General features: G+C 45.7%; 45 protein-coding genes, 2 tRNA genes, 1 pseudogene and 1 riboswitch (1 of these 49 running past the window's edge). Of the genes and pseudogenes, 21 read left to right on the plus strand and 27 right to left on the minus strand.

Going from position 1 to position 57,671, the window contains the following annotated elements:
- Window positions 1-62: 62 nt before the first annotated feature.
- From DXD25_RS07760 to DXD25_RS07775, 4 genes are all read right to left on the minus strand, one after another.
- Entirely contained in the window at window positions 63-1,676 is a 1,614-nt protein-coding gene (locus tag DXD25_RS07760) for a DUF5123 domain-containing protein (RefSeq protein ID WP_117662689.1), read from the minus strand.
- Window positions 1,677-1,712: 36 nt separating this feature from the next.
- Window positions 1,713-3,653: a RagB/SusD family nutrient uptake outer membrane protein gene (locus DXD25_RS07765; RefSeq protein ID WP_117662690.1), complete on the minus strand. Its 1,941-nt coding sequence runs from the start codon at window positions 3,651-3,653 to the stop codon at window positions 1,713-1,715.
- A 28-nt stretch (window positions 3,654-3,681) separates the two neighbouring features.
- Complete coding sequence (locus tag DXD25_RS07770; RefSeq protein ID WP_117662691.1) at window positions 3,682-6,924, minus strand: TonB-dependent receptor; 3,243 nt, start codon at window positions 6,922-6,924, stop codon at window positions 3,682-3,684.
- A gap of 343 nt (window positions 6,925-7,267) precedes the next feature.
- The gene (locus DXD25_RS07775; RefSeq protein WP_117662693.1) at window positions 7,268-9,871 is read right to left on the minus strand and encodes a glycoside hydrolase family 88 protein; all 2,604 of its coding nucleotides are present in this window, start codon (window positions 9,869-9,871) and stop codon (window positions 7,268-7,270) included.
- Between the two features lie 218 nt (window positions 9,872-10,089).
- Between DXD25_RS07775 and DXD25_RS07780 the strand changes: the two genes are divergently transcribed.
- Window positions 10,090-10,686: a sigma-70 family RNA polymerase sigma factor gene (locus tag DXD25_RS07780; protein WP_117662695.1), complete on the plus strand. Its 597-nt coding sequence runs from the start codon at window positions 10,090-10,092 to the stop codon at window positions 10,684-10,686.
- A 102-nt stretch (window positions 10,687-10,788) separates the two neighbouring features.
- Here the strand turns inward: DXD25_RS07780 and rpe are convergent, their stop codons facing one another.
- Window positions 10,789-11,454 (minus strand): ribulose-phosphate 3-epimerase, encoded by a 666-nt coding sequence (gene rpe / locus DXD25_RS07785; RefSeq protein WP_117662697.1) that lies wholly within the window; start codon window positions 11,452-11,454, stop codon window positions 10,789-10,791.
- Window positions 11,455-11,486: 32 nt separating this feature from the next.
- Entirely contained in the window at window positions 11,487-11,615 is a 129-nt protein-coding gene (locus DXD25_RS17455) for a hypothetical protein (RefSeq protein ID WP_254918927.1), read from the minus strand.
- Between the two features lie 568 nt (window positions 11,616-12,183).
- On the opposite strand from DXD25_RS17455, the gene trpD reads away from it, so the two are divergent.
- The 7 genes from trpD (at window position 12,184) to DXD25_RS07820 (ending at window position 18,907) form a co-directional block, all read left to right on the plus strand.
- On the plus strand, window positions 12,184-13,188 hold the full coding sequence (gene trpD, locus DXD25_RS07790; RefSeq protein ID WP_176425571.1) for an anthranilate phosphoribosyltransferase: 1,005 nt from the start codon (window positions 12,184-12,186) through the stop codon (window positions 13,186-13,188).
- A gap of 5 nt (window positions 13,189-13,193) precedes the next feature.
- Window positions 13,194-14,003 (plus strand): indole-3-glycerol phosphate synthase TrpC, encoded by an 810-nt coding sequence (gene trpC / locus DXD25_RS07795; RefSeq protein WP_117662699.1) that lies wholly within the window; start codon window positions 13,194-13,196, stop codon window positions 14,001-14,003.
- 4 nt (window positions 14,004-14,007) lie between these two features.
- Complete coding sequence (locus tag DXD25_RS07800) at window positions 14,008-14,655, plus strand: phosphoribosylanthranilate isomerase (protein ID WP_117662701.1); 648 nt, start codon at window positions 14,008-14,010, stop codon at window positions 14,653-14,655.
- A complete protein-coding gene (gene trpA, locus DXD25_RS07805; protein WP_117662703.1) occupies window positions 14,648-15,424 on the plus strand; it encodes a tryptophan synthase subunit alpha in 777 nt (258 codons plus the stop codon). Before DXD25_RS07800 ends, trpA begins: the two co-directional genes overlap by 8 nt.
- A 26-nt stretch (window positions 15,425-15,450) precedes the next feature.
- Complete coding sequence (trpB, locus tag DXD25_RS07810) at window positions 15,451-16,650, plus strand: tryptophan synthase subunit beta (RefSeq protein ID WP_117662705.1); 1,200 nt, start codon at window positions 15,451-15,453, stop codon at window positions 16,648-16,650.
- Between the two features lie 136 nt (window positions 16,651-16,786).
- Window positions 16,787-18,268, plus strand: coding sequence for an anthranilate synthase component I family protein (locus tag DXD25_RS07815; protein WP_117662707.1), 1,482 nt, complete (start codon window positions 16,787-16,789; stop codon window positions 18,266-18,268).
- Between the two features lie 75 nt (window positions 18,269-18,343).
- Complete coding sequence (locus DXD25_RS07820; protein ID WP_117662709.1) at window positions 18,344-18,907, plus strand: aminodeoxychorismate/anthranilate synthase component II; 564 nt, start codon at window positions 18,344-18,346, stop codon at window positions 18,905-18,907.
- Between the two features lie 150 nt (window positions 18,908-19,057).
- Here DXD25_RS07820 and DXD25_RS07825 read toward each other — a convergent pair whose 3' ends face one another.
- A complete protein-coding gene (locus tag DXD25_RS07825; RefSeq protein ID WP_089544243.1) occupies window positions 19,058-20,035 on the minus strand; it encodes an ROK family protein in 978 nt (325 codons plus the stop codon).
- 178 nt (window positions 20,036-20,213) lie between these two features.
- Between DXD25_RS07825 and DXD25_RS07830 the strand changes: the two genes are divergently transcribed.
- The 6 genes from DXD25_RS07830 to DXD25_RS07855 all read left to right on the plus strand — a co-directional run bounded on the left by DXD25_RS07830 (window position 20,214) and on the right by DXD25_RS07855 (window position 26,594).
- On the plus strand, window positions 20,214-20,891 hold the full coding sequence (locus DXD25_RS07830; RefSeq protein ID WP_089544242.1) for a LysE family translocator: 678 nt from the start codon (window positions 20,214-20,216) through the stop codon (window positions 20,889-20,891).
- A gap of 3 nt (window positions 20,892-20,894) precedes the next feature.
- Entirely contained in the window at window positions 20,895-21,449 is a 555-nt protein-coding gene (locus DXD25_RS07835; RefSeq protein WP_117662710.1) for a DUF4924 family protein, read from the plus strand.
- A gap of 86 nt (window positions 21,450-21,535) precedes the next feature.
- Window positions 21,536-23,122, plus strand: a complete 1,587-nt coding sequence (locus DXD25_RS07840) for a peptide chain release factor 3 (RefSeq protein ID WP_117662712.1) — start codon at window positions 21,536-21,538, stop codon at window positions 23,120-23,122.
- A gap of 15 nt (window positions 23,123-23,137) precedes the next feature.
- Complete coding sequence (locus tag DXD25_RS07845) at window positions 23,138-24,943, plus strand: chloride channel protein (protein ID WP_117662782.1); 1,806 nt, start codon at window positions 23,138-23,140, stop codon at window positions 24,941-24,943.
- Window positions 24,944-24,963: 20 nt separating this feature from the next.
- Window positions 24,964-25,977 (plus strand): methionyl-tRNA formyltransferase, encoded by a 1,014-nt coding sequence (gene fmt / locus DXD25_RS07850; RefSeq protein WP_117662784.1) that lies wholly within the window; start codon window positions 24,964-24,966, stop codon window positions 25,975-25,977.
- 44 nt (window positions 25,978-26,021) lie between these two features.
- Window positions 26,022-26,594 (plus strand): L-threonylcarbamoyladenylate synthase, encoded by a 573-nt coding sequence (locus DXD25_RS07855; protein ID WP_117662714.1) that lies wholly within the window; start codon window positions 26,022-26,024, stop codon window positions 26,592-26,594.
- A gap of 165 nt (window positions 26,595-26,759) precedes the next feature.
- Here the strand turns inward: DXD25_RS07855 and DXD25_RS07860 are convergent.
- From DXD25_RS07860 to rlmN, 9 genes and pseudogenes are all read right to left on the minus strand, one after another.
- Window positions 26,760-26,835, minus strand: a tRNA-His gene (locus tag DXD25_RS07860).
- 32 nt (window positions 26,836-26,867) lie between these two features.
- Window positions 26,868-26,943, minus strand: a tRNA-His gene (locus tag DXD25_RS07865).
- Between the two features lie 77 nt (window positions 26,944-27,020).
- Window positions 27,021-27,416, minus strand: a complete 396-nt coding sequence (secG, locus tag DXD25_RS07870; RefSeq protein ID WP_117662716.1) for a preprotein translocase subunit SecG — start codon at window positions 27,414-27,416, stop codon at window positions 27,021-27,023.
- A gap of 66 nt (window positions 27,417-27,482) precedes the next feature.
- Window positions 27,483-28,283 carry a tetratricopeptide repeat protein gene (locus DXD25_RS07875; RefSeq protein WP_117662718.1) on the minus strand — a complete coding sequence of 267 codons (801 nt, stop codon included), beginning with the start codon at window positions 28,281-28,283 and terminating at the stop codon, window positions 27,483-27,485.
- A 34-nt stretch (window positions 28,284-28,317) separates the two neighbouring features.
- Window positions 28,318-28,839 (minus strand): LptE family protein, encoded by a 522-nt coding sequence (gene lptE, locus DXD25_RS07880; protein WP_187360457.1) that lies wholly within the window; start codon window positions 28,837-28,839, stop codon window positions 28,318-28,320.
- Window positions 28,840-28,880: 41 nt separating this feature from the next.
- Window positions 28,881-30,212, minus strand: coding sequence for a sigma-54-dependent Fis family transcriptional regulator (locus DXD25_RS07885; protein ID WP_117662720.1), 1,332 nt, complete (start codon window positions 30,210-30,212; stop codon window positions 28,881-28,883).
- Between the two features lie 497 nt (window positions 30,213-30,709).
- Window positions 30,710-31,798: pseudogene (locus DXD25_RS07890) on the minus strand (PdxA family protein); the annotation flags it as partial.
- A gap of 6 nt (window positions 31,799-31,804) precedes the next feature.
- On the minus strand, window positions 31,805-32,752 hold the full coding sequence (locus DXD25_RS07895) for a DUF4837 family protein (RefSeq protein ID WP_158556315.1): 948 nt from the start codon (window positions 32,750-32,752) through the stop codon (window positions 31,805-31,807).
- 13 nt (window positions 32,753-32,765) lie between these two features.
- Window positions 32,766-33,836 (minus strand): 23S rRNA (adenine(2503)-C(2))-methyltransferase RlmN, encoded by a 1,071-nt coding sequence (rlmN, locus tag DXD25_RS07900; RefSeq protein WP_117662725.1) that lies wholly within the window; start codon window positions 33,834-33,836, stop codon window positions 32,766-32,768.
- An 80-nt stretch (window positions 33,837-33,916) separates the two neighbouring features.
- On the opposite strand from rlmN, the gene DXD25_RS07905 reads away from it, so the two are divergent.
- The 5 genes from DXD25_RS07905 (at window position 33,917) to DXD25_RS07925 (ending at window position 41,314) form a co-directional block, all read left to right on the plus strand.
- On the plus strand, window positions 33,917-37,780 hold the full coding sequence (locus tag DXD25_RS07905) for a DUF4922 domain-containing protein (RefSeq protein ID WP_117662727.1): 3,864 nt from the start codon (window positions 33,917-33,919) through the stop codon (window positions 37,778-37,780).
- Window positions 37,781-37,789: 9 nt separating this feature from the next.
- A complete protein-coding gene (locus tag DXD25_RS07910) occupies window positions 37,790-39,124 on the plus strand; it encodes an MFS transporter (protein WP_117662729.1) in 1,335 nt (444 codons plus the stop codon).
- A 227-nt stretch (window positions 39,125-39,351) separates the two neighbouring features.
- Window positions 39,352-40,320 carry an SPFH domain-containing protein gene (locus DXD25_RS07915; protein WP_117662731.1) on the plus strand — a complete coding sequence of 323 codons (969 nt, stop codon included), beginning with the start codon at window positions 39,352-39,354 and terminating at the stop codon, window positions 40,318-40,320.
- A 6-nt stretch (window positions 40,321-40,326) separates the two neighbouring features.
- Entirely contained in the window at window positions 40,327-40,569 is a 243-nt protein-coding gene (locus DXD25_RS07920) for a DNA-binding protein (protein ID WP_117662733.1), read from the plus strand.
- Window positions 40,559-41,314 carry a hypothetical protein gene (locus tag DXD25_RS07925; protein WP_117662735.1) on the plus strand — a complete coding sequence of 252 codons (756 nt, stop codon included), beginning with the start codon at window positions 40,559-40,561 and terminating at the stop codon, window positions 41,312-41,314. Before DXD25_RS07920 ends, DXD25_RS07925 begins: the two co-directional genes overlap by 11 nt.
- Before the next feature lie 29 nt (window positions 41,315-41,343).
- On the opposite strand, the gene DXD25_RS07930 is transcribed toward DXD25_RS07925, so the two are convergent.
- Complete coding sequence (locus DXD25_RS07930) at window positions 41,344-41,757, minus strand: secondary thiamine-phosphate synthase enzyme YjbQ (RefSeq protein ID WP_006846346.1); 414 nt, start codon at window positions 41,755-41,757, stop codon at window positions 41,344-41,346.
- A 50-nt stretch (window positions 41,758-41,807) separates the two neighbouring features.
- Window positions 41,808-42,947, minus strand: coding sequence for an ATP-binding protein (locus DXD25_RS07935; protein WP_117662737.1), 1,140 nt, complete (start codon window positions 42,945-42,947; stop codon window positions 41,808-41,810).
- A 251-nt stretch (window positions 42,948-43,198) separates the two neighbouring features.
- A riboswitch (SAM-I-IV-variant riboswitch) is annotated at window positions 43,199-43,310 on the plus strand.
- Between DXD25_RS07935 and DXD25_RS07940 the strand changes: the two genes are divergently transcribed.
- On the plus strand, window positions 43,310-43,576 hold the full coding sequence (locus DXD25_RS07940) for a hypothetical protein (RefSeq protein WP_117662739.1): 267 nt from the start codon (window positions 43,310-43,312) through the stop codon (window positions 43,574-43,576). (Overlaps the previous riboswitch by 1 nt.)
- Window positions 43,577-43,802: 226 nt before the next feature.
- Here the strand turns inward: DXD25_RS07940 and DXD25_RS07945 are convergent, their stop codons facing one another.
- From DXD25_RS07945 to DXD25_RS07965, 5 genes are all read right to left on the minus strand, one after another.
- Window positions 43,803-44,291, minus strand: coding sequence for a DUF4186 domain-containing protein (locus tag DXD25_RS07945; RefSeq protein WP_117662741.1), 489 nt, complete (start codon window positions 44,289-44,291; stop codon window positions 43,803-43,805).
- Window positions 44,292-44,362: 71 nt separating this feature from the next.
- The gene (locus DXD25_RS07950) at window positions 44,363-45,610 is read right to left on the minus strand and encodes an MFS transporter (RefSeq protein WP_117662743.1); all 1,248 of its coding nucleotides are present in this window, start codon (window positions 45,608-45,610) and stop codon (window positions 44,363-44,365) included.
- A gap of 39 nt (window positions 45,611-45,649) precedes the next feature.
- The gene (locus DXD25_RS07955; RefSeq protein ID WP_117662745.1) at window positions 45,650-46,168 is read right to left on the minus strand and encodes a methylated-DNA--[protein]-cysteine S-methyltransferase; all 519 of its coding nucleotides are present in this window, start codon (window positions 46,166-46,168) and stop codon (window positions 45,650-45,652) included.
- A gap of 27 nt (window positions 46,169-46,195) precedes the next feature.
- A complete protein-coding gene (locus tag DXD25_RS07960; RefSeq protein WP_117662747.1) occupies window positions 46,196-46,582 on the minus strand; it encodes a VOC family protein in 387 nt (128 codons plus the stop codon).
- Window positions 46,583-47,424: 842 nt separating this feature from the next.
- Window positions 47,425-48,291, minus strand: coding sequence for an SGNH/GDSL hydrolase family protein (locus tag DXD25_RS07965; protein ID WP_233522230.1), 867 nt, complete (start codon window positions 48,289-48,291; stop codon window positions 47,425-47,427).
- 159 nt (window positions 48,292-48,450) lie between these two features.
- Here DXD25_RS07965 and DXD25_RS07970 point away from each other — a divergent pair, with 159 nt between their 5' ends.
- Window positions 48,451-49,623, plus strand: a complete 1,173-nt coding sequence (locus DXD25_RS07970; protein WP_117662749.1) for an MFS transporter — start codon at window positions 48,451-48,453, stop codon at window positions 49,621-49,623.
- Window positions 49,624-49,990: 367 nt separating this feature from the next.
- Here DXD25_RS07970 and feoB read toward each other — a convergent pair whose 3' ends face one another.
- The 4 genes from feoB to DXD25_RS07995 form a co-directional block, all read right to left on the minus strand.
- A complete protein-coding gene (gene feoB, locus DXD25_RS07975; protein WP_117662751.1) occupies window positions 49,991-52,522 on the minus strand; it encodes a ferrous iron transport protein B in 2,532 nt (843 codons plus the stop codon).
- A 231-nt stretch (window positions 52,523-52,753) separates the two neighbouring features.
- A complete protein-coding gene (secA, locus tag DXD25_RS07980; protein ID WP_117662753.1) occupies window positions 52,754-56,095 on the minus strand; it encodes a preprotein translocase subunit SecA in 3,342 nt (1,113 codons plus the stop codon).
- 236 nt (window positions 56,096-56,331) lie between these two features.
- Window positions 56,332-56,691: a hypothetical protein gene (locus DXD25_RS17160; protein ID WP_233522232.1), complete on the minus strand. Its 360-nt coding sequence runs from the start codon at window positions 56,689-56,691 to the stop codon at window positions 56,332-56,334.
- Window positions 56,692-56,769: 78 nt separating this feature from the next.
- Window positions 56,770-57,671, minus strand: partial view of a DUF4105 domain-containing protein gene (locus DXD25_RS07995; protein WP_233522233.1) — the 3' portion only. 376 nt of this gene lie beyond the right edge of the window; 902 of the gene's 1,278 nt are visible here — the last part of the coding sequence; its start codon lies off the right edge, out of view; it ends in the stop codon at window positions 56,770-56,772.

Raw genomic sequence — 57,671 nt, forward strand, 5'->3', positions numbered from 1 at the left:
ACGAAAAGGGTGCGCCATAGACTTATGACACACCCTCTTTAATATTACGGTATGAACTTGTTCTATTCTACAACAATCCAACGTGGATCTCCGTAGTTCTGATACTGAGAACGGAGTGCATTCTTGATGGTGAAGTCGCCCTTGGCAGCATCCTCCCACAACTCTGTTGAAGAAGCGCTCAACTCATCACCTATCTCATAGCCAGAATTCCACTTCATATCGTTGGTATAGAATGTACTGGTTATATCCTGCTGACCCTTCATACTTACACCCTTGATGGTTGTATCGTCTGCAGCATAGAATGGACCAATCAAGCAGTTACTCATGATAACCTTGGTATCTTTGAGCTTGTTGACATCGAACATTGATTTGCCTGTCTGTACGCTGTTGTAGATTGTACAGTGATCCAATGTGATATTCAGTTTCGCCTGTTTGGTATTGATGATAGCACCAGCCTCAACACCTGTGATGGTAGTGTTAGTAATGCTGATGTCTGTAAGCGTCATCTTGGTCTGGTCTTTTGCATTGATCACACCATAGCTACCGATATTGCTGATAACACAGTTGTTGATGCTTACCTTACCCACCTTGCATTCGCTCTTGATGCTCTGGAAGCGGATAACACCACGTGTATTAGAGATATTACATTTCTCCATTTCGATTGCCTCAATGTTATTTGAACCTGAGATGTTCAAAATATAATTGTCTTTCTTGTTTTTGTTGACAAGATTGAGGTTGTAGAAGCGGATAACGCCACGATTTGTATCACTGTCAAACTTAGCACCTACGACGTTGAAGGTTGGTGTATTGTCACCGGCAGCACCCCAGAAGTAAACACTCTTGATATTGGCAGGGATGGTAGGAACCTTGTTCTTTCCGTCTGCGTCAAGTGGTGTCTGGTAGTTCAATCCCTGTGGGAATACGATGACAATCTTGTCGTTCTCGGCATTTGCCATGATGTCGTTGATGTCATCATTCTCAGAAAGAGTGATGATCTGATAGCCCTCTGGGAATGCTTCGTTAGTCTTGAAGCTGTAAGTACCGCGTACTACATCGCCATTCCAGAGCTTCACCTTATATGAAGTGTTAGCCTTCAAGCCTCTGAGAGTAACCAGGCCAGCAGCTACTTCTGCAGCTGTTACATCCTGCTTCACAGAATCCTTGTCCTTGTAGATATAGGCAGCATCAATCTGCTTGCCAGCCTTGAATGCTACATCTGCAGTATAGGTTCCTGGTGTAACATCTGTGATGATCTGCTCAGACTTGGTCTTGAAGCTATACTTATCCAGATACTTCCAGTTGGATGTCTTGCCCTCATCGTTCAAGCCACGCATACGGATGTAGTACTTGGTAGAACCCTGCAGGTCATAGATGGTATCTGGAGTAGAAGTCAATTCCTTGATGATGCTTTTGCCATTGGCGTTTTCAGCAACTTCATTGTTGAGCGTATCAGTACTGATTTCTACGATGTACTTTGTTGTATTTGGCATCTTCTTGAACTCTATGCCTACTCGATCGTCCTGAGGAGTTACACTCAGTGAGGTGGTATGGAAGAGTCGGTCGTAAGATGCATCTACGTCCCAATCATTCTTGTCAGTACAAGAATTGAAAGAGATGGCAGCCAGGAGCGCTGTGGCTCCTAAGCATACCTTTTTAGTTATATTATTGATTTTCATATAATATTCTGTATTTCTGAATTCTTGTTACGATGATTACCAACCGTATGAGTTCTGAAGTGTACCGTTAGAATCGGCGATGGTTGAGTTACCGATAGGCATGATGTAGCGGTTCTTCACCTTTACGTCGTCACCTACGAGACCATCGCTGATAAGAGGTAATGCTGTATTGACAAACTTGTCTGTGCCAGATGTGAGGCTAGCCTTTCCGAATGAATCCTGGCTACCCTGGTAATCGGCAGCAGTCTTGCCTTCTGGCAAACCATACCATGTTACACTGCTCATATCAATCTGAGTCTTTGCCTCATCCTTATAGTTGAAGTAGAGCTTAGTCTGATACTTGCCTGCCTCAAGGTCTGCGATATACTGCTGCTTGAACTCCTTGATCTTCTCAACCAGGAGATTCCAGCGGATCAGGTCGTACTTACGGATTGTTTCACCTGCAAACTCCCATGCATTTTCCTGAACGAGGGCGTCAAAGAAGTTATCTGCAGTCAGAGCATCTACGTATGCGGCAGCCTCTGTTTTGTGGTTTGCATCGAAAGCACGGGTATGTACTTCCTTTAATGCCTCACGGGCTGTAAGACCAGCATCACCGGTATAGTGAGCATCAGGACCACCAGCCAGCTCATTCAAGCACTCTGCGTAGTAGAGCAATACCTGAGAGTAGCGCATCTTGACAGGGTTGATACCTGTTGTGTGCTTAGCAGTAGCCTTCAGGTTGTTTGCAAGCCATGAAGCACCCATCTTGCGGGCATCCCATTTACCGACATAGATTTCGAATGGGTTGTTACCCTTCATATTCTCCTTGGTTACACTGTTGTCGTCATCCTTGATTTCGATATTAGAGCAAGTAATGTCACGACGTGTGTCATTCTTGTCGAATGAATAGAGGAATGGAGCTGTGAGCTTCAGTTTACCTGATGAGTTGCCGTAACCGAACTTGGTTGTAACGCCGCTAAGACGTACGCCAACTGTGTAGCCTAACTCGCCACTTACATTCTCACCCAGAGGAATCTCGAAGAGGTTCTCGTGGTAAGACTGGTCGAGCTTCAACTGGTTTACAAGTTCCCACTCATTCTCGAAAGATGGATTCAGAGAGTGAGTACCATCAGTAATGAGTGCTGTCCAGTGGCTGAGGGCACGCTCAAAGAGAGCCTTGCGCTCTGCTGCACCTGGGCGCTGGGTAGGGTAGGTTGCATCACTGTAAGATGCTGTCTCATATCCATCCTTTGCCTTTTCGCGGATTACATATCCTGCACGGGTCATTGCTATCTGAGCCAAGAGACCATGTGCATAACCCTTGGTTGTATGCTCTGTTGTATAGCCTGTAACCTTGTCAGCCCATGGCAAGTACTCGATAGCCTCGTCGAGGTTGTTCATCAAGGTGTCCAATACTTCATCACGATCTGTCTTTGCCATATATGCATTAGACAAGTCTGACTTACTTGACTCCAACTTCAAAGGAACATCACCGAATGTACGAACCAGGTCGAAGTAAACCATGGCACGCAAGGTAAGAGCCTCACCCAGATAACGCTTCATGGTGTTTACCTCTGATTTGCTGCCTGAGTTGAGCAATGGGCTCTGGCGGATACCCTCAATGCAGAGGTTAGCGTCCTCGATAACCTTATACATGTTGGTCCACACCTTGTCAAGGTTGGTAAAACCAGGATCTACGTTGTAGTTCATCACACCACGATAGTTACCTGTAGCGTGAACGGTGGTATTGTCAAGAGCATCGATGAGCTCGCAGTCGGTATTCAGTCCCATTACGATACTGAAGTCCTGTGCGTATGTACGGTCATCAGACAAGCCACCATATATCTTATTGATTCGCAAACCTGTGTAGTAAGTAGAATTGTACACAGACTCAGTGTTCAGCTCTGATGGTGAAGTCTTATCCAGGAAATCTGAGCAAGACACCATGCTGAGCATACCCATAGTGAGTGCGAATGATGAAATGATCTTCTTCATATCTGTATTTATATTCTGAAAAGATTAATTAAAATGTAACGTTGATGCCACCTACGAATGTGCGGCTCTTTGGATAAGCTGCATAATCGATACCTGGGCACATTGGGTTGTTCTTGCTGCTTGTATCAACCTCAGGGTCGTAGCCCTTGTAGCCGGTGATGCAAAGCAAGTTGTAACCGGTAAAGTAGATTCGTACATTGCTGATGTGCAATGGAGCAATCCATTTCTTAGGGAATGTATAACCTACTGTTACATTCTGCAAGCGAAGGAATGAAGCATCCTCTACAGCATAATCAAGAATGACCATCTGTGATACGGCTGCTGGGTTCCAGATAGACTTGCCCTGGTTGAGCTCGTTCAACTTGTTCATCACGCCTTCTGTACCACCATACTGGGCGATGATGGTAGAACTTACGCTTTTACCGAGGTTCAAACCTGTTGCAGGATCAATCCATGTATAATGATTCTCAAGACGGAAATCATCTACGAGGTTGTACTTCTTGTTTGAACCTGAATAGAATGAGTTTGCCAACTTGGTACCATTCACAATCTTGTTTCCAAGAGAGTAATTGAAGAAGACATTGAAGTCGAAGTTACCTACGTGTCCATCGAATCCGAAACCACCAGTAGTTGTAGGAACGGTATTGCCAAGACGTTGCTTCAATGGTTTGCCATCCTCATCGCACTCTACCTTTGGACTACCAGGATAGAGACCGCCGAAGAGGGAAGAGCTGTTGTCTTTTACGCCATCAGCCAAAGCCCACTTACCTGTACCGAGGAGAACGAGATCGCCTGTTCCTGTTGCTGCATCATAAACTGTGTAGAAACCATTGGTCTTGTAACCCCAGAGTTCGCCAAGACGACCGCCCTTCTCGATACGGAAGTCTTCGTACTTAGAGATGGTTGAACCACTCCAGTTACTGCTCTGCCATGAACCTTCGCCAGCCAGGTCCTTGATGCTGTTCTTGTTGTAAGATACATTGAAGTTGAAATTCAAACCGAAGTTCTTCTTGTCAACGATCACAGCATTGAGAGCCAATTCCACACCCTTGTTTTCGGTCTTGCCGAAGTTCTGGAACTGATAGCTATAACCAGTGTTTGAAGGGATGGTTGTACGCATCAGCAAGTCCTTGGTTGTATTCCAGTAGAAATCCAGAGTACCATTGATGCGGCCATTGAAGAAACCGTAGTCGATACCGAAGTTACGGGTTACTGTTGTCTCCCACTTCAAGTCTGGATTGTAGAGATATGAGCCATGCTCGAGCATATCGGCACGGTTCTCCGCCCAGAATGGTGGCTTTGCGGTGTTGCTAGCCATAGAGTATGTGGTAGAAAGCAGACCTGAGTTGATACGGTTGTTACCCGCAGTTCCGAAGCTCAAACGAGCCTTCAAGTTAGAGAGCCAGCTGGAAGTGCTCTTCATAAATGCCTCATCAGAAACACGCCATGCCAAAGCCAGAGATGGGAAGAGACCCCAACGGTGATTCTTTCCGAATTTGCTGGAACCATCGGCACGCATGGTGAATGTTGCCAGATACTTGTCTGCAATAGTATAGTTCACACGACCGAAGAAAGAGAGAATGTTCTCTTCTGCCTTGATGTCACTCTCATTGTTGAGAGGAGTACCTGCTGCTGTATTTGCCAAAACCTCCTGGATAGTCATAGAGGTTGGATATGCTACAGATGTGCTGGTACGTGAAACATCCTGACTGCTGCTCCACTCCTGACCCAAAAGTACATTGAGGTGGTGGTTATTGAACAACTTGGTATTGTCGTATGTTACTGTATTTGCATTACGCCAGTTCTTGTTCTGCAAACGAATGAACTGTGACTGTGGCTGACCATTGAAACCATACTTTGAGTTGGTTGTTGCATTAGAACCCCAAACCTGATCGGTATTGTTGTACTTCCAACCATAGCCGAACTCACTACGGAAAGTCAAACCCTTGAATGGCTTCCAGTTCAAACCTACGTTGTAGTTCTGTTGGAAACGCTCCTGATATTTATAGGTATCAGTGATACGCTCTACAGGGTTGCGCTCAACAGATGTTGAGTTTTCTTCATCCTCATCAGCGTCTGTGAGTGGATAAACTGGCCAGAACTTTACGGTGTTGGCTACAGTAGAGTTAGCAGCATTGCTTTCATTAGTGTCGGCACCACCATTCAAGCCATCAAGTTTGGTATAAGCCATACGGGCATTGAAGTCGAGAGTCAACCACTTGTTCAAGTTGGCGTTGATCTTGGCATTTACATTGTTCTTTGCATAGCCAGAACCAAGCATGATGCTCTTCTCATCGTTATGAGAGAAACCTACATTATACTTAATGTCCTTGGTACCACCGCTTACGCTTACATTATACTGCTTCTGGTTACCAGTTCGTCCGAATACCTCATCCTGATAGTCAGTACCCTGTACAGACTTCCAGATGTCGAGATCGTCGTAGTCACCATAGTTTGTTGCTCCGTTCTCAAAGAGAGCGTATGCAAAGTTGTAAGGATCGAGAGTCTTGATCAGTTTAGTTACCTTCTTCAATCCGAAAGATGCGTTGAAGTTTACCTGAGTCTTACCTTCAGAACCGCTCTTGGTTGTTACGATGATGACACCGTTGGCACCACGAGCACCATAGATGGCAGTAGAAGAAGCATCCTTCAAGACATCGATGCTCTGAATTTCGCTAGGAGCGATGTCGCTGATAGAGCTTACTGGGAAGCCGTCAACGATGTAGAGAGGTGAGTTGTCCTGTGAAAGGGAACCACCACCGCGCACGCGAATCTTAACGTCTGCATCTGGTGAACCTTCAGATGTGGTGATGTTTACACCTGCCATCTTACCAGTCATCGCCTCGCTTACGTTAGATACCGGAATGTTAGCAATCTGCTTGTCGCTGATAGATGAGACAGAACCCGTAAGGTCCTTCTTTCTAACAGTACCATAACCGATTACTACAACATCATTGAGGGTTGTGTTGTCATCCTCAAGCTTGATGTCGATTGTTTCTTTACCTGCAACGCTTACTTCCTTCGCTTTCATACCAATGTATGAAACCTTCAGTTTCTTGCTCTTGCCTTTTAAGCTCACTGTGAAATTACCGTCAATGTCGGTCACGCCACCATTGCCAGCTACACCTACCTCCATGACAGATGCGCCGATGATTGGCTCGCCCGTATTGTCAGTAACAACACCCTTTACAGTTTGCGCAGAGACGCTTGTTACCATGAACATGAGCGCGCCTGCAAGCGCAATTTTCTTTCTGTTATAATTACCAGACATACACTTATAGGTTAGATTTATACTATGTTTGTTTATTATCTGTTTGTTTATTCTTTGATTTTGTATTTTTAAGTAGAAAACTATTGGCAATTTGGAAAACAAATTGTATTGTGACCTAGTTGCATTGTTAGTTTCTGTGTGCAAATATATTAAAAATAATTGGATTACATTTACTTTTGTTGGGAAAATCGTACGTAAACGTTTTCTTTTTTGCGTTTTTTATTGTGAAATTCTTTGAAGGAATAGGTATGAGCTAAATTAAAGTAATGCGTCCTAAAAGAACAAATGTATCGTCTTACTGATTATTTTTGACGATTTTGTTCTTTTAGGACGCGTCACTTTTTTATTTCACAGCCAGTCCCTGCTGTTCCATCTCCAGGCTTGCCCAGATGAATGGACCTACACCTTTGGCGTCATTTTCGCGGATAGGCTCGCTGATGTAATACTCGAAACTGCCATCACGCTTGAAGTTTGGCTTCTTGACGTATGGACCAGGGCCAGGACCCAGACCGCTTACTTCGCAGCAGCGTGTCAGACTGATAGTCTTGTCTGGATTAACCTTGATAAACTCCTTGATGATTCCATTATATGCCTTGACACCCGCATCACGGAACTTCTCGCTGAGATAGCCCTTGCGATAGCCCTTCAGCAGAACGTAGGTAAACATACTGGATGCAGTACTCTCCAGGTAGTTGCGAGGATCCTTCACATCCATCACGTCATACCATACACCTGTCTTCTTATCCTGATACTTCAGTACGCTCTCCATTGCCTTGTTCAAGAGAGCAATTACTTCGCCTCGGCGTGCATAGTCTTCAGGCATAGCCTCCAGACACTCGGTCATTGCCATCACGTACCATCCCAAAGCTCTTGCCCAGGTGTGCTGGCTCTTGCCGTTTTCCTTGTCTGCCCAGAACTGCTGATGAGTCTCGTCCCAGGCGTGCTTCCAGAGTTGAGTCTTCTCATCGTATGTGCGATAATCGGTTTTGATGATCTGATCTACGGCATCGTCTAGAATCTTCTTCGCCTTCTTTGGCTTGAGGTTCTGTACGGCATAGTTGCAGTAGAAAGGCAAGCCCATGAAGATTCCATCTAGCCAAACCTGATTGGCATAGATAGCCTTGTGCCAATATACGCCTTCCTTGGTGCGAGGCTGGTTCTGGAGTTGCTTGAAGAGGGTCTTCAGTGCCTGCTCATTGCCCTTGGTAGGGAAGAGGTTCTGCATGCGGAGGATAAACTTGGCTGTGCGTACATTGTCGAGATTGAAATCCTCGTACTTGTAGCCGGTGATGTTACCCTTCTCATCTATCATCTTTGCCGGATATTCCTTCAGATATTCGAGGATGCGGTCGTGGTTGGCTGCATCTCTTTTCTCCTTATAATATAAATAGGTGTCGAGCATACCTTCCATCTCGATTCCCATCACATAGCTCCAGCGTGGCTTCTTTGGACTGAAGTCGAGGTTATAAGGGTGAGGGGTGCGCTGCATTTCGCTATGGGTAAGCCACTCGGAGTAAGTCTGGTAAGGGCGATCTTCCTTGTTGAGTACAAGCGATCCGTTGATGGTGAGGTTGTCAAACTTCACGTTCTTGGTCTTGCCGGTAATCTTCACCGGCTCTTTCTGAACACCGTTGAAGTTACAGTTCTTCACTGAAATGTCGCTTACGTTCTCTACCTCGTTTCTACCAATGATGAGCACGCCATAGTTGCTCTTTTGGCAAGTTACATCTTCTACGCTTACATTCTTTACGGTAGGTTCGAATCCGCGGTAGCAGATTTCCTTTGGCTCATAGTCGAGATTGATTTTTACTACAGCTTCCTTGCACTGACCGACTGTAATCTTGCGCATGTTGATGTTCTGGATTATGCCACCACGACAGTTGTTGGTCTTGATGCGGAGAATGCGTTCAAGATGCGGTGAGTCCATTACGCAGTTTTCTGCATACACGTTCTCACATCCTCCTGAAATCTCAGAACCTATCACTACACCACCATGTCCATCTTCCATCTTGCAGTTGCGGATGATGATGTTTCTGGATGGTTGGTTCCAAAGTCTGCCATCGTTGTTGCGGCCACTCTTGATGGCGATACAGTCGTCACCGGTATGGAAGAGGCAGTTCTCTATGAGTACATTCTCGCAAGCCTCTGGGTCGCAGCCGTCTCCGTTTGGACCTTCATTGTAGATGGTTACACCGCTTACCGTGATGTTCTTGCAGAGTAATGGGTGGATGACCCAGAATGGTGAGTTGAGCAGCGTTACATCTTTAATAAGGATGCGCTCGCTGCGTACGAAGTTGATGAGCTGTGGGCGAAGACCCTGTCCGAGTCCAAACTTGCGCTGGTCGAACTCCACTCCGTCTTCAGCCTGCTTGAGGAGCTTGGCACGAGAGCCTAGATTCTGAGCCTCCTTAGTGATTCCCTCTTTGTAGCCGAACATAACCTTGCCTACCATCGGCCACCAGGTTTCGTTGCTTCCGCCGCCATCAATGGTTCCCTTACCGGTAATGGCGATGTCTGTAGCCTTGTATGCGTAGATGCATGGCGAGTAGTTCCAGCATGCCAGTCCTTCCCAAGAGGTGCGAACCAATGGGTAGAGCTTGGTATCGAATACAAAGTGGAGGGTTGCTCCCTCTTCCAGAGAAAGCTCTACATGACTTTTCATTTCGATGGCTCCAGTGTTCCAGGTACCTTTAGGAATGATAACCTTTCCGCCGCCCTTCTTGGATACGAGGGCGATGAGGCGGTTGATGGCTTTCTGGTTTTGAGCCGCCGGGTTGGTCACTTTAGCGCCAAACTTCGAAATGTCGTACTTCTTAGCCGTAGTTTCGAGTTTCGGCAACTGAATGCTCTGCTCAATACGCTTGTATTCTTCGTCGTTCCATCCTGATGCATAAGTACATACAGGAATGAGCAAAGCCAATAGTAATGTCTTGAATAATCGGTTCATTGCTTGTTTCAGAGATTAATGAATAAAAATTTTGTTTGTTGTATTTGGTTGCAAAGATACATAAAAAAAATATATTTCCGATAGTTTTTTAGTTAAAAATTTGGCTGTTCTAACAAAAAAGTGTATCTTTGCGGTGAAATTTAACATTATTAATACTTCAAATAAAGATTCGCCTATCGATTTAGACATTTACTTAATGATAAAATAAGGATTAAGAAATGAGAAAACTCAATCAAATGACAGATGAAGAATTGGCCTTGGCTTACGTCGAGGGCGACAATAAGGCTTTTGACCTATTGCTGTCCCGCTGTGAGGTAAAGCTGTTTTCTTACATTCTCTTTGTCGTACATGATGAAGAGCTGGCGAACGATATATTTCAGGAAACTTTCGTAAAGGCGATTGTCAAACTTCAAGAAGGGCAATATTCGCCTAATGGTAAGTTTGTCTCATGGCTTATGCGTATAGCTCACAATGTAATTGTCGATGGCTATCGTGATGCCAAAAATCTGCTTTTTACCGACCAGCATAACGATAATGATCTTTCTCGTCTGAAGGGAGATGCTGTGACGGATAGTTTTGTGGAGAAGGAAATCGTGCGCAACCAGGTGTTGAGCGATGTGAGACGGTTGGTGGATTTTCTGCCTCCTAACCAGCGGGAACTCATATATATGAGATTCTATCAGCAGTTGACTTTCAAGGAGATTGCTGAATTGACGAATGTGAGTATCAATACGAGTCTGGGACGTATGCGTTATGCGCTTCATAACCTACGTCGTATGGCGAAGGACTATCACATCAGCTTGCAGCTTGACTAAACTTTCCGCTGTTTTATCAGCGGGAAGTTTAATCTTCTTGCTACTTCTATATCGTTGGTTCAGGGCGTATTGGGTAATTTCAACCATACAGGTCGAAATTCTTTAGTCCTCTTCCTTTTTCAATTCTTTCAGATTGTGAATAGTTGCACAAGGATCTGAACTCTTGAAGACGTAGCTGCCACTCACCAGTACATCGGCTCCAGCCTGTACGAGTCGTGGGGCAGTTTCACCCTGTACACCACCATCTATCTCGATAAGTGCATGGCTGCCGCTCTCCTTGATGAGCTTACGTAGGCGATGTACCTTCTTGATGGTGTTTTCTATAAACTTCTGTCCGCCGAATCCAGGGTTCACGCTCATCAGCAGCACCATATCCACATCGCAGATGATATCTTCCAGGACATTTACAGGAGTAGAAGGATTGAGTGTTACGCCAGCCTTCATACCAGCAGCATGAATCTGCTGGATAGTACGGTGTAAGTGAGTGCATGCCTCGTAGTGCACATTCATCATCATGGCACCAATCTTGGCGGTTTGCTCAATGTATTGCTCTGGGTGTACAATCATAAAGTGTACATCGAGAGGTTTGGTGCAAACTTTTGCCACGGCTTCCAATACAGGAAAACCGAAGGAGATGTTGGGCACGAATACACCATCCATAATATCCATGTGGAGCCAGTCTGCTTCACTCTTATTGATCATTTCTACATCGCTCTTCAAGTCAATGAAATTGGCTGAGAGGAGAGAAGGGGAAACCATTGTCTTCATCTTTATTTCTTTACTTTGATTATATGTTGCAATCAGTTGATGAAATACGCCTTGCAAGATTCATTCTTCTTGAATGCGCGATAAGTGTAAGCCATCTGTTTGATGAAATAGATGGTCTTGGCAGATGGTCTCATCTCTTCGGAAGTAAATAAATGCTTCATAGGCATATTTTTTATGAATTGATTAATACTATGCTGTTTCTGATTGGCATCGGTTATGGGAATGATTCCTCATCATGATGCTTATATATTCATAAACGATGACCTTGTGGTTTTATTATATCTGGTGCTTATATTTTTTTGTGAATAGTACTCCGATTACTTATATATAATAAGGTGTAAGGGGAAAAAGAAAGAGAAAAATAAGAAGAAAATAACTTTTTTCTGTTAAAATGATTATTTTTTAGATAAAAAGTTTGCTATTTTGTAGAAAAAGTGTAATTTTGCAATCGATTAGTTGTAGTGACTATGCCAGTAACAAATTATAATTAAAAGAAACAAAATAAAAAATTAAAAATATGATGAACTCGTTTGTATCTACAGCATGGTGGTGGCGTAACTCAAGATCTAGAAAGTCGTGAGTCGAGTACCCGTGTGGATGCAAATCCAAATATACTAAGGGCCTGCCGTAACTTACGACAGGCCCTTTTTACATATCTGGGGAGTTTCGGAAAATGATTCTTACTTGAAAGAGTATTAACAAAATAAAAATATATAGGAGAACAGGATTATGGAAATGAAGAATATCTTGAACAGAATGTTGAACCACGAGGAGTTGACCCGTGAAGAGACCAAGAATATTATCCTGGGAATTACTCAGAGTGAGTTTCCCGAGGAACAGATTACAGCCCTGCTTACTGGTTTGCAGATGCGCGGTGTGACTGTAGATGAACTTCTCGGTTTCCGTGATGGTATTTTGGAGACTGGTGTTCCTGCCATTCTCAATTGTGACCGATATATCGATGTTGTAGGAACTGGTGGTGATCGCAAGAATACTTTCAATATCTCTACTACCTCTTGTTTCGTCATTGCTGGTGCAGGATATAAGGTGGCTAAACATGGTAACTTCGCTGCAACTTCGGTGAGTGGTGCTTCCAATGTTATCAAGAATCACGGAGTACAGTTTACTGATGATCTTGATAAACTCAACCGTTCTCTCGATGAGGCTGGAATCGTTTATCTTCACGCTCAGCTTTTCGCCAAGGCAATGAAGTTTGTGGGTCCTATCCGCAAGGCACTTCAGTTTCCTACCGTCTTCAATCTCCTGGGACCTTTGGTTAATCCTAGTCAGCCAAAATGCCAGTTGCTCGGTGTTGCCAACCTCGACCAGATGCGTCTCTATAATCAGGTTTACCAGAAAATCGGCATAGATTACGGAATCGTAAACAGTATTGATGGTTATGATGAAATTTCACTTACCAGTGATTTCAAGGTTACTACCAACAATTACGAGAGAATCTTCAAACCACAGGACCTGGGCTTCGGGATTGCCAAGCCTGAAGAGGTAAGAGGCGGAGCTACCGAGCAGGAGGCAAAAGATATTTTTGATGCAGTGCTCGAAAATCGTGCCCTGCCAGCGCAGAAGAATATCGTGCTCGCCAATGCAGCCTTCGGCATCCAGGTGATGGAGAAGGGAAAGAAGAGCATCGATGAATGCGTGGAGATTGCACGCGAAAGCATTGATTCTGGAAAGGCTCTTGCTACATTCAAGAAATTCGTGGAACTCAATAGTTAAGGAAAATGGATATTTTAGAAGAAATCATCGCTCACAAGAGAATCGAGATAGAACAGCGTAAACGCTTTATCCAACCCCGCCAGATGATTACCCTCACTGAGCAGAAGATGCAGGAGGATGAAGGATGTGTTCCGGGTGGAAGCATGAAGGAAGCGTTGATGAAGTCGGAGACTGGAATCATCGCAGAGTTCAAGCGTAAATCTCCTAGCAAAGGATGGATCAAGGAAGAGGGAAAGGCCAGTATCATTCCTCTAAGCTATCAGCAGAATGGGGCAACGGCGCTGAGTATCCTCACAGACATAGATTACTTTGGTGGCTATGATGAGTTTATCCAGGAGGCTCGCCATGTAGGTGTAACTCTACCTATATTATATAAGAACTTCGTGGTAGATGAATATCAGCTCTTGCAGGCTCGATATTGTGGAGCTTCGGCGGTGTTGCTGATTGCTGCCTGTCTTTCCAAGGAAGAATGCAGAAATCTGATGCGAATGGCTCATCAGCTGGGATTGGAGGTTCTTTTGGAAATGCATGGCGAACGTGATTTCGAATATGCAGAGTTGGAACCGGATATGTACGGAATCAATAACCGCAACCTCGGAACCTTTGTGACGGATGTGGAAAACAGTTTCCGACTGTCTGAAATGCTTCCGAAAGATGTATGCAGAGTGAGTGAGAGTGGAATCTCTCAGCCCCAGACTGTTCTTAGATTAAGAGAAGAAGGTGGATTCAGGGGGTTCCTGATGGGTGAGCAGTTTATGAAACAGGCTGAGCCTGGAGAGGCGCTCGCTCAATTTATCAATCAATTAAAATCATAGGCAGATGTTAGTAAAGGTTTGTGGAATGCGTGAGCCTGAGAATATAGAAAAGGTGGCTCAGCTAGGGGTGGATATGATGGGATTCATCTTCTACCCAAAGTCACCGAGATTCGCTTCTCAATCTGTGGATCGAACGGCTGCAGATAAGAATGTTTGCAGAGTGGGTGTCTTTGTCAATGAATCTGCTGGATTGATTTCTGATAAGATTCATCTGTTTGATTTGAATGCCGTGCAGTTGCATGGAAATGAGAGCCGCGAACTCTGTGAACTGCTTCATAAGCAGAATGGCTTGTTGAAAGTTATCAAGGCTATCAGCGTTTCCACAGCCGGGGATATCCAGAAATATAAGGAATACGTTGGCGCTGTTGATTACTTCCTTTTCGATACCAAGTGTAAAACGGTGGGTGGAAGTGGTCAGCAGTTTGATTGGCAGGTTTTGGAGAATTACGATGGTGATGTTCCATTCATCTTGAGTGGTGGAATAGGGCCGGAGGATGTAGAGAGAGTCAGGAACTTCCATCATCCAAAGTGCATCGGAATCGATCTGAATTCGAAATTCGAGTTGAAGCCGGGCTTAAAGGATGTGGAGAAGTTGAATACATTTCTTGAAAATATAGAAAACAAAGAGATAAAAAAAGAGTATTATGAATAAGATAAATGCATTGTTTGCAAACAATAAAGACCGCAAGCTTTTGAGCTTGTATTTCTGCGCAGGTTGCCCAACCCTCGAAGGAACGGGTGATGTGATTAAGGCGATGGAGCGCAAGGGAATAAATATGATAGAGGTAGGAATCCCGTTCAGTGATCCTCTGGCAGATGGACCTGTCATTCAAAGTGCTGGTACTAAGGCTTTGAAGAATGGAATGACCGTAAAGAAGCTCTTCGCTCAGTTGAAGGCTATCAAGAATGAAGTGCAGTTGCCACTCGTGCTGATGGGCTATCTGAATCCTATCATGCACTACGGAATTGAGGAATTCTTCCAGAGTTGTGTAGAAAGTGGTGTGAGTGGAACTATCATTCCTGATCTTCCATTTGATGATTATCTGAAAGTGGTAAAGCCTATTGCTGACAAATATGATATCCGCGTTATCATGATGATTACCCCAGAGACAAGTGAGGAGCGTATCCGATTCATCGACGAACATACTGACGGCTTTATCTATATGGTCAGCTCTGCCAGCATTACGGGCGCCCAAAGTAGCTTCGGCGATGCTAAGTTGGCTTATTTCAATCATATCAATGGGATGAATCTCCGTAATCCTCGTATGATTGGTTTCGGAATCAGTAACAAGCAGACTCTTACGAGTGCACTGGATAACGCAGCTGGTGCCATCATTGGTAGTAAGTTTGTGACATTACTCAATGAAGTAGGCAATCCAGACCAGGCACTCGACCTGCTTTTCGAAGCATTGAAAAAATAATTCAACCTTTTAATTTTATAGGAAAGATGTATCAAGTTGACGATAAAGGATTTTTTGGAAAATTCGGAGGAGCTTATGTTCCTGAGATTTTATATAAGTGTGTAACTGAGCTTCAGGAGGCTTATAAGCCTATCATAGAGAGCGAGGAGTTCAAAAAAGAGTATTATGCGCTCCTGAAGGATTATGTTGGCCGCCCTTCACCTCTTTACTTTGCGAAGAGAATGAGCGAAAAGTATGGATGCCAACTCTATCTGAAGCGTGAGGATCTGAATCATACCGGTGCGCACAAGATTAACAATACCATCGGTCAGATTCTGATGGCAAAGAAGATGGGTAAAACGCGTATCATCGCCGAAACCGGTGCCGGACAGCATGGTGTTGCAACTGCCACCGTCTGTGCCTTGATGGATATGAAGTGTGAAATCTTTATGGGTGCTACCGATGTGGAGCGCCAGCATACCAATGTGGAACGTATGAAGATGCTGGGTGCCAAGGTGAATCCTGTCCGTACGGGCAATATGACTTTGAGTGATGCATGCTCAGAGGCTATCCGCGACTGGTGCTGTCATCCACAAGATACTTTCTATATCGTAGGTTCCACGATGGGACCTCATCCTTATCCTGATATTGTGGCTAAGATGCAGAGCGTAATCAGTGAGGAGCTGAAATGGCAGTTGGAAGAGAAGATTGGTCGCGATTATCCTGATTACCTCATCGCTTGTGTTGGTGGCGGTAGCAATGCTGCAGGCACCATCTATCATTATATCGATGATGAACGGGTTCAGATCTATCTGGCTGAGGCTGCCGGTCATGGTATTGATACCAATTACACGGCTGCAACCATGCATTGTGGTACAGAGGGAATCATTCACGGTGCCCGTACGCTTGTGATGCAGACAGAGGATGGACAGATTGAGGAAGCCTTTACCATCAGTGCCGGTTTGGATTATCCGGGTATTGGACCTATGCATGCAGACTTGGCAACAAGAGGCAGAAGTCATGTACTTGCCATCAAGGATGATGAGGCTATCTATGCCGGTTACGAACTGACTCGTATGGAGGGCATCATACCTGCCATTGAAAGTGCTCACGCTGTGGCTGCCTTGAAAAAAATGAAGTTCAAGAAGGATGACGTGGTAGTATTGACCGTTTCTGGTCGTGGTGACAAGGATGTAGAAACCTATTTGAGCCATAAGGAAATGGCTGGAGAATATGGAAATTTCTAAAGTATTTTAAAGCTTTTGCCCTTTCAGGGCGACAGGCTTACACTCATTACTACCCAGGGTGTTACCATGGGCTAGGAGCTTCAGCCCTTTCAGGGCGTGTGGGTGTAATTAGTTAAAGTTCAATCAATAAGAAAAAATGGCTAAGTTTAATTATACGACAGTAACTCGCACGATTCTCGCCGACCTCTATACGCCTGTGGGAGTTTATATGCGATTGAGAGATATTTACCCCCAGTCGGCTCTGATGGAGAGTAGCGACTACCATGGTTCTGAGAATTCCCGTTCCTTTATAGGTGTACATCCATTGGCTAGCATTGCCGTGAGTCATGGAGAGGTTATCAAGACTTATCCTGATGGCAGTGTTGAAAAACAGCAACTTCCAGCTTTTGGCGAAGGAAAGGGAGAAGATTGTAAGCTCGCCATTTCGAAAGCTTTCAATGAGTTCATCCAGAGTTTCCATGTAGAGGGAGAGGGAAAGAATTTCTGTGGACTTTATGGATTCACGACCTTTAATGCAGTACGCTACTTCGAGAATATCCCTGTAAAGGATACCACGATGGCAAAGAATGATGCGCCGGATATCTATTATATTATGTATAAGGACATCATCGTGTTCGATCATTTCAATAATACGATGCAACTTATCGCTTTGAGCGAACGGTATGGCGAAGAGGAAACCGCTGATGATGATCAGGCTTTTGAGGCAAATAGGGCTATCGGCAATGCTGAGTTGGATGCATTGATGAAGGCGGTGAACAAGGCAAATGTGAAGCCTTATGATTTCCATCCGGTAGGCGAAACAACCTCTACTCTTACTGATGAGGAGCACAAGGCGAATATTCGCAAGTGTATCCAGCATTGTATGCGTGGCGATGTGTTCCAGATTGTGGTGAGCCGAAGATTTGTGCAGCGTTACGAGGGGGATGACTTCAAGCTCTACCGTGCCTTGCGTAGCATCAATCCATCACCTTATCTCTTCTATTTCGATTTTGGTGGCTTCCGTATCTTCGGTTCTTCACCTGAAACTCATAATCGTATTGTAGGAGAGAAGGCTTTCATTGATCCTATTGCAGGAACGACCCGCCGAACGGGTGATATGGAACAGGATAGAAAGGCTGCAGAATTCCTCCGTAATGACCCAAAGGAGAATGCAGAACATGTCATGCTTGTGGATTTGGCACGAAATGATTTGAGCCGTAACTGCCATAATGTGAAGGTGGATTTCTATAAGGATATGCAATTTTACAGTCACGTGATTCATCTGGTGAGCCGTGTGAGCGGAACATTGGATCAGAATGCTGACCATATTAAGGAATTCATTGATACTTTCCCTGCTGGTACCTTGAGTGGTGCGCCTAAGGTGAGAGCGATGCAGATTATCTCTGAATTGGAGCCTCACAATCGTGGTGCTTATGGTGGATGTATCGGATTCATAGGACTGAACGGCGATTTGAATCAGGCTATTGTAATTCGTACCTTTATCAGCCGTAATGGCGAACTCTGGTTCCAGGCTGGAAGTGGAGTTGTGGCGAAGAGCAACGACCAGTATGAGTTGGAAGAGTGTAATAATAAACTAGGAGCTTTGACTAAGGCAATTCATATTGCTGAGAAGCTTTAGGTAGTGAAAAATGAAGAACGAAGAGTGAAGAATTCATGTGCTTCAAGTAAACATTAAACTCTAAACATTAATAAGATGAAAATAGTAATCATAGATAACTACGACTCTTTTACCTATAATCTTGCCCATTTGGTAAAGGAGTTGGATGCTGAAGTGACGGTGTTCCGTAACGATCAGTTTCAGTTGTCGGAGCTTGACCGTTTCGACAAGATCATATTGAGCCCAGGACCAGGTATTCCTTCGGAGGCTGGACTTCTGATGGATGTGATCAGGAAATATGCAGGCAGAAAACCGATGCTGGGAGTTTGTCTAGGTCATCAGGCTATTGGTGAGGCTTTTGGTGCTAAACTAACCAATCTCTCTGAGGTTTATCATGGAGTAGCTACACCTTGTACTCAGTTTGGTAACGATCCTATTTTTGAAGGATTGCCTAAGCGTATCGAGATTGGCAGATATCATTCCTGGGTAGTAGATAAAAGTGGTTTTCCTGATTGCCTGGATATTACGGCTGTAAGTGATGATGGTCAGATCATGGGTCTCAAGCATAAGAATTATGATATTCGAGGCATTCAGTTTCATCCTGAAAGTGTGCTGACACCTGATGGGAAAAAGATGATTCAGAATTGGTTAGAGCTTTAGTCCTTTGGGGCTAAAGCTTTTTCTTTGCATCTTGAAATGTGTGATGTTGCGATGATTGTTAAAAAAAAAGAGTTTGATGTCCTGAAGGACACCAAACTCTTTTTTACTTTTTATATAATGAACTCTAATAAGAGAACATATAATCAAATATTATAAATCCCAAGCTACAGCACTTGCACCAAGTACAGCTGCAGAACTGCCATCAAGAGTAGAAACAAGGAACTTAGCCTTGCCCTTGTAAATCTTGAGCACGTTCTTGTCGTAAGCTTCCTTCAAAGGCTTCATCAAGAGGTCACCTGCCTTGGTGAGACCACCGAAGAATACGAATGCCTCAGGAGCTGAGAATGCTGCGAAGTTAGCGCAAGCTTCACCCAGCATCTTGCCAGTGAAGTCGTAGATGCGCTTGGCCAAAGCATCACCCTTGCTGGCAGCAACGCTGACATCGTAAGAGGTAATCTTCTCTGGATCCATCTCGCGGAGCAAAGAAGGCTCATCGCTTGTTTCCAGGAACTCACGTGCGGTGCGAGCTACACCTGTAGCAGAGCAATATGTCTCCAAACAGCCTCTTCTACCGCAGCCGCAAACACGACCAGCCTCGCCTGGAACCATGATAACATGACCTAACTCACCTGCGAAACCATCGCTTCCATAGAGCATCTGACCATTGATGACAATACCAGAACCTACACCTGTACCGAGGGTAATATCAATGAAGTTCTTCATTCCACGAGCAGCACCATAGGTCATTTCTCCAAGTGCAGCTGCGTTGGCATCGTTAGTAAGAGCTACAGGAATACCGAGAGCTTTGCTGAACATATCAGCCAAAGGTACAACGCCATCGTGAGCCCAAGCCAAGTTTGGAGCAAACTCGATAGCACCCGTATAGAAGTTTCCATTAGGAGCACCAATACCCATTGCCTTGATCTTTTCGATACCGCCTACGGTCTCGATGATTGGCTGGAGTGCCTCTACAGATGCCTTTACATAGTCATCTACCTTATCATAACCACCAGTTTTGATAGCTGTTGTTGCCTTGATTTCGCCACGAGCATCAACGATTCCGAACACAGAATTAGTACCGCCGAGGTCTAAACCAATAACGTACGGTTTTAATGTATTTTCAGTCATGTTACTTTTTTAATTAGTTAGAATTGTTTATTTATGCTGCAAAGATAATGAATCCTTTTGAAAATATCAACTTTTTCTTGTATAAAAAAGTATAATTTTAGAAGTTTTGGGCAAAAATATTGCAAATGTGCCCTTTTTTTTGTAACTTTGCCCGCTGTTATAGAATAATGTACGAAAAATGAGTTTAGCATTTCCAATAGAGATAAACATCCTTGACTTTATATTCAAAGGAATTATCATCGGAGTGATTGCCTCTGCCCCTATGGGGCCTGTAGGCATTCTTTGTATTCAGCGTACGCTCAACAAGGGACGCTGGTTTGGGTTCGTCACGGGCATTGGTGCTGCGTGCAGTGATATCGTATATGCACTCTTCACGGGTCTAGGTATGAGTTTCGTGATGGACTTTGTGAATAATGCGCAGAACAAGTTCTACCTGCAGATTTTCGGTAGTGTATTGCTGCTGGTGTTCGGAATCTATTGTTTCAAGAGTGATCCGATGAAGAATATGCACAAGTCGAGCAATAAGCAGGGTACTTTATGGCATAATGGAATAACGGCTTTCCTGGTTACCTTGAGTAATCCGCTCATCGTATTTCTCTTCATGGCTACCTTTGCACAGTTTGCCTTTGTGGTTCCGGATATGCCGATAGAAATGGGAGTGGGATATCTGAGTATTATGTTTGGTGCCTTGTTGTGGTGGTTTGGACTCACTTGGCTCGTCGATAAGATCAGAGGTAAGTTTGATACTAATGGAATCCTTATCATCAATAAAGTGATAGGAAGTATCGTGATTATTTTCTCGATCATCGCTCTTTTTGGAACGATGTTTAATCTTTATCATTTACCAGAATTTTAAGTTATGTTTGTAGCACAGAAATTAAGAAAAGAAAGTATTGCAGAATACCTTTTATATATGTGGCAGATAGAGGATATCATCCGTGCCTACGGATGCTCGCTGCCGGTGATTAAGAAAAACTATATCGAACGGTTCGATTTCACTCCTGAGCAGAAAGACGAGGAACTCGATTGGTTTGGAAATCTTATTCGTATGATGAATGAAGAAGGTAAGCGTGAGAGTGGGCATCTTGATATTAATAGAGTGTTATTGCAGGATGTCATCGATCTGCACGGCAGACTCCTTCAGAGTTCGAAGTTCCCTATTTACAATGCTGAGTATTACAAGGTGTTGCCTTTTATTGTAGAGTTGCGAAACCGTGGTGATAAGGATATTAATGAGGTTGAGACCTGTCTTGATGCACTTTACGGAGTAATGATGCTCAGATTGCAAAAGAAGGAGATTACCCCTGAAACCGAGAAAGCTATCAAGGAAATCTCAATCTTCGTAGGATTGCTCAGTGATTATTATATCAAGGATCGTACTGAAGGCTTGAAGTTTGAAGATGACGATATGTAATCTGCTGGCGTAACAAGTGTTTTTTAGTAATTAGAGAGTAGTATTTATTTTTTTTTAGGATATACATATTATAATATATATTATTGATGAAAGAGATTGAAAGAAGAAGAACGTTTGCCATCATTTCGCACCCTGATGCTGGTAAGACAACATTGACCGAGAAGTTCCTGCTCTTCGGTGGACAGATTCAGGTGGCTGGTGCCGTTAAAAACAATAAGATTCGTAAGACAGCAACTTCCGACTGGATGGATATTGAGAAGCAGCGTGGTATTTCCGTATCAACTTCTGTGATGGAGTTCGATTATCTGCCTGCTGGTCAGAGTGGCGAGCCTTATAAGGTAAACATTCTTGATACTCCGGGTCACCAGGATTTCTGTGAGGATACTTATCGTACTCTCACCGCGGTGGACTCTGCTATCATCGTAGTCGATTCGGCTAAGGGTGTTGAGGCGCAGACCCGTAAGTTGATGGAGGTGTGCCGTATGCGCAATACTCCTGTTATCATCTTTATCAATAAGATGGACCGTGAGGGTCGTGACCCATTCGATGTTCTTGATGAGTTGGAGGAAGAGTTGAAAATTTCAGTTCGCCCTTTGTCTTGGCCTATCGGTCAGGGGGCTCGCTTCAAGGGAGTTTACAATATTTATGAGCATCAGCTCAATCTTTTTACACCTAATAAACAGCGTGTTACTGAGAAGGTTGAGGTAGATATTCAGTCTAAGGAACTTGATGAGCGAGTAGGTGAGCGAGAGGCAAATCAGTTGCGCGAAGAACTGGAGTTGGTGGATGGTGTTTATCCAGAGTTCGATGTGGAGACCTATCGTTCAGCAGAAGTGGCACCGGTATTCTTTGGTTCTGCCTTGAACAACTTCGGTGTGCAGGAACTTTTGGATTGCTTCGTGCAGATTGCTCCATCACCAAAGCCTACCAAGGCAGAGGAGCGTATGGTGGAACCGGAGGAGCCTAAGTTTACTGGTTTTATCTTCAAGATTACTGCAAATATCGACCCTAACCACCGTTCATGTATTGCATTCTGCAAGATTTGTTCTGGTAAGTTTGTGCGCAACCAGCCTTACTACCATGTACGTCTCGACAAGACCGTACGTTTCTCTTCACCTACCCAGTTTATGGCGCAGCGTAAGAGTACAATCGATGAGGCCTATCCTGGCGATATCGTTGGTTTGCCAGACAACGGCATCTTCAAGATTGGTGATACTCTGACTGAGGGCGAGAAGATTCACTTCCGTGGATTGCCATCGTTCTCTCCACTTCTCTTCAAGTACATCGAGAACGATGACCCAATGAAGAGCAAGCAGTTCCAGAAGGGTTTGGAGCAGTTGATGAACGAGGGTGTGGCACAGTTGTTCATCAACCAGTTCAATGGTCGTCGCATCGTGGGTACCGTCGGTCAGTTGCAGTTCGAGGTTATCCAGTATCGCTTGGAGAACGAGTACAATGCCAAGTGCCGTTGGGAGCCTGTTCATTTGCATAAGGCATGTTGGATTGAGGCTGACGATGAGAAGGAATTGGAGAACTTCAAGAAGCGTAAGTATCAGTATATGGCAAAGGATATTGAGGGACGCGATGTGTTCCTCGCCGATTCTGGCTATGTGTTGAGTATGGCTCAGCAAGACTTCGAACATATCAAATTCCACTTTACATCGGAATTCTAAAATAACAAAAGAATGATGGATGAAGAGTTATCAGAATACAAACAAGGCAGGATAGAAAGATTCGTTGTTTGGCAGAAGGAACATATTTCCGACCGCCAGATGACCCTTATCCTTGCTTTTGTGATAGGTTTGCTCGCTTCTGTAGCAGGTTTCTTCCTGCATGGTATCGTGCATGAAATACAGTTGCTGCTTACTTCCGGGTTCCAGCAGAGCAGTTATAATCTGCTCTTCCTGCTTTTCCCTATCATTGGTATTTATCTTACCTCACTTTTTATCAAGTATGTGGTGAGGGACAATATTTCGCATGGTATTACCCGTGTGCTTTACGCCATCTCGACCAAGAACTCCCGACTAAAAGGACATAACTGCTGGTCTTCGGTGGTAGCTTCTGGTATTACCATTGGTTTCGGTGGATCTGTTGGAGCTGAGGCACCTATTGTGCTTACCGGTTCTGCTATCGGTTCTAATCTGGGACAGATTTTCCGTATGGATAAGAAGACCATGATTCTGCTGGTGGGCTGTGGAGCCAGTGCTGCTATTGCAGGAGTCTTCAAGGCTCCAATTGCAGGACTTGTCTTCACCCTCGAGGTACTGATGGTTGATCTTAGTATGGCTTCACTTCTGCCAATCCTTATCAGTTGTGTCACTGCTACCTGTTTTACCTATATCTTTATGGGTGACAGTTCGCTTTTCGATTTTACTCTTACCAATCCATGGGAGTTGAATCGTACGCCAGCATGTATCCTGTTGGGTATCTTCTGTGGTTTGATGAGTCTTTACTTTATGCGCACGATGTCATGGTGTGAGGGGCTTTTTGCCAAGATGAAGAATCATCCTTATTGTAAGTTGGTTTTTGGTGGACTCATTCTCAGTTCGCTCATTTTCCTTCTTCCTTCTCTTTATGGAGAGGGATATTCGGCAGTAAATGTGCTTCTTAAGGGACAGAATGAGGCAGAGTGGGGGCAGGTGATGAACCGTTCTCTTTTTTCAGGTCATCAGAATCTGTTGATTCTCTATATCGGCTTGGTGACCTTTACCAAGGTTTTTGCCACTTCGGCTACCAATGGTAGTGGAGGATGTGGTGGAACCTTTGCTCCTTCTCTTATCATCGGTGGATTTGCAGGTTTCTTCTTTGCCAGACTCTGGAATGTTTACGAGGTAGGTGTTTATGTACCCGAGCAGAATTTCACCTTGATGGGAATGGCAGGACTGATAACGGGCGTGATGCATGCTCCACTTACCGGTATTTTCCTTATCGCCGAACTTACAGGTGGTTATCAGCTTTTTATGCCACTTATGATTGTGTGCATATCTTCGCTCCTTACCATCAGTATCTTTGAGAGCCATAGTATCTATGCCTTGCGTTTGGCTAGAGAGGGCAAACTTCTCACGCATCATATTGATCGTGCAGCGCTCACTCTGATGAGTATGCAGAGCTTGGTTGAGAAGGATTATCATCCAATCAAGGAAGATTTGCCGATGGAAAAACTGGTGAGCGAGATTAGTCGAAGTAATAATAACTTCTTGCCTGTGCTCGATGAAGCGGGTGTCTTGCTGGGAGTTATCGATATTACTAAGATTCGTCATATCATATTCCGAACCGAACTCTATAAGCATTTCAAGGTAAAACAGCTTATGTTGCAGCCTTCTGCCGTAATTAGCGAGAATGAGAGAATGGATGAGGTGATGCAGAAGTTTGATAAGACTGATGCTGCACAGTTGCCTGTAGTAGATATTAATGGCGTGCTGAAGGGCTATATCAGTCGTACCAAGGTGTATGAAGTATATCGACACATTGTGGCAGATATATCTGCAGAGTAATAATATTAATAATGAACAGTATGACAAAGAAAGATTTAAGAATCATATTTATGGGAACCCCAGAGTTTGCTGTGGAATCCCTCAAGCGCCTTGTAGAGGGCGGCTACAATGTGGTGGCTGTGGTTACGCAGCCTGATAAGCCTGTGGGCAGACATCAGGACACTTTGCAGCCTTCTCAGGTGAAGCTGTATGCTGTAGAGCATGGACTGCCAGTGCTTCAGCCTGTGAAGATGAAGGATCCCGATTTCCTGGAACAACTTAAGAGTTATCAGGCAGACTTGCAGGTAGTGGTGGCATTCCGGATGTTGCCAGAGGTTGTATGGGCAATGCCAAAGTTTGGTACCTTTAATGTTCACGCTGCCTTGTTGCCACAGTACCGCGGTGCAGCTCCTATCAATTGGGCTGTTATCAATGGTGAGACAGAGACGGGTGTTACTACCTTCTTCCTCGATCATGATATAGATACAGGTCGCATTATCATGCAGAAGCGTTTCCCTATTCCTGACGAGGCGAATGTAGAGTATGTATATGATGGATTGATGCATTTAGGTGCTGAAATTGCTTTGGAAACCATCGATCAGCTGATTGCATCAGATGGTAATATTTCGAGCATTGCTCAGGAAGAATTCATCGGTGAAGGTGTAGAGCTCAAGTCTGCTCCTAAAATTTTCAAGGATACTTGCTGTATTGATTTCCACAAGCCTGCTAAACAGGTACACGATTTCATACGTGGTCTCTCACCATATCCGGGTGCCTGGACCTATATCAAGAAGAAAGATGCTGTGAAAGAGCAGGTGCTTAAGATTTTCAAGACTACAGTTAGCGAAGACTCGCGAGGTATGGCACCTGTAGGATGTTTCAGAATAGAAGACGGACATTTGCAGATAGCTTGTATCGACCATTGGCTCAATATCTATGAGTTGCAGCTTGCAGGTAAAAAGCGTATGGAAGCTTCTGCCTTCCTCAATGGAATGAAGGATATTGCATACTACGAATGTCAGAAAGCACCAGATTCTGATGCTGGATTACGGTAATTTAGATTTAAATTTCAGGGTTCAATTTTCAAACAGTTAAGAAAATGACTAGAGAAGAGGATATTAAGAATGCAGTAGAATGCATGCGTAAGGGTGGAGTGATTCTCTATCCTACAGATACAGTTTGGGGAATCGGTTGTGATGCTACCAATCCTGAGGCTGTGAAGAAAGTATATGAGATTAAGAAGCGCGATGATTCTAAGGCGCTTATCTGCCTCATTGACTCGGCAGATCGTATGGCTCGTTATTTCCGTAATGTGCCTCAGGTGGCTTGGGATTTCATTGATGCGGCTATGCCTGTCAAGCCTACTACCATTATCTTGGATGATGCGAACGGTGTGGCTAATAATCTTGTCGCAGAAGATGGTAGTTTGGCAATGAGAGTTACTTACGAGGAGTTCAGCAAGCAGCTTTGCTATCGTTTCCAGAAGCCTATCGTAAGTACAAGTGCCAATGTAAGTGGCGAGCCTGCAGCTCAGAACTATCGTGATATTTCAGAAGAGATTCTGAATGCGGTAGATTACGTGTGCTGGACCCGTCGTCAGGAGCATAAGCCTCACCAGCCTTCAAGTATTGTTAAGATAGCTAAGAACGGCGAGGTAAAGGTTATCAGATAATCATTTATATTGATTGCTGTATATAAACAGCCTGCTAGGAGTTTTTTCTCTTAGCAGGCTTTTTTCGTAGTCTATACCTTAACTGTAGATATATCATATAGCAAGAATTAATATGATAATATAACAAGAAACCCTGCAAGAAATAAATCTTGCAGGGTTTATCCTGGGTGGAAGGTGGGACTCGAACCCACGACATTCAGAACCACAATCTGACGCTCTAACCAACTGAACTACGTCCACCATATTGGTATGTTTTGCTTATCCGGAAAAGTTGGGTGGAAGGTGGGACTCGAACCCACGACATTCAGAACCACAATCTGACGCTCTAACCAACTGAACTACGTCCACCATTTTCTTGTAAGCGGGTGCAAAGGTACGAAAAAAAAATGATTCCACCAAATTTTTTCGTACCTTTTTTCTATTTTTTTATTTAGCAGGGCCATTTGGCACTACTGGAGCTGCCTTTTGAGCATCTGTACCTGCTGCAGGAGCCGCTTTCTGAGCACCTGCTGCTGCATCCTTGCTAGCGCCTGGCATGGCAGGAAGAGCAGTCTGCTCCTGAGTTGCACCCTCCATAACGCTATTTTCGCCTGTTGCCTGCGGAGCAACGTATGCGCAAGCAACGCTGATTACTACCATAAGAGCTGCGAGACCCCATGTAATCTTTTCTACGATGTCGGTAGTCTTGCGTACACCCATGATGGAATTGGTTGAAGAGAAGTTAGATGCCAATCCACCTCCCTTTGACTCCTGGATCAACACGATGAGAACCATCAGGATTGAAACCAGGACGATTAATACTACAAATAATGTGTAAGCCATTTTTTAATTTTAAAACTAGTTTTATTATTATTATTTTATTTATTTTTTATCCCTTTGCAGAGCATATTATTTCTTAGCATTCAGTATCAGCTTCTCCAGAAACCTGAGTTGATCTACATAATAGGCACTCTTTTGTGGGTGCTGCTTATGCAGGCGATCGATAATCTGATAGGCTCTCTCATACTTTCCCTGCTTGATGTAGATTCTTGCAAGGGTTTCTGTAAAGATTCCGCCGTTATCGCTTGACTCGTTATGGGGAGTTGCTTCGGCAGGTTCAGTTTCTGTATCTGTATCTGATCCTATATCTGCTCCTGTATCAGATTTTGTTTCAGATTCCTCTGTGCCGTTGATTTTCTCCAGATTAAAGCCACCTTCTTCAATGAAGTCATCGATGAGACTGATTGTACGGGATGGTTGTTCCATCTTCTGTTCTGTCTCAGTCTCCATCAGATATGATACGTAATCTACTGCAGCATCGGCTGGAGTAGGCTTGCGCTTCTCTTTCTTCTTCTCGTTTTCCTCAGCATCGGTAGGGATGGAGTCGAGGAAGTGGTCGATGAGGCTGCTGGTGCGATCTTCTTTCTTCTTGGCATCAAGAATGCCCATACCTTGTGGCTTATTCTGGGTACGCTTGAGCTGATAGTGAGCTGCCTCTATCATCTGGAAGATGACTTTGCGGTCGGAGATATAGATGGCTGCTCGGCGAAGTTCTTCATCGAAGCTGGGGTCGTGGAGCAGGTATAGGTTTTTCAACATCAGCAGGCGAGCCGTCTGATAGTACGGATAAAGAGCCAAGAGCGCACGTAGGTCGTAGAGCGTCTCTCGGTCCATTTCCTCAGGATGTTGTATTAATCTATTTAATTCCACGATGTTTTGCTTTTTTCTTTGAACATTGAATTTTTTACCAGTTAGCTACAGTTGCATTGAATATCTGATCAACCAAATCCTTTACCATCTGGGTAACCAGCTCTTCCTGCACTGATGCCAGGCTCTGAGTGGTATCGTAGGTCTTGGCGGAGGTAAACTGTCGCTCGAAGTCCTCGTTGTGGTTTTTGGTATTGGTGAAGCGGACGTTCACTGTAATGCTCAATTCGGTCTGTGCAGAATATCCCTCTGCACTCACCGACTTGTTACGCTGTGAGTATTGGGTGATTTCTCCCTCAATCTTCAAATCTCCGTTTCGGGAAACCTGGCGCAGCTGAGTGTTGCTGGCAAACTTGTCTTTCAGCTCATTGTTGAACATCGGACCCATTGGTCCCCAAACATACGAGCTTCGGATAGGGAAGTCGGCCAACTGGATGGTCTTGGTCTTGGTGTAGTCAATGCTGGCTCCGTTAAACTTGTAGCTTACGGAGCAGGCAGCAGTAGCTCCCATTACCAATATGATGCCTATTATATATAGGTACGCGCGTAAGTGCTTCATTTTTTTTATTCTTTATTATTGTCTTTCCCAGCAATGAGTCATTAATCATTTCCGAGCCCGTATTTCTTGATTCTTCGATAGAGGGTGCGGTCGGAGATTCCCAATTCGTCGGCTGCTTTTTTTCTATTGCCATTGTTTCTCTCCAATGCTTTTTCTATCATCTGCCTGCCCAATTTGCTGAGGTTAAGCGATTCGTTCTCGCTCATCTCTTCGTTGTCGAAATCCTTGATTTCCTCTGCCTCTACTTCCTGAGCTTCTGGTCGGGAATGTATCAGGTCTGGATGAGAGTTCAGTATGTCCGAGTGCGACTGTATGATATCCGACGTACGAGATGGTGTCACATCTATTGGATAGTTTGCGGGTATGATACTGTTGTCTATCGGTTGTGATTGAGAGAACCCTTGGGCACCGTTCAGTCCGCGCGCTTCATCAAGTTGTTTTCTCAAAGAGTTCATTTCGCGTCTCAAGTCGCTTACGTTTCCTCTCAATTCGTACAGAATCTTATAGAGAATTTCTCGTTCGCTTTCATAGCTGTGCTGCCCTCCACTCTGTTGGGGAATCGGGGCCAGCTGTGTACTCTCCTCATCTTTTGGGATGAATTGGAGAAGTGCATCCAGTCCGATTTCTCTTTCTTTTGAGAGTACCGACATCTGCTCTGTGATATTCTTGAGCTGTCTTACGTTTCCTGGCCACTTGTATTTCAACATTAGTTGCTTGGCATCTTCCGAAAGCGAGATTTTCGGCAAGTGGTATTTCTCAGCCATTTGCATGGCAAAGAGACGGAAGAGCAAGAGTATGTCACCGCCACGTTCGCGCAAAGGAGGCATCTGGATAGGAATCGTATTGAGACGATAGTAGAGATCCTCACGGAATCTTCCTTCGCTCACAGCCTTGCGCATATTCACATTGGTGGCAGCTACGATACGAACATTGGTCTTTCGGATTTCTGTACCTCCTACTCGGATATATTCACCAGTTTCCAGCACACGAAGCAGTCGGGCTTGGGTCTGGATAGGGAGTTCTCCTACCTCATCGAGGAAGATGGTTCCCTTGTTGGCTATTCCGAAGTAACCTTCGCTTTCACCGATGGCTCCAGTGAAGGAACCCTTTTCGTGTCCGAAGAGTTCGCTGTCAATGGTTCCCTCTGGGATGCTGCCGCAGTTGATGGCGAAGTATTTCTCTCTTCTTCGTGGAGAATTGTCGTGGATGACTCTTGGAATGATTTCCTTACCCACTCCGCTTTCTCCGATGATGAGCACAGAAAGGTCTGTCGGTGCCACCTGTAAGGCAACATCGAGAGCACGATTCAATCCGTCGCTGTTTCCGACGATATTGTATCGTTGTTTTATCTTTTGAAGTTCGGAATTATCCATTTAGCTGCCAAAATTACATATTTTTTTTGAATTATCTGCTTTTTTCGTCCAAAAATAGGTTATGGAGAGCAGAAAATAGGTGATTTTTAACTTTTTCGCCTATCTTTCTGCTCTTTTTCCTTAATTTCTAGTCACGTATCAGGCTGATATTGCTGCCGGAAACATACAAGTTCCAGCAGCTAATTTCGCCTTGTTTTTTACTCTTTAGAAGCTGGCTTCTGACCAGCCTGAACTGCAGAGAGAACAGCTGAGAGAGCTGCAGCAGCCTGTGCAGCCTTCTGCTTGTTTGGCTGTTGAGCTTTCTGGTTGTTGTTTTGCTGCTCATTGTTTCTTGGAGCATTGTTCTGCGCCTCCTTCTGCTCGTTATTTCTTGGAGCATTGTTCTGTGCCTCCTTCTGCTCGTTATTTCTTGGAGCATTGTTCTGCGCTTCCTTCTGCTCGTTACCCTTAGGTGCTCCCTGTTTTCCGTTCTTTGAAGGGAATGGAGATGGAGCGTGCTTCTTAGGGATAGAGAAGCGAACCTTTTCACTTTCGTCTCGCTTCTCGTGATAGAGTTTTGGCAGCGGGTTTGTACCCACCTCGTCGCTTGTTTCGCGATGGCGGAAAGCATCGAGTGCCGTGAAGATAGCATGGCGGAATGATGTTGGGTCTGCCTCGTTGCAGCCTGCCATGAAGTAGCAAGGAGTTGTGTTGGCTGCGGTATGGATGAGTGGCAAGCCTGCAGTGTAGAGCACGCCATCCTCGTTGTAGAGAGCATGGAATGGCACGGTAGCCTGATCGTAGTACATTGCCATGATTCCATCGAATTCGCTGAAGTAACCGCTGCCGAAGAATTCGTCTGCAGGGTAAGGACCAAACGCCTGGATTCCCTTGTCTGCAAGGTGGTCGATGGCAGGGATGATGATTTCGCGTTCCTCTTTGCCGCAACTCTGTTCCTCGTTGATGCTAGGATTCAGGGCGAGTACGGCGATACGTGGATTGGTGATGAGGAAATCGCGCTTCAATGTCTGCCAGAGCAATGTTGTCTTGCTCACGATACTTTCCTGACTGATTGCTCCAGCTACTTGAGCCAAAGGTGTCTTTTCTGTGATAGCTGCGATACGGAGGTCGTCTCCGATGAGGATGCTCAGGGAACTGTTGCGGTCGCCGATGCATGTTTCGATGTACTCCTTGTGTCCCTTGAAGGTATATCCTTCTATTTTGACGTTCTGACTGCTTACTGGTGCTGTAATCAAGACATCATAGAGATTGTTGCGATAGTCGGTCATAGCACGGTCGAGTGCTTTGATGGCTGCAGCTCCTGATTCATCAGTAGGAAGTCCCATATCTACCTTAACCTCTTCATCTACGGCTGCGAGGAGGTTGATACGTCCATCTTCTGCATCTTCTGCTTTCTGGATGATAGAGAACTGGGCTGGCAGATTCATCGCCTTGCGATAATAAGCTGCCACTTTAGGTGAACCATAGATGATTGGGGTGCAAAACTCCAACATCTCTGGCTCACTGAATGCCTTAAAAATGAGTTCATATCCGATACCATTGGTATCTCCGTGGGTGATAGCCACCCTGATTTTCTTGTTGTCCATTAATACTTATTTTATAGTAGAAATCGCAGCTTCGAGCTGCTTGATTAATATTTTCTTTTTCATTTCGGGAGCATAGACGAAGCCGATGATGTAGAGGTCGTAGCCTTGCTGAATTTCTGCTTGGCTTGTTGACTTATGAATGCGATGCATGACATAAGGTCCTCCCATGGCATCCCCCTTCATCTCCCAGAGCCCTCTTTCTGAAAGAACTGGAATCACCATATACATGCTGTCGGTTTCACCGGGCATGTTGGTTCGAAGAATGCTGTCGATCTGAGCTTTGTCATCTGCAGAAACTGCATTTGAATTCTTCATTCTTCGTTCTTCACTCTTCACTTTAAACACGAGCAGGTTTTGCATTCCCGTACTTGCATTATTTGAGATCCAGATGAAGTCTTTTGCTTTTTTGCTGGCGTTCATCGAGACCGGAATCTTCATGTCAATTCCAAACATCTTCTTGATTTCGTCCTGCATCTCCTTGTTTTGTTTGCTGGGGTTGCAGGAGATGATATCCGCCAGATGTTTCAACTCTACTTCATCCACGATTCGGCGGAGTCTTTCGCCATTGAGTCTTTCCCGCAACAGCTGTGCCGAGCGGGCTGTAATGCGGATGATATTCTGCGGTGCAGCATTTTCGTCGTGGCTCAGCCTGACGGAGAAATCCCGCTCTCCAATATTCACGACGATTCGGGTTCTGACGAGCAGATAGCTGCCTTGTGTCTTGCCCTTTTTCACCTGAATCAGTCGGCAGAGTGGTTCGGGTTGGGGCAGTCCTGTCACATCCTCCGTCAGCATCTTTGTCACGATGCTGTCGGTATCACCCTCGAGTACCACCTCGTAAGGTTGTCCCGTGCTGGCTGGCTTTTTCCCGTTCTTACCTGTTATATCGCAACTTGTCAGGAGAACGAATATAAGATAGAACGGGAAAAGGAACGTTATCGTTTTTCTCACCATTATGCTATTCTCTCTACATCTCCTCTTTCTGCTTCTCATCCTCATGATGTCGGATTTCTCCGATCTTTTTTGAGGTGCTGAGCAGACCGCAGGCTGCATAGATGTCCTGGCCGCGGCTGGCACGGATAGTGGTGAAAACCCCATGGGAAGTGAGGTAATCACGGAACTGCTCCATCTTCTCATCGTTCACCCCCTGCAGCGGGATGTCGGGAATCTGATGGAAGCGGATGAGATTGAAACGGCAATCAAGCCCCTTTACCAGTTTGATGATGGCCTTGGCATGCTGCATACTGTCGTTCACTCCCTTGAATACGATGTACTCGAAACTCAGGCGGCGCTGATGAGAGAAATCGTAGTTCTTCAGAAGCTCTACCACCTGTTCTATACTCATTCCGCGTTCAGCAGGCATCAGTTCTGCACGTTCTGATGGTATCGGGTCGTGCATTGAAATTGCCACATGGCATTCGCTCTCTTCCAGGAATCGCTTCAGCTTATTCTTCACGCCCACAGAACTTACAGTGATTCGTTTCGGACTCCACGCCCAACCGTAATCGGCGGTGAGAATTTCAGTGGCACGAAGCACATTGTCGAGATTGTCCATCGGCTCGCCCTGTCCCATGAATACGATGTTGGTGAGCTTGTCCACCTCAGGCAGCGAGTAAATCTGGTTCAGGATGTCGCCGGCAGGTAAGCTACCCTCGAATCCCTGCTTTCCTGTCTGGCAGAAGAGGCAGTTCATTTTACAGCCCACCTGTGATGAAACGCAGAGGGTGGCACGGTCTTTATCCGGGATATAGACCGTTTCTACGAATTTGCCGCTTCGGGTAGGGAAGAGGTACTTGATGGTACCATCCACAGAGTATTGTGCGTCAGAGAATTCTGCGCATCCTATTTCGTATTCGGCAGCGAGCTTGGCACGGTTGGCTTTCGAGATGTTGGTCATCTCATCAATGCTCTTTACGTGCTGCTCATAGAGCCACTTCGCCATCTGTCCGCCGGTGAAGGCAGGCATGCCGAGATCCTTAGCCACCTGCTTCAATTCAGCAAGTGTAAGACCTAAAAGATATTTTTTTTCATTATTCATACTGCAAAGATACGCTTTTTTGCTGAAAAATTCGTATCTTTGCCACATATTTTAATATAATAAGCTAAAATAAGGTGAAAATGAGAGAAAAAATAGATCTTTTCTTGCCTTGTGACGACCTACAGGAAGCTAGATTTACGACCATAGATCTTCACGAAGACAAAACAGTACAGCATATCAACCTCCTGGTGAACGCTGACTTCGCTGCCCAGCATCCGGTGCCGGAAGGTTGCACCTTCATTGCCGTTGACCGCCTTGAGAGTTCTAACACTGTAGAGAGCATCGCTGAGAACACCGATGCCGACTATGTGTTGATCTGTACCAAAAATACAGATATCCAATGGGGCAATCTCGCATTGGAGCGTTTTCTCCGTGTGGCTGATGACACGGGAGCTGTGATGGTTTACTCCGACCATTATACGAAGGTGTTGGATGAGGAGGAAACTGCCAAGTTCCAGGCTTCATTGGGTGAAGATGCTTCTGAGCAGGAGAAATCACTGAGAGTTTCTAAGTTGGAAAAGCATCCGGTAATCGACTATCAGCAGGGTTCACTCCGTGATGATTTCGATTTTGGAAGCCTCTGGCTCATCAAGGCACAGGCTCTCCGTGATTATGTAGCTCAGCGCGATCGTCAGGAATACCTCTATGCAGGTCTCTACGACCTGAGACTTTATCTGAGTCGAGTGGGAGAAATCTTCCATATCAATGAGTATCTCTATACCGAGACTGAGAGAGACAATCGCAAGAGCGGTGAGAAGCAGTTTGACTATGTGAATCCTCGTAACAGGGAGGTGCAGATAGAAATGGAAAAGGCTTGTACCCAGCATCTTGGCAAATTGGGCGCTCTGATTGATACCTGTTACTATCGTCAGCCGAATTTTGATGAGCAGGACTTTGAATATGAGGCATCTGTCATCATCCCAGTTTTCAATAGAGAGAAGACCATCGCAGACGCAGTGCTTAGTGCAATGAGCCAGAAGACCAATTTCAAGTTCAATGTCATCGTCGTAGATAATCATTCTACCGATCGTACCGGTGAAATCGTGCAGAAAATAGCTGATAGTCCACGTCTCTTCCTGCTCCAACCTGCAAGCAAAGACCTTGGAATAGGTGGATGCTGGAATCTGGCCATCTCTAGCGAGTTTTGCGGAAAGTTTGCCGTTCAGCTCGATAGCGATGACCTCTATTCTTCTACCGATACACTGCAGAAGATAGTAGATGCTTTCTATCAGCAGAAGGCTGCGATGATTGTGGGTTCTTATCGTATGTGCAACTTCGAGCTGCAGACCCTTCCTCCTGGACTTATCGACCATAAGGAGTGGACCGAGGAGAATGGATGCAACAATGCCTTGCGCATCAACGGATTAGGCGCTCCTCGTGCTTTCTTTACCCCGTTGGCAAGACAGATACCGTTTCCTAATACCAGCTATGGCGAGGACTATGCGATGGGCTTGGCTTTCTCTCGCCGCTACCGCATCGGCAGAATCTATGAGGAACTCTACCTCTGTCGTCGCTGGGGAGGAAACTCTGATGCTGCCCTCAGTATAGAAAAGGTGAACGCCAATAATCTTTATAAAGACCGTTTGCGCACCATGGAGTTGAAGGCACGTCAGCAAATGCTGTTGGGTAAGGCTGATATCATGGAAGATAGCAGTATTTCCCGATTCTTCAATCGACAGTTGGAGCAATGGGGGGAGGCACGCCATCGTTATCGCGACCTCAAGCACGTAGAGACCAGGACTCTCTCTGAGTTTGTGAAGTTGCAGTGGAATCCGGCTCGTATGGTAAGCACGGGAGCCAAAATCGACAAGAAGGCATTGAGCGAGCGCCCTTGCTTCCTCTGTGCTGCCAATCGTCCGGAAGAACAGATGGTGCAGCAGATAGACGACAAGTTCCAGCTGTTGGTGAATCCGTTCCCTATCTTGCCAATCCATTTCACGATCCCGGCACGCAAACACCAGTATCAGCTCATTTATAAGAACTATGGTGAGATGCATAGATTCCTGAGTCTGCACAGCGACTTGATGGTATTCTATAATGGTCCGAAGTGTGGAGCTTCTGCTCCAGACCACCTGCATTTCCAGGCTGGTTCTAGTGGACTTCTTCCTTTGCAGGCAAACTGGCAGCGCCTTTCCCGTAATCTTACCGATATCATCTCGCTGAATGATGATGAGAAGATTGCATTGGTTCGCGATTTCATCGTGCCAGCCTTTGTTATCATCTCGAAGAGTGAAGAGAGTGATGAAACCCTCTTCCGCCGACTTTACAAGGCTTTGCCTCATCGTGGCGACGAGAAAGAGCCAATGATGAACATCGTTGCCTGGCGTAAGTGTGAAGAATTCATCACTGTGGTTATCCCAAGAGAGAAACATCGACCAGATGCTTACTTTGCTGAAGGGGATGCACAGGTGATGGTTTCGCCGGGAGCACTTGATATGAGCGGACTCATCATTACTCCTCGTGAGGAAGATTTCCGTAAACTCACCGATGAAAAGGCTACTGCTATCTTGCAGGAATGCGGCATCAGTCCAGAGAAGGTAGAGACTATCGTTAACAAGCTGAAGGCGGCAAAGGAGGCTAAGGCTGCTGTCGGAGCTTCTGCCTTATATAATAATGGTAAGGAGCCGGAAGTAACTGTTGGAATCGTGAGTGCGCAGAAGGTTCATTTCATACTCAACAAACCTTATCTTGCCAAGGGAGAAATCGTGATTGGTGAGCAGGAGGTGGAATTCTCAGAAGGTGGCGTGCTTTGGAACGGAAATCAGTATAGTTCACTGACTTTCCATCCGCAGAGCTCGAATGCCTCTTTCTCCTTGAGTGATGTAACCATCGGTGTAAACTTCCATTGGGAACGCAAGGAAACCCAGACTTTCCTGGGTACGCTGAGATTCCTGGTAGAATCTGATAAGATTTTAGCCATTAATGAGCTGCCTGTAGAGAAATATCTGGAGAGTGTCATCAGTAGTGAGATGAGTGCCACATCCAGTCTCGAACTCCTGAAGGCGCACGCCGTGATTTCCCGTTCTTGGCTTTTGGCTCAGATGCAGCATCGCAGAGAGGTGGCGGAGAGTGGCAACAATTTCTTCTCTTTCGTGAAGAAGGAGGATATGCTCATCCGTTGGTACGATCGCGAAGATCATACTCTTTTCGATGTTTGTGCCGATGACCACTGTCAGCGTTATCAGGGAATTACGAAGGAAACCTCACCACATGTGGCAGAGGCGGTAAGACTCACCAGAGGACAGGTTCTGCTGGATGGTGATGAGATTTGTGATGCCAGATTCTCGAAGTGTTGTGGCGGTATTACCGAAGAGTTCCAGTATTGCTGGGAGAATACGCCGAAGAATTATCTCACAGCCGTAAGGGATATTGCCTTGGGTGTAGAGGATGCAAAGGTTATGCCTGATCTTACCAGCGAGGAAGAGGCTGAGAAGTGGATTCGCTCGAACCCACCTGCTTTCTGCAATACGACAGACAAGAAGATTCTTTCGCAGGTATTGAATGACTATGACCAGGAGACTGCCGATTTCTATCGCTGGAAGGTAACGCTCACTCAGGAGAAACTCCAGCAGCTTATCGCTGACAAACTGAAGATGGACTTTGGTGCCATCCTCGACCTGAAGGCCGTGGAGCGAGGTAAGAGTGGAAGAATCAGCAAACTCCAGATTATCGGTACCGAGAAGACCTTCACCATCGGTAAGGAACTCGAAATCCGACGTGCGCTCAGCGATTCTCATCTTTTAAGTTCTGCTTTTGTGGTAGATAAACAGGATGAAGATGAGCAGGGAGTACCTCAGCGTTTCGAACTCATCGGTGCAGGATGGGGCCATGGAGTAGGTCTCTGTCAGATTGGTGCTGCTGTGATGGGAGAGGAAGGTTATCTGTATGATGCCATTCTCCTGCACTATTATCAGGGTGCAGAAATCAAGAAACTCTATAAATAGTGATGTAAAATGGTAACAAAGAAAAATAGTCGGAATCCATGGGCTTGGATTCCGACCCTCTATTTTGCGGAAGGACTGCCTAACGTTATCGTGACAGCCCTCTCTGTGGTTATGTATATGCAGTTGGGCTTGACCGATGCTGAGGTGGGTCTCTATACCGGATGGCTCGCCCTGCCTTGGGTTATCAAACCCTTGTGGAGTCCATTCATCGACCTGCTGAAGACCAAGCGCTGGTGGGTATTGACGATGCAGGCGCTCATCGGAGCAGCTCTTGCCGGAATCGCCTTTTCGCTGCCTACTGCATTCTGGTTCCAGGCAACGATGTGTTTCTTCTTCCTCATCGCCTTCTGTAGTGCCACCCACGATATTTCGGCGGATGGTTTCTATATGATAGAGTTGGATGAGCATACGCAGACCAAGTTCGTGGGTTTGAGAAATACCTTCTATCGCCTTGCCATCATCTTCGTGAATGGATTCCTGGTGATGCTGGCTGGTGTTCTCCAGGTGCTGTTCCGTAACCAGATTCGCTTCTCATGGGCGCTTATCTTCTATGGATTGGCAGGTATGTTCATCGGATTGTGGCTTTATCATAGCCGGTTCATGCCGCGTCCGAAGGAGGATGTGCAGACCGATAGAACGGTGGGCGAAGTGGCGCACGAACTGAAGAATATGTTCCGCACCTTCTTTGTGAAATTCGGATTGGGAGAAACCATCTGTGTGATGCTCTTCCTCCTGCTTTATCGTTTCCCGGAAGCACTCTTGAATACGATGACCAAGACCTTCATCCTTCGTCCTAATTCACAGGGCGGACTGGGATTGTCTCCGCAGGAATATGGTTTTGCCAATGGTACGGTGGGACTGATCGGTTTGCTGCTGGGTGGCATCATCGGCGGTATTCTGGTGAGCCGCGATGGTATGAAGAAATGGCTTTGGCCGATGGTTTGCGCCATCACCCTGCCGGATGTGGTTTACATCTATTTGAGCTACTCACTCAATAGCGACATTATCGTGGTTTCAAGCTGTCTCTTTATCGAGCAGTTCGGTTATGGTTTGGGCTTCACGGTTCTTACCCTTTATATGCTGTTCTATAGCCAGGGCAAGTTCAAGACATCCCATTATTCCATCTGTACAGGTATCTCTTATTTAGGTTTGATGTTGCCAGGTATGGTTTCGGGATATCTGAAAGATATGGTAGGCTATCGCTTGTTCTTCATTATCGTGATGGCATGCTGCGCCATCACCTTCCTGGTTACCGCTTTCCTGAAGATAGATCCTGAGTTCGGAAAGAAAGAGAAGGAAATCAAGGAGGAAATAGAAGAGGAAGAAATGGAAGTGATAGAATAATATTTCTATAGAAGACAGAATCTATCTCTATATGAAGATAGAAACTGTTTTCTATATATAAATAGGTGAAAATCTGAGAAAAGGTCGTTGGGTATCGTCCCAACGACCTTTTTAGGTTAAAGTATTTGAAATCTTTTTCTTCTGCCCTTGTGATATCATTTTAATATCGTATATTTGCGATATCAAAATGATATCAATATCAATAACGTAATAAATAAAGTAAAATTATGGAGAATAAGGAATTTACGTATCAGGGAAAGACCTTGAATGGCATCCTGATGTTAGTGTTAAACATCATCGGCTTCCTGGCTGGAGTTGGCTTGTTTATATTTGCCTGCGTTTCGCAAGAAGGCTGGCTGGCAAATGTCTGTGGCGTTTGCGGCGTGTTGCTTCTCATCCTGAGTATCATCTGCGTTTGCGGTTTCATCCTGGTAGAGCCGGGTCAGGCTCGCGTATTGCTTTTCTTCGGTAAGTATCGTGGCACTTTTACAGAGCCGGGTTACTATTGGCTGAATCCGTTTATCAGTCAGAAGAAGCTTTCGCTTCGTGTGCGTAACCTCGATGCCGAACCTATCAAGGTGAATGACAAGACGGGTAATCCGATTATGATTGGTATGGTGCTGGTGTGGAAACTGAAGGATACCTACAAGGCTATCTTCGAGATTGATACCCAGACCATGGCTGAGGGTTCTACAGGTCAGGCTGGCATTGGTGCTTCTGCTGCACAGATCATGAACATGCTGGGCCGCTTTGTCCAGATTCAGGCAGATGCCGCTCTCCGACAGGTAGCTGGACAGTATGCCTACGATGATGACGAGGGTGGAAAGTCGAATCAGATTACGCTTCGAGATGGAAGTGACGAGATTAATAAGGAGTTGGAAGCTCGCATCGATGAGCGATTGGCAATGGCAGGTATCGAGGTGGTAGAGGCCCGCATCAACTATCTGGCTTATGCTCCGGAGATAGCAGCCGTAATGCTTCGTCGCCAGCAGGCTTCAGCCATCATCTCTGCCAGAGAGAAGATAGTAGAGGGTGCCGTGTCGATGGTGAAAATGGCATTGCAGAAGTTGAGTGATGAGGATGTGGTAGAGCTTGATGACGACAAGAAGGCTGCCATGGTCAGCAATCTGCTCGTAGTGCTCTGTGGCGATGATACCGCCCAGCCTGTAGTAAATACGGGAACATTGAATCATTAAAAAAGTATGGCTAAAAAAGAAACAAATACGAAGAATTTTATATTGCGCATTGATTCGGAAACGATGAGTGCCATTGAAGCGTGGGCGGAGGATGAGTTCCGCTCAACCAACGGCCAGCTGCAATGGATCATCGCCGAAGCGCTGCGCAAGGCTGGCAGACTGCCGAAGAAAAAGAAGGCTGCATCAAAGAAAACGAAGGAAGAAGTCGATTCAAATCAAATAGGAGGGGAAAAGAAAGATGAAGAATAAAATATTTAATTTTGTGCTCGGTTTATTCAAAAATGGCGATAAGGAAGAGCAGGCTGGCATCTTTGCGCAAGTCAAGATCTATCGTTCTACAAGTGCCAGGGTCTTTGAAATTATTGTAGGAATCCTGGTTCTTGCCATGTGGCTGCTCACCATCAGGAATGTCATTCATGCCACATCTGATGATTTGCCTTATCTTCTTCTGTTGGCTGGAATGGGTACTTTTTTCCCTATTGCTTGTTTGCTTCACAGCTATCATCCAAAGGCCAATGACTTTCCTTTCGTCAAGATAGTCAATGCCAGACAGGTATATTACCTGTCTCTGTTGGATCGCTATGCAGCTTTATGGTCAGCCCTCTTCTGGTTATGGATTAGTTGTATGGATTTTATCGGAAGTGAGCCTGTATTTGTGGGTGGAGTGATCGTTTGCTGTGTTCTTTTATGTCTGAACGGTGTATTCTTTTTTTATAAGATATACCAGTTGAGAAACCTGGTAGAAGTAGAGAATCCTGAGCCAGCTATCAAAAACGAGAAACTCTTGACCATCGGTGTGTTGGTATTGACGGCGGTTTTAGGTTTTGCGATGCATCTTCTGCCTATTTGGGATTGTATGCCAAAGATATTAAGTGGAATTTTAAGAGGAATCCTCGTCATAGCAATGGTTGTCGGCATCGTCTGGGTATGCAAGAGATACTTCGGCCTTTTCCGTGAAATTGATAAAGACGCCTCCGGTTCATCCAGGAAATAGAGGCGTCTCCGATTCGTCGCAACGGTTATTTATTCCCCGATAATCGTTGCGATGAGGTGTCGGCTTCCGCCTCCCTCTCTGAATTCACAGAGGTAAATTCCCTGCCATGTACCAAGGTTCAGTCTGCCATTGGTAATAGGAATGGTGAGCGATACACCCACCATGCTCGATTTGGCATGTGCCGACATATCCGTAGGTCCTTCATCCTGGTGCAGGTATCTTGGGTCGCCATCTGGAACCAGTCTTTCGAAGATACCCTTCAAATCATGTCTCACATCCGGATCGAAGTTCTCGTTCAGCGACAATCCGCAACTGGTATGTCTTACGAAGAGATTCAGAATCCCCGTCTTAGGCAGCGCCGGCAAGTTCCTCATCACCTCGTTGGTTACGAGGTGAAAACCGCGAGGAAGCGGGCGCAATGAAAATTCTACTTGCTGTATCATATTCTTCTTTTTATTTATATTCTTATTCTTTATAATAATATCAGTATTCTTTATAATTCCTTTTTCAGCCATTCACCGAAGAACTTATCGTACAGTTCGTAAGTTCCATCCGTCTCTGTAACAAAATCTTTCTCTAATAATCCCTTGATTCCACCTTGTACAAAACTGGCGGAAGGAAGATTGTGCTTCTTGATGAATGCCGATGACATGATGTTTTGAGCCTTGCCAGCGTTGCAGATGGCAAAGAGAAGTTCCTTTTGCTTAGCTGGCAATTGAAAGAGGAGTGCTTCGTATGCAAAAGCACTCTCGTCTATAATCGAGTTGAGTGCCAGTTCCATCATCTTATCGTCAGCCCTTTCCATCATCTTATCATCAGTCCTTTCCGTGAGGGAGAAAATCTTGTTGAGCATCCTCTGCAGATACCAGGTGATGCCGTCAAAACGGTCGTATATCTGATAAATGGTTTCTCGTTTGATATGCTTCTGTCTTTCTTCGAAAAGACGAGTGGTAAAGTCTGCATATACCTCTCTATCAATAGCTTTCAGTGTTTTAATGGAGGTGCTTTGGTAGAAAGGACGGGCATGACTCAAGAACATCTCCGACATCATGTTACGCTGAGATCCTGCAAAGATGAAACTGGCATTATGACAGTGCTGAATGTAAGTGCGCAGTATGGCTTCCACATTTGCTTCTCTATAGCTGCTGATGGTTTGAAATTCATCAATGGCCACGATGCAAGGCTTATCAGCGCTCTCCAGATAATGGAAAATTTCATCGAGCGTTGTGGTTGGACTGGTGATTTCTCCCAAATCTACTCCCCACGAAGGCACGCCATTCATGTCGAAGCTGATGGACGAACGGAGTGAGTGGAGGCAGTTAAGAAAATGTTCCACTACTTTGGTGCCTTTAGGTTTCAGACTTTGCAGAATACTTCTGCCTAGCTCCTGAATGAAATCGGCTAGGGTTTTTGTGGCATAAATATCTACAAGGAATGTATAGTATTTATCCTTGATTTCTTCCTGTGCATAGACGTGTTGCACCAACCCTGTTTTGCCGATTCTTCTAGGTGCAATCAGGGTGATATTATTGCCATTCTTGATTTCTCTTATCAAGTCGATGGTTTCCTTTTCTCTATCACAGAAGTAAGCGTCGGATATGTATCCTCGCAGAATAAACGGATTCTCTATCATTATATTATCTTCTTTATTATTTTTGAATTGTCCTATATCTTTCTGATAATCATGGTGCAAAGATAATTATAATTTTATTATTATGATACTATTATAATGCAAATATAGGAAAGTTTAACCATTTAAGGAATTCTCTTCCTTGCTATCTGCTACCCCGAAAAATCTTCTTCTTAGAAGAAGGAAAAAAAGAAGAAAAATAGTTTCGAAAAAATTTGGTGGTTTCAAAATAATGATGTACTTTTGCATCCGAAATCAAGCATTAAGAGTTGCCCAGTTGCGGCACACCAACCGAGTTTCGCATAGAGATAACCACGGTGGTAAAAGAATGTGTAAGTGTTTAACAACTTAAAATAATTATCTTTATGAATCCAAATTCAGATTTAAAGAACAAAAAGAACAATGAGAGTGTAATGGCAGCTAATGCCGAGTCTTCAACTGTTGATGCAGGCTATGCCGAGTCAAGAATTTCAGCGTATGCTGCCCGTTTTGCCGCTTACAGTGATGAGCGTTTGAAGCAGACCGTGGATCACGAGCGCAAGGTTCGTGGTTGGGGCAGCGAGCGCAGTTACTTCCTTGCCGCCTTGCGAGGAGAGTGCGAGAAGCGAGGCATTGATTACTGCTGGAAGTAGGGGAATGTTTCCCACGGATTTCACAGATTTCCACAGATTTTTTTGACCAATGCGGTCGGATGAAGGTCACGCAGATTTGGCTTTCCCTTCGGCCGCCGATTTTCAATTCGCAAATGACGCAGAATTTGTTCGACCGTACAGGTCGAACAGTTTTTGCTAATCTTGGCAGAATACTCTGCAGAATTGGCAACAAAGGATAATTAAATTAAGCTTTGCTGCCAAAACTTCATGCTTTTTTAACCTGTTTTTCAATCCATTTCATCAATACCGCTACTGCATATTGCTGTTCTTCTTTTGTCAGCTGTCTTCCGGCAGGTATGTGATGCCATTTGAAGAAACATCCACGACAGCAGCAGCCTGTAGCATGCTGGGCTATAAATACAGGATGCCCTCTCATTGGTGTCTGTTTGCCGTCATTGGGTATAACGGCAGGAGCAAGGCGTTTGGCAACAAAATCCTCTGCATGCTTACGGATGGTTGCCAAGCCCTTTTCTGCAATATATTCCTTATCCCTCTTCGAAAGGTGAAAACGGCTGCGGAATGCGGATTTGGAAAGTCTTTCAAACAGATCCGTCAAGTCATACTCTTTGTCAGGAGAGGTATGTTTTTCCTTGTTTTCAGAAGAGACAGAATCTTTCTGATGATCCTCTTTCTCTTCAGAAAACAAATTGAGCTCTACATATCTAGTATGGTTTGCCCTTGAATCTTTTTTCATTTCTATTTATCTCCTATATCAATTAATCCCCTATATATTTTATGGATATATTTAAAATCAACGTTTTTCATTTACTTGGCATTTTCATCAGTTCCTTCAACGCTTTTCTTCTGGGTATTCGGCAAAAATCCTGCTATGATGCCGAGCAATGGCAGGAAGGCACTCACCTGGAAGATAAACTCAATACTGGTCTTGTCGGCCAGCCAGCCGAAGAAAGCGGAGCCCAGACCTCCCAGTCCAAACATCAGTCCGAAGAAAATGCCTGCTATCAATCCCACTTTATCGGGCATCAGGTCGGTGGCATATACCACGATGGAAGAGAATGCCGAGGCAATGATCAAGCCGGAAAGGAAGGTACAGATGATGGTCCACGTGAAGTTGACGAAAGGCATGGCGATGGCAAAAGGGGCTGCTCCCAGAATGGAGAACCAGATGACATACTTTCTGCCAAACTTGTCACCCAGCATGCCTCCTGCTACGGTACCTATGGCAAAGGCGGCAAGGAATACGAAGAGGCACAGCTGCGAAGTCTGCACCGAAACACCGAACTTATCTATCAGGAAGAAGGTGAAGTAACTCGTAATGCACGCCGTATAGAAATACTTGGAGAACACGAGCATGATGAGGATGAACAGAGCCCAATACTTCACCCTTTTAGAGATATGGGTGTTGAGAAGCGGTTGTTTCTGCGGATGGTTCACCACGTAAGCCAATCGTGCCTTATACCAGACTCCCAGTCTTACCATGATGATGGCGGCCAGTAGGGCTGCAAGGGCAAACCAGGAGATGGCATGCTGACCGAAAGGCAGGATGATGATGGCTGCAAGCAATGGTCCTATTGCAGAACCTCCATTGCCACCCACCTGGAAGATGGATTGTGCCAGACTCTTCTTGCCTCCCGATGCCATCTGTGCCACTCTCGATGCTGTGGGATGAAACACGGACGAACCCAGACCTACAACGCTCACTGCCAGGAGAATCAGAAAGTAATTCTCGGCGAAAGCCAGCAGGAGCAGACCCACCAATGTGAAACACATGCCGATGGAGAGGGCATAGGGACGGGGATGCTTATCGGCATAAAGTCCTGTGAAAGGTTGCAGAATAGAAGATGTCATCTGGAAAACCAGCGTGATGATGCCTATCTGTGCAAACGAGAAATCGAACTTATCCTTCACTATCGGATAGATGGAAGGGATGATCGACTGAATCATATCGTTCAGGAAATGGGAAATGCTACAGATGATGAGCATGGAATACACAGTACCCTCTACCATCGTAGGATTTCCCTTGATTTTACTGCCTATAGACTTGATGTTCATTTCTTTTGTTCATTTGTTTTTTACTCTCTTATTTGAAAATCAACTTTTTATGTTTTTTTCTGCTTCAAGCTCCAATAACCTTCTCTTTGCGTCTAATCCTCCGGCAAAACCTGTAAGGCAATGATTGCTACCGATAACACGATGGCAGGGAATGAAAATGCTGATGCCATTAGCTCCGATGTCACCAGCCACGGCTCTTGTGCCATTGGGGTTACCCATACTTATGGCTATTTCCTTATAGCTTCTTGTTTCTCCGTAGGGTATGTTGAGCAATGCATGCCATACTTTTTTCTGAAAATCGGTTCCTATAGGACGCAACGGAATATCGAATATCTTGCGGATGCCGGTGAAATATTCATTCAGCTGCTTCTTGGCAAGTTCCAGGATAGGGGTTGTCTCAATTTTGAACTCAGCCTTCATATACTGCGAAACCCGAAGCTTATTGCGCTCTGCACATGGCATTTCATTCCAATCACAAAGACACAAATCATCACCCACAGATGCCAGAATTAACTCTCCGCAGGGCGAGTTGTAATATTGGATGTTTATTTGCTGCATTCTATCAAATACGATGAAACGGAATCTTTATTTTTCATACAATTCTATCGGCAAACCATCTGGGTCACTGAAGAATACAAATCGCTTGTCAGTATATTCATCCGTGCGTATAGGCTCATGAGCGATGCCTTTACTGTCAAGTTCATCAATTGCATCCGAAAGATCATCTACCTCAAAAGCAAGATGGCGCAGACCGGCTGCTTCCGGATAGGAAGGACGTGCTGGTGGGTTAGGGAAGGAGAATAACTCGATGACATAGTTGTCATCAAGCCAGCAGTCAGCTTTCCATGAGTCACGTTCCTTACGATAGTTTTCACTCATGATCTTCATTCCGAGCACATCTGTGTAGAAATGCTTGGATTTCACATAGTCGGAGCAAATCATGGCTACATGATGGATTTTGTTAAGTTTCATATCTTATGAATGTTTAAATGTCGGTAATGCCCAAGAACTTACGCTGGGATTTCATTACTTCTTGAATATTCATGCCATTAAGTGCGTTATATTGTACTTATTGTGCAAAAATAATAAATATTTTCAGATTTCGCAAGATAAAGTACAATATCGCATTCTTATTTATAATATATTATACTTTTATTGAACTTTTCTTTGAGTTTTGCCATATTTTCATTTACTTTGCCAGTAAAACTATCATTAAGGTTATGACTTAACTCCTCAGCGACCGCAGGGAGCGATAACTCCTTTAACTTCTGAACTTGCGAAACTTGAATATACAATGGTATTTTGAGCCGATTCAACATAAAGTCACCTTCAGAAATAGCTTCTCAAAAACAGCAATTCAACTTTTATTCTCCTTTCACGACTACCATAGTATGCACATAATCAACCATTTAAGTGTGAATGGAGAATTCTGTACCCCTATGGGTATGGTAAGCGGCAATGTTGTGCCATAGTGAGGCAAGAAGCGCTACAAGCCGCTTTACGCCTCGTCAGTACTATCATGGCGACCTCTCAGTAAAGTCTTTGCGCCTTGTAAGTACTATCGCTGTTGCTTGTAAGTACTATCATAGTTGCTTGTAAGTACTATCATCGTTGCATCGGTTTTACGTAAATAGTCTTCGGAGTAACCTTTACTTGTTGTCGGAAGAATTAATGTTATAAGCCGGAGAACCCTATATCTTCAGCCGCACAACAGCTGTTGTGCGCTTGCATAACAGCTGATATGCGCTCGTCCAACAGCTGTTGTGCAAGCGGAAATCAGCTGGTGGGCGATTTCAATATCCGCTGCCCCTTCTCTAGAAGTCGCAAGGCAGGGCGGAGAGCTGCTGCATGATGGTCTTTGCCATACGGGCATGACCGGCATCATTAGGATGAAGACGGTCGGTATCCGGCTTGTTGAACATCTGGGCACCTGCATCGTAAAGAGGGAAGAGACCAGAAAGGGAGTTGAGGTCAATGACCGGCACCGCCCAAACATTGCCCACCTCCTTAATCGCCTTCACGTATTCATCGAAGAAGATGCCACGTACGTTCTCGTACATCTCATCTGGCTGAATGTTCTTGTCACCACTGGCAAAGAGGGCACGATGCACAGGAGTCATCACCACAATTTGCTTGGTAGGATACATCTGCTTCAGTTTCGACATGGCGATGTTGATGCGTCCTTTTAAGGTGTTCTTATCCATGGCAAAATGGCGGTGGCGACGCTGTGCCATTTCGCTTGGCTTGTGAAGGGCTACTCTCACACTGTCGAAAGTCTCAGTGTACCATTCGCCGATAGGCACACCATTGTTATAATCGTTGGTACCCATAAAGATGAGGATGGCATCAAAATCATCGCCATGCTCCTTCTGGAGCTTATCTGCCTGGCGGGGAATGTCGTTCCACTGTCTGCCGCTCACACCATAAACGTATGGGGTGATGCCGAGCCAATCCTGCAGGAATCCCCAGTATTTCACTTTAGAAGCCTTGATGTTCGGATCGGTGATGGAGTCGCCGAAGTAAGCCACTTTCTTTCCCTTCCAGGGATGCTGAAGGTTCTTGAAAGCCTTTTCTTTTTCGGCGATTTCTTTCTTGCTCATCGCTTTCTGGGCGAAGGCGGGCATGGTTGGCATCGCCAAAGTCAAGGCGAGTGCCAGGGTAATCATTGTTTGTTTCTTCATTGCTAGTTTGTTTTTAATCTCTTTCTAGGCGCAAAGGTACGGCAAAAATCTCATACTAAGCTATATTTTTTGTTCAAATATCGTTCTTTTTCTGCTTTTTTTAGTAATTTTGCAGCCGAAAACAAAAAATCGGTATTATTAAATAAGGTATTAAGAGGGATGACTGTAAGTTTGAATCATTTGAGTGATTTGGTTCGCAAGCGAGTGGCTGTTGCGGCTTACTATTTTGTACCGGGAGTGGTGTTTGCCAGTTGGGCAAGCCGTATTCCTGATGTTAAACAGATGTTGCATCTGAGCAACGGCCAGTTGGGAACGGTGCTTTTCGCTATTCCTATCGGCCAGCTTCTGATGATGGCTTTTTCGGGCGTTCTGGTGAGTAAGTTTGGCAGCAGGAAGATGATTCTGCTTGCTGAGGTGCTCTATGCTTTCGTGTTGTTCTGTATGGGAAGCAGCAGTACGGTGTTCCAGCTGATTCTTTCTCTGATGGCTTTCGGAATGATGGCAAATCTGATGAACATCGCTACCAATACGCAGGCTTGTCTGGTGGAGAAAATGTATGGGCGCAACATCATGTCGTCGTTTCATGGCTTGTGGAGTTTGGGCGGATTCTCGGGTGGTATCATTGGAGCCGTCTTTGCCAATACCCTGCTTCCGATAGAGGTTCACTTTGGAGCTGTCTTGTCGATGAGTCTTCTCATTATCGCTATCGGATTCAGATACCTGGTAGATGATGCTACAGCGAAGGCGGAGGAGGAAGATGTTCCGAAGTTCTCGTTCAAGACTATCGACCCGATTCTTTTTCTCCTGGGATTGATGGGATTTGCAGGCATGTTCTGTGAAGGAACTGTTTATGATTGGAGTGGTGTGTATTTCTCATCAGTAGTAAAACCCGATGAGGCTTTTATCCGTGCGGGCTATGTGGCTGGCATGGGAGCGATGACTCTGGGTAGATTCCTTGCCGATGGCTTTGTTACGAAATACGGCCCAGCCAGGGTGTTGAAGGTTTGTGGTGGTTTGATATTGGGCGGTTTGTGGCTGGCTGCTGCCTTTCCTTATCTGATTCCTGCCACTTTGAGCTTCCTGCTGGTAGGTTTCGGCATCTCTTCATCGGTGCCTATCTGTTACAGCATCGCCGGAAAGCTGGGAACCATCAAGGCGAGCATCGCCATCACCATCGTTTCGAGCATCAGCTTCTTCGGTTTCCTGGTAGGACCACCGGTTATCGGATGGCTTGCTGAGGCCACCGGACTCCGCATCGCCATCAGCATCGCCGCCTGTCTTGGTCTGATGATCGCGTTTGTTGCCGCAAAGGTGGAAAAGAGAATATCTTGACTGCTGGTGAATATGATTCATAGTGATGTTATTCACCACGATATTTCTTTTTATCCTTAATGGTAATTGTTTCTGCCCTTAATGATAATTGTTTCTTTTCTTAATGGATTTCTATGTTCAACACTGCTGAACGTAAGTTCAACACTGCTGAACGTAAGTTCAACACTGCTGAACATAGGTTCAACACTGCTGAACATAGATTTCTATTAGGGACAGAAACATTTTTCTTATGGCTTACCAAGAACTTTCCTGCTTCTCCTGCTTTTTCCGGCAGGTAAGAACGGACATCATTCTTATGAGCAACAAACAAAAAGGGTGTGACTAATCGACTAGTCACACCCTTTTTGTTTGAATTTACGTTGTTATATTAGATAAACAAGCTTCCTATCTGGAAGACCAGGGCTGATACTACCCATGCCAATAGCGTGGTGTAGCCGGCGGCGAAGCCTGCCCATTTCCAACTGCCCGTCTCTCCCTTGATGGCGGCGATGGTGGCGATGCAAGGGAAGTAGAGCAATACGAAGAGGAGGAAACAGTAGGCGGTGAGCGTTGCCTTAGATTCCGCCTCGGCATCGCTGTAACCGTAGGTCTTCTTCAAATCAGAAGTCATCTGCTTCTTCAAAACCTCATATTTTCCGTCTTCATCGTTGTAATCCTGATCGTCAGAGAAACTGTCGTTGTTGCTGTAGAGCACGCCCATTGTTGAGGCTACAATCTCCTTGGCACCTACACCGGAAACCAAGCCCACATCTAACTTCCAGTCAAAACCCTGTGGGGTAAAGATAGGCTCGATGGTCTTACCGATTCTGCCGATATAGCTCTGCTCCTGCTGAGCCTGGTTGTCAAGTTTCTCATTGTGAGGGAAGTAGCCCAAAGCCCAGACGATGATACTTGCCACGAGGATGATGCCACCCATCTTCTTCAGATACTGCTTACCCTTTTCCCAGGTATGGCGGCCTATCGCCTTCCAGGTAGGGAAGCGGTAAGGAGGCAGCTCCATCACGAATGGGGTATCTTCGCCCTTCACCACGAAACTGGCAAAGATGCGGCTCAATATCACGGCAAGGAAGATGCCGATGAGATAGAGTGATACCATAATGAGTGAACGGTATTGGATGGCAAAGAATGTTCCGATGACCATGATGTAGATTGGCAGACGAGCCGAACAGCTCATCAATGGCAATATCAGCATCGTTATCAGACGGGAACGGTGACTCTCGATGGTTCTTGTTGCCATCACGGCTGGTACGTTGCAGGCGAATCCCATAATCAGCGGAATGAATGACTTGCCATGCAGGCCCATCTTGTGCATCAGTTTATCCATGATGAAGGCGGCACGAGCCATATATCCCGAATCCTCCATATAAGAAATGAAGAAATACAGAATCAGAATCTGTGGCAGGAATACGATGACCGCACCAACACCACCAATCACACCATCTACCAGCATATCCTTCACTGGTCCATCCGGCATTGTATTGCTGATGAACTCGCCCAGCCATGCCACGCCGTCCTCAATCCATCCCTTAGGAATCTCGCCCAGCACGAAGGTGGCTGAGAACATGATGAACAGCAGGAGGACGAAGATTGGGAAGCCTACATATTTATTGGTCAGGATGCTGTCGATGAGATGGGTTACCTGATAGGTATCCTTTGCCTTGCCCGGTTCATAGCCCGCTTCCTGCAATGCTCCATGAATAAAACCGTATTTGGCATCCATGATGGCGGTTTCGCTATCTTCCAGAGTCTCTTCCTTCACACGCTTGGCTGCCTCATTGCGGGCTGCGAAGATTTCCTTGGCCGATTTCAGATGACTAACGTATTCCTCAGCGTGCTTATCATTCTCCAACAACTTGATGGAGAGGTAACGGGTGGAGTAGCGCTGGCGGATGGAATCATCTGCCTTCAGATATTTCTGGATATGCTCGATGCCGTGCTCTATCTCATGTCCGTGGTTGATGTGGATATGGCGATAGTGAGCGCTGGAATCTTCCTTGCCTTCGTAGAGTTCGATGATGGTCTCGAAGAGCTTATCCACGCCTCGACCATTGGTGAAGACGGTAGGAATCATCGAGATACCGAAGAGCTCGCCCAGCTTGTCGTAGTCGATGTTATCGCCACGCTTTTCGGTTTCATCAAACATGTTGAGAGCACAGACCATGCGGATGTGCATGTCTATCAACTGGGTGGTGAGATAGAGGTTGCGCTCCAGGTTGCTGGTGTCGATAACGTTGATGACGATATCCGGCGTATGCTCGATGAGCTGCTTGCGCACATAAAGCTCTTCCGGAGAATAGGCAGAAAGGGAATAGGTGCCTGGCAAATCTACCAGGTTGAAATGATAGCCGTTGTATTCGGCTTCGCCCACCTTGGCATCCACGGTTACTCCGCTATAGTTGCCCACACGTTCGTGAGCACCCGATGCAAAGTTGAAGAGGGAAGTCTTTCCGCAGTTTGGATTTCCCACCAGTGCCACGTTGATGACGCGGTGGAGTCTTTCTGCTTTCTGTTCTGCCAAGGCTTCGTTGCTGGCAGAGTCTTTTCTTTCAGCTACGAGCATCTTGTCGCCGAGCGCCTGCTCGTCGCTATCGTTGGAATCTACTACTTTTGAGTCAATTACCTGCTGGCGGTCTTCTTCTTCCGCCTTGCAGAGTTTTGCATCATGCTTGGCTTCCTCGATGGAAACCACCTCGATATGGTCAGCTTCGCTGTGTCGGAGTGACACCTCGTAACCCATAATCTTGTATTTCACAGGGTCCTGGAGTGGGGCGTTCAGGAGCACATCTACCTTCTTGCCCTTGATGAATCCCATCTCGATGACTCTCTTGCGGAAGCCGCCGTGGCCTGAAACCTTGACGATAACGGCGCTTTCACCTGTTTTAAGTTCTGATAATTTCATATATCTTTCCTTGAATTAACCTTATTTTCTCTAGAAACTGGCTTCATTGCCAGCTCTTTTTTCTTTTTGACTGCAAAAATACTAATAATTATTTGCAACTCGGTAGCAATGAAGTTATTTATAACAAAAATACCTAGAAATGATGAGAGTATCATCAAATCTAGGTATTCTTATCATTATTTCTTGTGATGGCAAGATTTCGCTGTCATCACTTATCATCCTTTCTGGTGATTAGATGTTTCTGCCGTGGCAGTTCTTGAACTTCTTTCCGCTGCCGCATGGACATGGATCGTTAGGACGAGGCATGTGCTCGGCACGGTATGGAGTGCGGTTCACCTGGTCAGCTCCCTCGCGGGTATCCTGATTGGCTGCTGCCTCCTGTGCTGCACGCTCAGCATCGATATCCACTTTGCTCTCTACGTAGTTCTGCTGGGTGTGCTGCTCTGGTGCTGCCTCCTGAACTGGCTGCTCCTGCTCCATGACAGGAATCTGACCACGCATCAGGATGCTGGCGATGCGGTCGTTCATATCATTGATCATAGCGTCCCATACCTTTGCACTCTCCAACTTGAAGATGAGCAATGGATCCTTCTGCTCGTAGCTGGCATTCTGTACTGAGTGCTTCAACTCATCGAGCTTGCGGAGGTTCTCCTTCCAGTCATCATCGATGATGTGGAGTACTACGCTCTTCTCGAACTCCTTCACTACGTTCTTTGCCTCAGTCTCGTAAGCTTCCTTCAGGTTGCATGCGATGTTGTACATACGCTTGCCGTCGGTGATAGGCACCATGATGCGCTCGTACATCGCACCCTGGTTTTCATACACCTGCTTGATGATAGGCATTGCTGTAGCCTGGATGCGGTCGGTCTTGCGCTTGAAGGCAGCCATAGCCTCCTGGAAGGCACGCTCAGCCATCTCGTCGCGTCTGCCGTTCTCGTATTCCTCCTCTGTGAAAGGAATCTCCATGGCGAGGACCTTCAGGAACTCTTCCTTGGCACCGGTGAAGTCGTTGTTGTTCACGATGTTCAGTACGCGGTCCCAGATTACGTTGGCGATATCCATACCGATACGCTCACCCATCAGGGCGTGGCGACGCTTTTCGTAGATAACGGTACGCTGACGGTTCATCACGTCATCATACTCCAGGAGGTGCTTACGGATACCGAAGTTGTTCTCCTCAACCTTGCGCTGTGCACGCTCGATGCTCTTGCTGATCATTGGGCTTTCGATACGTTCGCCATCCTCGAAACCGAGACGGTCCATTACCTTGGCAATACGCTCAGAAGCGAAGAGACGCATCAGCTTATCCTCCAATGATACATAGAAAACAGAAGAACCTGGGTCACCCTGACGTCCGGCACGACCACGGAGCTGACGGTCAACACGACGGCTCTCATGACGCTCTGTACCGATGATGGCGAGACCACCTGCAGCCTTCACCTCTGGGGTCAGCTTGATATCGGTACCACGACCTGCCATGTTGGTAGCGATGGTTACGGCACCCTTGCCATTTACTGAGCGACCAGCCTCGGCTACGATCTGAGCCTCCTGCTGGTGCAGCTTGGCGTTCAATACATTATGAGGAATGTTGCGCATCTTCAACATCTTGCTCAACAACTCAGAGATTTCTACAGATGTGGTACCAACCAATACTGGGCGACCAGCATTACGTGTCTCCTCAATCTCATCGATGACGGCACGATACTTCTCGCGGGCAGTCTTATATACACGGTCATCCAAGTCCTTACGCAGGATAGGGCGGTTGGTAGGAATTTCAACTACATCGAGCTTATAGATATCCCAGAACTCACCAGACTCGGTGCTTGCCGTACCGGTCATACCTGCGAGCTTGTGGTACATACGGAAGTAGTTCTGGAGTGTGATGGTAGCAAAGGTCTGTGTTGCTGCCTCTACCTTTACATGCTCCTTAGCCTCTACAGCCTGGTGTAAGCCATCGCTCCAGCGGCGACCCTCCATGATACGACCTGTCTGCTCATCCACGATCTTCACCTGACCGTCCATGACAACATACTCATCGTCCTTATTAAACATGGTGTAAGCCTTCAAGAGCTGCTGCAAGGTGTGAACACGCTCGCTCTGTACGCCGTAGTGAGCCAGCAACTCGTCCTTGATGTCCAGACGCTCCTGGTCAGAGATGTCTGTGCGAGCTTCCAGGTCACTCATCTGTGTAGTGATATCAGGCAATACGAAGAGCTCTCTATCGTTCACCTGCTTAGCCAACCACTCTGTACCCTTATCGGTCAGGTCGGCAGAGTTCAGCTTCTCATCAACCACGAAGTACAAAGGCTCAACAGCCTTAGGCATCTCACGGTTGTTGTTTGCCATATAGAATTCCTCGGTCTTGAGCAATCCAGCCTTGATACCCTCCTCAGAGAGGTACTTGATCAATGGCTTGTTCTTAGGCAGCGCCTTGTAAGAACGGTAGAGTGAGAGGAAACCTTCCTCAAGCATCTGCTGGTTCTTGGTCTTGCCGCCCTCTGTAATCTTCTGCTTAGCCTCGGCGAGCAACTCGGTAGCCTGCTTGCGCTGTACCTCGTAGAGCTTCTCTACCAGTGGCTGGTACTGCTCGAACATCTGGTCGTCGCCCTTTGGAATAGGACCAGAGATGATCAATGGAGTACGGGCATCATCGATCAACACGGAGTCAACCTCATCGACGATGGCGTAGTTGTGCTGGCGCTGTACCAGGTCGCTAGGGTTGGTAGCCATGTTATCACGCAGGTAGTCGAAACCAAACTCATTGTTGGTACCGAAGGTGATGTCTGCCATATATGCCTTGCGGCGCTCGTCGGAATTAGGACGATGCTTGTCGATACAATCTACAGAGAGGCCGTGGAACATATAGAGAGGTCCCATCCACTCAGAGTCACGCTTAGCCAGGTAGTCGTTCACGGTTACTACGTGTACACCGTTACCTGTCAATGCGTTGAGGAAGATAGGAGTAGTACCTACGAGGGTCTTACCCTCACCGGTAGCCATCTCTGCAATCTTACCCTGGTGGAGAACAACACCACCGAAGAGCTGTACGTCGTAGTGTATCATTTCCCACTTCATATCGTTACCGCCGGCAGTCCAGTGGTTGTGATAGATAGCCTTGTCGCCGTCGATGGTCACGAAGTCGTTGGCTGGGTTTGAAGCCAGCTCGCGGTCGAAGTCTGTAGCAGTAACTACGGTCTCCTCGTTTTCAGCGAAGCGGCGTGCTGTATCCTTTACGATAGCGAAAACCTGAGGCAAAACCTCGTTGAGTGCAACCTCATACTTGTCGAGTGCTTCCTGCTCCAACTTGTCGATCTGGTTGAAGATACCTTCACGCTCGTCGATTGGAGTGTCCTCGATCTTAGCTTTGAGTTCGGCAATCTTAGCCTTCTCTTCCTTAGCGTACTCCTGTACGTACTTCTGGAGTTCCTTTGTTTTTGCACGAAGTTCGTCATTGCTCAAGGCATTCATCTTAGGGTATTCTGCCTTGACTTTCTCTACGATTGGCTGGATCAACTTCATATCGCGAGTTGACTTGTTGCCAAACAATGACTGAAGAATTTTGTTAAAGTTCATTGTATATTTATTTTTTATTATTATTCGATGTATGATATAGGAATTAAAGGAGTTAAGGAGTTAAAGGAGTTAAGACAAATGTGGTCTGTCAGTCCTTTTTCCTCTTCTGCTTTTTCCTGTTGTTTGTTTACTAGCTTGCAAAAATACAAAAAATATCTGTAAATCTGCAATATTTTACCAATTATTGCCCTTTCTGGCTGCATTTCTTGCTAGTTTTGCTGTCAGAAAGCACATAATCAGCAGTTTGGACCTCGAATAACAATGCTTCCGAAGGGTGCTTTGTACTTATGCACCACAACGGGGCGAAAACAAATATTTAAATGTGAATCTGTCAGAATGTCAGTCTTGACAGCTGCAGGCACAGCTGCCTGATGGTAATGATGCTCTGACATGTTTTCCTCTTCGGAAGCCTGCTTGATGGCTTTGATGACATAGAGGATGTCCTCCTCCAATGCCTTCGCCTCCGGTTGCTGGATGAATTCATCGTAGGATATATCCGTGAGCGCAAACTTCAGCGCCTGCTGATAAGTCTGCGCCTCCATGCCGGTTGCCGCCAGGACAACCAAAAGGGCTGTGATATATCTGTTTACCATCATTTTATTTTCTTTATTTATGTAACTTTTGAAAGTCTTTTTTAGAGCATCTTCTCTCTGTTTCGGTTTGGAGAAGTGTCTCTACTTGTCTTTTCTGAGTTTATTCATTAATTGTTTCTGTATAGCCAGCTTGCTGCTGTTGAGGTCGAGCAGGGTTGACTTAATCGCATATCTCATCAGCAAAGAGAATGCCAAAGTGCTCATTCCTTCGGCATAGCTCTGCCAGATTTGCAGGAGCAATGCTACGAGCAGGCACCATCCCCATACCTCGTAATACCAGTAGAGCTTGCCTTTTCTCATCTTCGAGATGGTTTTCCAAGCGAAGATGAGGTTCACTGGGTTCAGCAGCAGGAGCTGGAAGTTGATCTGCACGGTAGGGTGCTGCGAGAAGATCATCGCAAAGAGGATGATGCCCGGCAGACCCGTCAGGATGAGCAGGAAGGCATCAAACCCCCAGAAGTTCTTCTTCTTGCGCCATTCGATGATGCTCACGCCTATGATGATGATGGCGATGAATGTTGCCACCATGATTGGGGTGATGGCTTCCGATTCTGCCACCTGTGCCTGCTTCGGTATCAGGTAGCTGGTGCTATCTACCATCGTGATATAGCCCTCCTTGCCGTTGTCGTATCGGGTGCTAGCCAGATCCTGGGGTGCATTCATATTGTCTTTTCTGCCTTCTGTGGCAAAGTCACGGCTCAGGTTGTCTGGCAGGAACTCCCATTCACGCTTGCTGATAGGCTGGTCGGAAAGATAGCCCAGGAGCAGGTCGTTGCCGAAACGGCTCCATCGGTGGTCTCCGTTCAGCTTGTGGATTTCCTGGCGATAGGTGGATTGGGTTTCCTTATCATCAAAGTTGGTGTTGCAGTAACCGATGTTGGTGAGAATCATCTCCCTTGCACGGGTGGTGCAGTTGTCGAAGAAGAAGTTGTACCGGTAGGTACGGTTCTCCGGCTTGGCATTCTCCTCGATGGCATGCAGGA

Origin of the sequence: Prevotella sp. TF12-30 (assembly GCF_003436715.1) — a bacterium.
GTDB classification, from domain to species: Bacteria; Bacteroidota; Bacteroidia; order Bacteroidales; family Bacteroidaceae; genus Prevotella; species Prevotella copri_A.

Coding starts and splice junctions, on each gene's coding strand:
- DXD25_RS07825 (WP_089544243.1), bottom strand. CDS start 20,035: ATGACTGAAAATACATTAAAACCGTACGTTATTGGTTTAGACCTCGGC.
- DXD25_RS07765 (WP_117662690.1), bottom strand. CDS start 3,653: ATGAAGAAGATCATTTCATCATTCGCACTCACTATGGGTATGCTCAGC.
- DXD25_RS07925 (WP_117662735.1), top strand. CDS start 40,559: ATGAAGAATAAAATATTTAATTTTGTGCTCGGTTTATTCAAAAATGGC.
- DXD25_RS07950 (WP_117662743.1), bottom strand. CDS start 45,610: ATGAACATCAAGTCTATAGGCAGTAAAATCAAGGGAAATCCTACGATG.
- DXD25_RS07905 (WP_117662727.1), top strand. CDS start 33,917: ATGAGAGAAAAAATAGATCTTTTCTTGCCTTGTGACGACCTACAGGAA.
- DXD25_RS07855 (WP_117662714.1), top strand. CDS start 26,022: ATGACTAGAGAAGAGGATATTAAGAATGCAGTAGAATGCATGCGTAAG.
- feoB (WP_117662751.1), bottom strand. CDS start 52,522: ATGAAATTATCAGAACTTAAAACAGGTGAAAGCGCCGTTATCGTCAAG.
- DXD25_RS07895 (WP_158556315.1), bottom strand. CDS start 32,752: ATGGTGAGAAAAACGATAACGTTCCTTTTCCCGTTCTATCTTATATTC.
- DXD25_RS07935 (WP_117662737.1), bottom strand. CDS start 42,947: ATGATAGAGAATCCGTTTATTCTGCGAGGATACATATCCGACGCTTAC.
- trpA (WP_117662703.1), top strand. CDS start 14,648: ATGAATAAGATAAATGCATTGTTTGCAAACAATAAAGACCGCAAGCTT.
- DXD25_RS07885 (WP_117662720.1), bottom strand. CDS start 30,212: ATGGATAATTCCGAACTTCAAAAGATAAAACAACGATACAATATCGTC.
- secG (WP_117662716.1), bottom strand. CDS start 27,416: ATGGCTTACACATTATTTGTAGTATTAATCGTCCTGGTTTCAATCCTG.
- trpC (WP_117662699.1), top strand. CDS start 13,194: ATGGATATTTTAGAAGAAATCATCGCTCACAAGAGAATCGAGATAGAA.
- fmt (WP_117662784.1), top strand. CDS start 24,964: ATGACAAAGAAAGATTTAAGAATCATATTTATGGGAACCCCAGAGTTT.
- trpD (WP_176425571.1), top strand. CDS start 12,184: ATGGAAATGAAGAATATCTTGAACAGAATGTTGAACCACGAGGAGTTG.
- DXD25_RS07820 (WP_117662709.1), top strand. CDS start 18,344: ATGAAAATAGTAATCATAGATAACTACGACTCTTTTACCTATAATCTT.
- DXD25_RS07955 (WP_117662745.1), bottom strand. CDS start 46,168: ATGCAGCAAATAAACATCCAATATTACAACTCGCCCTGCGGAGAGTTA.
- secA (WP_117662753.1), bottom strand. CDS start 56,095: ATGAACTTTAACAAAATTCTTCAGTCATTGTTTGGCAACAAGTCAACT.
- DXD25_RS07960 (WP_117662747.1), bottom strand. CDS start 46,582: ATGAAACTTAACAAAATCCATCATGTAGCCATGATTTGCTCCGACTAT.
- DXD25_RS07840 (WP_117662712.1), top strand. CDS start 21,536: ATGAAAGAGATTGAAAGAAGAAGAACGTTTGCCATCATTTCGCACCCT.
- DXD25_RS07760 (WP_117662689.1), bottom strand. CDS start 1,676: ATGAAAATCAATAATATAACTAAAAAGGTATGCTTAGGAGCCACAGCG.
- DXD25_RS07915 (WP_117662731.1), top strand. CDS start 39,352: ATGGAGAATAAGGAATTTACGTATCAGGGAAAGACCTTGAATGGCATC.
- DXD25_RS07940 (WP_117662739.1), top strand. CDS start 43,310: ATGAATCCAAATTCAGATTTAAAGAACAAAAAGAACAATGAGAGTGTA.
- DXD25_RS07970 (WP_117662749.1), top strand. CDS start 48,451: ATGACTGTAAGTTTGAATCATTTGAGTGATTTGGTTCGCAAGCGAGTG.
- rlmN (WP_117662725.1), bottom strand. CDS start 33,836: ATGAATAATGAAAAAAAATATCTTTTAGGTCTTACACTTGCTGAATTG.
- DXD25_RS07965 (WP_233522230.1), bottom strand. CDS start 48,291: ATGAAGAAACAAACAATGATTACCCTGGCACTCGCCTTGACTTTGGCG.
- DXD25_RS07945 (WP_117662741.1), bottom strand. CDS start 44,291: ATGAAAAAAGATTCAAGGGCAAACCATACTAGATATGTAGAGCTCAAT.
- lptE (WP_187360457.1), bottom strand. CDS start 28,839: ATGAAGCACTTACGCGCGTACCTATATATAATAGGCATCATATTGGTA.
- DXD25_RS07930 (WP_006846346.1), bottom strand. CDS start 41,757: ATGATACAGCAAGTAGAATTTTCATTGCGCCCGCTTCCTCGCGGTTTT.
- DXD25_RS07815 (WP_117662707.1), top strand. CDS start 16,787: ATGGCTAAGTTTAATTATACGACAGTAACTCGCACGATTCTCGCCGAC.
- DXD25_RS07780 (WP_117662695.1), top strand. CDS start 10,090: ATGAGAAAACTCAATCAAATGACAGATGAAGAATTGGCCTTGGCTTAC.
- trpB (WP_117662705.1), top strand. CDS start 15,451: ATGTATCAAGTTGACGATAAAGGATTTTTTGGAAAATTCGGAGGAGCT.
- DXD25_RS07770 (WP_117662691.1), bottom strand. CDS start 6,924: ATGTCTGGTAATTATAACAGAAAGAAAATTGCGCTTGCAGGCGCGCTC.
- DXD25_RS07845 (WP_117662782.1), top strand. CDS start 23,138: ATGGATGAAGAGTTATCAGAATACAAACAAGGCAGGATAGAAAGATTC.
- DXD25_RS17455 (WP_254918927.1), bottom strand. CDS start 11,615: ATGAAGCATTTATTTACTTCCGAAGAGATGAGACCATCTGCCAAGACC.
- rpe (WP_117662697.1), bottom strand. CDS start 11,454: ATGAAGACAATGGTTTCCCCTTCTCTCCTCTCAGCCAATTTCATTGAC.
- DXD25_RS07920 (WP_117662733.1), top strand. CDS start 40,327: ATGGCTAAAAAAGAAACAAATACGAAGAATTTTATATTGCGCATTGAT.
- DXD25_RS17160 (WP_233522232.1), bottom strand. CDS start 56,691: ATGATGGTAAACAGATATATCACAGCCCTTTTGGTTGTCCTGGCGGCA.
- DXD25_RS07835 (WP_117662710.1), top strand. CDS start 20,895: ATGTTTGTAGCACAGAAATTAAGAAAAGAAAGTATTGCAGAATACCTT.
- DXD25_RS07775 (WP_117662693.1), bottom strand. CDS start 9,871: ATGAACCGATTATTCAAGACATTACTATTGGCTTTGCTCATTCCTGTA.
- DXD25_RS07830 (WP_089544242.1), top strand. CDS start 20,214: ATGAGTTTAGCATTTCCAATAGAGATAAACATCCTTGACTTTATATTC.
- DXD25_RS07800 (WP_117662701.1), top strand. CDS start 14,008: ATGTTAGTAAAGGTTTGTGGAATGCGTGAGCCTGAGAATATAGAAAAG.
- DXD25_RS07910 (WP_117662729.1), top strand. CDS start 37,790: ATGGTAACAAAGAAAAATAGTCGGAATCCATGGGCTTGGATTCCGACC.